Here is a 54502-nt window from a genome sequence, read left to right as displayed (position 1 = left end):
CACAGCGGTAGTGCAGCGGTTTTGTAAACCGAAGGTCGGGGGTTCGATCCCCTCACCCGGCAGTCATTTAGCAGGGGACCGGCTATCCTGACCGGACATTGACCAGACAGAAACTCCAATAGGCTGCCCGAGAAGTCTCAAGTTGGACGGGATCGGCCGCGGGTTGTCGCCGCTAGGGGTGGCTTAATCCGAACCCTTGGTACCCGAATACAGGTAACGTTTAGCAGGAGTGAGGTCGGCAGACTTGTCGGCCTAATGTCCGCTTTGCGCCTGTCGCGGTTATCTGCTGGATGCGCCTGACTTCCTAAAATAGGCGCCCCCCGATCGGCTTGAGCGGATTTCTCAGCGACCTGAACGGCTAATACGAAGTCTGGGTTGTTGGTGGCTTTTGGGGGGTTGAAGCCTTGGCGCTATCGGCAGACCTGCGAGAGCGCGTGCTGGGGACGCATGAGCGGCGCGAGGGTAGCCAGCGTGTCCTGGCCGAGCGGTTCGAGGTAGCGGTCGGCACGGTGAACAACTGGCTGCGGCAGGCGCGGGAGAGCCGCCACGCCCCGCTGCGCCGCCGCGGCGGTCAGCCTCCGCTGGGCGGGGCGGATCTGGGCGTGTTGGCGGCCCTGGTGGCTGAGCGAGCGGATGCAACGCTGGCCGAATACGCGGGCAGGCTGGCCGAGCGGATCGGCTGGTGGTTCAGCACGCCGGTGATCTGCCGGGCGCTGCGGCGTGCCGGCCTGTGACGAAAAAGGAGACCCTGCGCGCGAGCGAGCAGGGTTTGAGGCAATACCTCAATCCCGACATCGTCGTCGCCCGGGACGCCTGGCGCGATGAGGTCATGGGCCAGGTCGATCCCGACCACCTCGTCTTCCTCGACGAAGCGGGCTCGACACCCGCCTGACCCGCAGCCATGCGCGGGCATCGCAGGGCCAGCGTGCGCTAGGTCGTGTTCCAGGCGGGCACTGGCGGCGGCTGACCATCCTCGACGCCATCGCCCGCGACGGCATGGTCGCGGTCATGGCCGTCGCGGCTGACACCAGCACAGACATCTTCTTGGCATTCGTCCAACAGGTGCTGATCCCGGCCCTGCACAGCCGCCCCGAGGCGTTGGTCGCCATGGACGACCTCGCCCCGCATCGGGCCGCGTCGGTCCGGCCCGCACTCCGGCGCGCCGGTCTCGCTCATCGCGACCTGCCGGCCTACTTGCCGGACCTGAACCCGATTGAGCTGGCCTGGTCCAAGCTGAAGGCCAGGTGTAGCGGCTGGGTGAATCCTCCCTGGAAGTGCTGGCTGAAAATCCCCAGTCCAGCGCGACTGCCCGTGCCCGGGGGCGCGCCCCGGGCACACGGGCAGCGCCGGCCATGCCCCAGGATGCCCTCCGGTATCGTGGGAGCAACCGGTGGTCACCCTTGGAAGCTCGTCATGATCCTGGACCTCGCCCGGCAAGGCCTGACCGTCTCGGCCATCGCCCGCCGCACCGGCCGCGACCGCAAGACCATCCGCACCTACATCGCACGCGGCCTGGAGCCACCAGCCTACAAGCCGCGTGAGCCGACCCCGTCGCCGCTCGGCCCGTTCGAGGCCTTCCTCCGCGAGCGCATCGGCCAGTTTCCTGACCTGACCGGCCGGCGACTATGGCGCGAGGTCCGCGACCTCGGCTTTGCCGGCGGCTACTCCACCGTGACCGACTTCCTGCGCACGATCCGGCCGCCGGCCGCTCCCGCCTTCGAGCGGCGCTTCGAGACCCCGCCAGGGCGCCAGGCGCAGGTCGACTTCGCCCACTTCAAAGTCCGCTTCGAGGACGAGCCCGGTGCCGAGCGCATCGTCTGGCTGTTCTCCCTGGTGCTCGGCCACAGCCGCATGATGTGGGCCCGCTTCGTCGCCCAGCAGGACCTCGCCACCGTGCTGCGCTGCCACGTCGCCGTCTTCGAGGCGTTCGGAGGCGTGCCCGAGCAGATCCTTTACGACCGGATGCGCACCGCGGTCCTCGGCGAGGTCGACGCGCGCGGCATCGTCTACAACGACAAGCTCCTCGCCCTGGCAGGCCACTACGGCTACCTGCCCAGGGCCTGCCGCCCCTACCGCGCCAAGACCAAGGGCAAGGTCGAGAGGCCGTTCCGCTATGTCCGCGAGGACTTCTTCCTGGCCAGAGCCTTTCGCAACCTCGGTGATCTGAACGCCCAGTTCACCCAGTGGCTCGACCAGGTCGCCAACCGCCGCCTGCACGGCACCACCGGGCGCGTCGTCATCGAGCACTTCGCCGAGGAGCGGCCTGCCCTCAAGGCGCTGCCGGCCGGGCCGTTCAACGCCGTCCTCCGCCTCGAGCGGCGGATCTCTCACGAGGGCATGGTCTCGGTCGGCGGCAACCTCTACTCCGTCCCAGACGGCACCCGCCGCCGTCCCGTCGAGGTGCAGGTCACCGCTGCCGAGGTCCGGATCCTCGAGGACGGCCGGCTCATCGCCGTCCACCCCGTGCTCGAGGGCCGCGGCCGGCGCCGCATTGCCGAGGGCCATCGCAGCCTGCCGCCACCGCACAACAGCACCACGCCTCGGCATGGAGCCACAGCGCCGCCAGGACCGCCCGCCGGCGTGACACCCAGGTCGCTGGCCATCTACGAGGCCGTCGGCCGCAGGCTCGCCGCCGCGGAGCCAGCGCGATGACCGCCGCGCCGGCCACCCTCGACCGCATCCGCCGCCACCTGGTCGGCCTCCGCATGCCACGCGCCCTCGAAGTGCTGGAGCACCTGCTGCGCCAGCTCGAGCGCGGCGAGATCTCTGCCCTCGAGGCGATCGACAGCCTGCTCGACGAGGAACTCAGCCTGCGCGAGGGCCGCCGGGTCAAGGCCGCCCTCAAGATGGGCCGGCTGCTCACCATCAAGACGCTGGCCGGGTTCGACTTCGCGTTCCAACCCTCGCTCGACCGCAACCGCATCCTCACCCTGGCCGGGCTCGACTTCATCAGCCGCCACGAGGTCGTCCATTTCCTCGGCCAGCCCGGCTGCGGCAAGACCCACCTGGCCATCGCCCTCGCCGTCGAGGCCGTCCAGGCCGGACGCAGCGTCTACTTCACTACCCTCGCCGAGCTCATCGGCCTCGCTCGCCAAGGCCGAGCGTGAGGGTACCCTGCGGGAGCGGATCCGGTTTCTCTGCCGGCCGCAGCTCCTCGTCGTCGACGAGATCGGCTACCTGCCGGGTGGTCGCCGGCGGCGGCAACCTGTTCTTTCAACTGGTGAACGCCCGCTACGAACGCGGCGCCATGATCCTCACCTCCAACCGCGGCTTTGCCGAATGGGGCGAGGTGTTCGGCGACACCGTCGTCGCCACCGCGCTGCTCGACCGGCTCCTCCACCACGCCATCGTCGTCCGCATCGAGGGCGCCAGCTACCGCCTGCGCCGCCACGCCGACCTGCTGCCAGACACCGGCTCAGCCCGGCCCATGGCCTCGGCCGAGCCGGCACCACGGCGGCGCGGCAGGCCACCCAAGCTCCGAACCGGCGACCTCACTGAACCGTCCCGGGTTTGCCGGAGGCCGATGAGCTTGAGTCAGGCCGCCACCGCAATCTCCTGCTGGCGGGCATAGTAACGCGCCTCGGCCTCGGCGGGCGGGATGTTGCCGATCGGCTCGAGGAGACGGCGGTGGTTGAACCAGTCCACCCACTCGAGGGTGGCGTACTCGACGGCCTCCAGGTTGTGCCACGGGCCGCGTCGGCGGATCACCTCGGCCTTGAACAGGCCGATGACGGTCTCGGCGAGCGCGTTGTCGTAGCTGTCGCCGACGCTGCCGACGGAGGGTTCAGATACCGGCCTCGAGCAGGCGCTCGGTGTAGCGGATCGCAACGTATTGGCTGCCCCTGTCGCTGTGATGAATGAGCCCGCCCTTCAGCGGCCGGCGGTCGTGCAGCGCCTGCTCAAGGGCATCGAGGACGAAGTCCGCATGTGCCGTCCTCGACACCCGCCAGCCGACGATGCGGCGGGCGAACACATCGATGACGAAGGCCACATAAACGAAGCCCTGCCAGATCGCCACGTAGGTGAAATCCGACACCCATAGGGCGTTCGGGTGCGGCGCCCGGAACTGGCGGTTCACCTTGTCCGCTGGGCAAGGCGAGGCCTTGTCGGCGATCGTGGTCCTGGTCTCTTTGCCGCGGACAACGCCACAGAGCCCCATCCGCCGCATCAGGCGTTCCACCGTGCAGCGGGCTATCGCGGTGCCATCCCGGCCTAACTGCCGCCAGACCTTGCGGGCGCCGTAGACCCCGAAGTTGGCCGCATGCACCCGCCGGATCTGCGCCATGAGCACCAGGTCCTGCCGAGCTCGAGGCGAGGCCCGCGTCGGATCAGCACGCTGCGCGACATGGGCATGGTAGGTCGACGGAGCGATCCGCAGCATCCTGCAGATCGGCTCGACACCGTAGACCTCGCGGTGATCGTCGATGAAGGTGATCATGGCTTCGACCGGCGGTCGAGCTCCGCCATCGCAAAATACGCCGAAGCCTTGCGTAGGATCTCATTGGCCTGCCGCAGCTTCGCGGACCTCGCGCTCCAGCCCCTTGATGCGCTCTCGCTCCTCCGTCGACGCTCCGGACCTCTGGCCCGCATCGCGCTCGGCCTGCCGCACCCACTTCCGCAGCGCCTCGGCCGTGCAGCCGATCTTGGCCGCGATCGACCCAATCGCGGCCCACTGAGAGGCGTGGTCGCCCCCATGGTCCAGCACCATCCGCACCGCACGCTGCCGGACTTCAGGCGAATAGCGGTTCGACGTCTTCTTGGTCATTGCCCCATCCTCTCAACGATTGAGGCCTCCGGCAAACCCGGGACGGTTCACGTCCACCGTTCCACCGTACAACTAGCGGCCGACATCCGCGCCTTCATCGATGCCCACAATGCCGACCCAAAGCCTTTCCGCTGGACCAAATCCGCCGACGACATACTCGCAGCCGTCCAGCGCTTCTACCTCCGCACACGACAGATCGGCGGAACTACAGAATCAGAACATTGGCACCTTTGCCAAGGACATGAGCATGACCGTAGGGGCGGCGGGGAAGAGGGAAGGCTGCGAACGATCGGCATCGTTCGGCAGACCTCGGCTACAGGTGTGCCAAGTTCAGCGTGCTCCAGGGCAGATGCCACCGCCTCGTCGGTGGGGTCCGACTTCTTCAACGGCAGGGCTCCCCTCGAAGCAACAAACTTGTCCGAAAATTGGTAGAACGTAAAGATTAACTTGGCGGTTTAAGGTCGATCCTTCGCCGCGATGAGCCGCGCGTCGTCATGACCCGGACTTCCAAGCAGCTTCAACAACGCGGGCAGAATCAGAATCACTGCCGCCAGAGCATAAAGCAGACTCAATGTCAGCATCACGCCCATGCTTGCGGTTCCGGGATGCGCAGAGAACGCCAGCGCTCCAGAATGCCGTACCATTGGTCAGCGCACTGTAAAGCACTGCGCGCGTCAGGGCGGAGGGCAACAGCTCCCGCTCCCCGGCTCGCCAAGCCATGACGTAGTAAATCGTCAAACGCCACGCCCTGAGCGAAAAGCAAAGGCAAGGCGATTATATTGGCTAAATTGAGGGCAATCCCAGCCGCCACGCATGTGGCAAGTGTCAGGAGTCCCGCCAGGGCAAGCGGCGCGAGGGCCAGCATCGCCAAGCGCCAGGACCGCAATGCCACCACCAGCAACAGCGCCGTCAGCAGAGAGGCGATGCCCCCGGCCCACAGGAACGCAGTCCCGATGGTATGTGCGCTGGCCTGGACCGAGATCGCGGGACCGGTCGCGGCAGGCGCAACGGCAAGGACGGCCCTGGCGAAGCGAGCCATGCCGTCTGCACCGTCTGAGAGATCGCGTGGTCGCACCTCAACCCTGGCCCGGCCATCCGCTGTCATCCAGTCGCGCCGGAGTGAATCCGGCAGGTCTGCGACAGTTACCGGGCGAGCGTCGAGGGCCAGCCGCAATCCGTCGAGCGTGGTGACCAGACCAGGCACCAACGCCACGCGCAGTCTCTCGCGTGCTGCTGGTGGTCCTTGGGAAAGGCTACGTAGCGCAGCGCCAAGATTCCTGGCTGCTGTCGCCAGGGCGGGTCCTGCCTGCTTGGCGGCGGCAGCCTTGAGGAGCGCGCCAGAGGTCAAGGCGAGCGCGCGGACAATTTCCGCATCATCGGGCGGAGGCACGACGTCCGGCGGCTCGAGGCTTGGCCCTAGCAGTTCGGCCGTGTCGCGGATCAGCGCCAATTTGGCGTCCTGGTCCCGCGGCACGAAATCAGCGAGTGTCCGAGTGCCCGAGACCTCCGGCAGACCATCGATCCGCGCTGCCAGGACCCGCGCGAGGTCGAGGTCCGAGGCGAGGACCTGAATCGTGTTCGGGGTCGTTTCCGGATCCCGCATCAGGTCACGGAAGGTGGATACCGCCTCGGTCGTCGGATCGCGCAGGTTCAGCGGATTGGTGTCGAAGCGCAAGAAGGGCAGGAAGGCCGCGCAGACCAAGGCGAGCAGTCCCGCCGCCACTACGACCCGACGCGCATTGCGCGTCAGGGCACGGTCGAGCGGCGCAAGCGACGCATAGCCTACAGGCTGCTCTTCCTCGCGCGGGCGGGTGAAGGCCAGCCATGCAGGCAGGGTCGTCAGGCTGATGACCACGCCGATCCCCATACCTGCAGAAGCGATGATGCCGAGTTCCGACAGCCCGCGATAATCCGTTGGCAGAAAGGCAAGAAAGCCGCCGCAGAGCGCGAGCGCGGCAAGTCCGATACCTGGCCCCGCCACCGCGGCGGCCGTCACCAGGGCGGAGCGGGAGCGGCTCGCTGCGCAAGCGATGCCGCTGCTCCCGAAGGCAGACCGAGTACTGGATGGCGAAATCCACCGCGAGCCCGATGAACAGCACCGCGAAGGCGATCGAGAGCGGGTTGTAGGCGCCGATGAACGCGCTTCCGAAGGCAGCCGTGATCACTAATCCAAGGACCAAGACGCCCAGCATCGGCAGGATTAGTCGCATCGATCGCAGCCCGAGCCAGAGCAGGCCCGCCACCGACAGCAGGGAGAGGATGTTTTCCGAGATCGCTCCGCCGAAGACGGTCGAGAATTCCTCGTCGCGGATGACGGGACTGCCGGTCCAGGCGCACGCGCACGCCGTATTCCGCCTGAAGGCCGAGTTTCGCCACGGCGTCTCGGATTGTCGTCGAAGCGATGGATGCCGGGGCGAGGCTCGTATAGTCGAGCATCGGCTGCACCAGGACAAAGCGGCGCAGCGCCAGCGGATGCGGCGCCTCCCCGGTAAACAGTCTTGCCCAATCCAGCGGCGCAACGCGCCCGGCAACAGCGGCCTCGGCGGGGTCGCCGATCGCCCCCAGGGCGTTGCCAAGCTGAGCCTCCTGCGTGATCGGCTCTCCGCGGACGATGCCATCGGCCAGCAGCCTCAAGGCCTGGGCGACACCACGCAGGCTGGGATCGGCGGCAAGCGTGCCCAGCATCGGCTGCGCCGCAACGACCTGCTCCGTCGCCTTGCGCACCTGGTCCGTCTCGGGGAAGAGCAGGGCGCTGCGACGGGAGGACCTCCTCCGCATCCGGCCGTGCCACGCCTCTGCACGCCGTGAGAGGTATGTCGGAGCTCCGCCGCGAGGGCTGCCGCCGCACGTTCCGCCGTAGCTGGCGTCACGCCGTCCACAACCACGGCGATCACGTTGTCCCGTTGTGGGAAGGCAGAGTCGATCGCGCGCTCGGCCTGTCGCCATGGCAGGTTCTCGGGGAACATCCGCATCGCATCGGTGTCGAGCTCAAAGCGCGTGGCGAGCACCCAGCACGATGCGAGGCCTATCAAGGTGGAGAGCAGCAGCGTCAGGGCCGGACGCCGCAGGCTGATGGCAGCCATCCTGGCCGCGAGATAGCCGAGCAATCCGGCGCGTGCTTCAGCCTCTGCCCGAGGGTCGACAACGACAAGCTGGGCCAGCGGTCGGCCCCGCATCGGCGCTTTGCCTGTCTGATACGGGCGGCAAGCGGAAGTCGCGGTGCATCGCGGCTCAACCACACCGCCGGGAGGACTGCTGCCACCATCCGAACCCTGGGAAGCCGGCGTTATCCTTGCGGCATCTTACCATCTCGACCCTTTGTCTCCGCAGCGAGACCGAAATGTTGTGGCCGCATCGTCCTTCCGCCAGGGCGAGGCCGCCCAATGCGTAGCGCGCCGGTCGGCGGGAGGCATCCTGCCAAGCCCCGCATGGAGCATCGGCACCCAAACTTGCAGAATTTGGATAGCGGTAGATCCGAAACGGACTGGCCGCGCACGAGGACCTCCCGGTAACCTCATGAGTCAGCGGGCCGTTGCAGCAATACCCGAGGTAGCAGGAGATGATCGATCGGATCGCAAAAGTTGGGTCATCCAGCAATGCTGCCCAGATCGGTGTGACCACTGCAGTACTGGTGGCAGTGCGGAGCCCTTCGCTTGCTCCTGACAGGGTAGCCAGCTTTGGCCGGCTCGCCGATGCGGCGCAGGCATCGTGAACGGAATACTGTCCGCCCTTGGCCAACGCGCGGTGACCCGCTTGAGTCTGCCGGACCGGTTGCTCGAAGCCGAGGCACTGATACGCCGCTGTGGCGGGCCTGCGGCGCTGGAGCCATTCGGGGCGGAGGCACCACTCAAGATCCTGCTGAACGATCTCCGCCGGAGCGCGGATCTCAACCTGATCGGCTGTTTCGGCGCCCGGTACGACATGTTGCGGCTTCTCAGAAACCTCGTCGCCCTGCGGGAGCACGAGGGTGCGGGCGCCCGCGCTGCTCACCGCGTCGGTCGAGGCGCCGGTCTTCGTCACCGGGCTGCCGCGCGGCGGCCACCACCTTCCTGCATAAACTCCTGGCGGCTGACCCCGAGAACCGCTTCCCCTCGGTCTGGGAGACCACCTCCCCGCTGCCCCGCAAGCGCGGCGACACGCCGGCGCGCCGGATCGGCAAGATGGACCGGCAACTGGCCGCCTTTGAGCGCATGGCGCCCGGCTTTCGTGCCGTCCACCCGATCGACGCCGTATCGCCGCAGGAATGCAGCGAGATCACCGCGCATGTCTTCCGCAGTTACCGCTTTGAGACGACGCACCACATCCCGGCCTACCGGACCTGGCTGCGCGCCGCCGACCATGCGCCGGCCTATCGCTTCCACCGCCGCTTCCTGCAGCACCTGCAGCGCATCGATGGCCGGCCGCGGCGCTGGGTGCTGAAATGCCCCGACCATGTCTTCACGCTGGATGCATTGGCGGCGGAGTACCCGGATGCGCGCCTCGTCTTCCTGCACCGCGACCCAGTCGAGGTGCTGGCCTCGGTCGCCGGGCTGACCGCCATCCTGCGCCGCCCCTTCACCGCGAACCTGGACAAGCGGGCGATCGGACGGCAGGTCGCCGGCGACTGGCTGCAGGGCACGCAGGCGATGCTGCGCGCCGACGCCGAGGGGCTCTTTCCCGAGGAGCGTGTCATGCACCTCCGGTTCCGCGACCTGACCGAGGCGCCGGTGGCAACCATCGCCGCGATGTACAAGCGGTTCGGCCTGCCGCTCGCGTCGGAGACGCGACGGCGGCTGGAGCAGCGCGCTGCCAGGCTGCCGCGCGGTGGCTATGGCGGCGTGACGCATGCGCTCGCCGACTACGGCATCGATGCCGATTCCATGCGCCGACGCTTCGCCGCCTATGCCGCCCGCTTCGGCGTCTAGCCCGGTCCCGGCCCGCGTTCTGCGCGAGCGGCTTGCCGGGTTTGCCCCGACGGCGCGGCGCATCGGACCGGTGCTGCTCACCCTCGGCCTGGCCTGCGGCATGGTCGCCGCCTGCTTTTGCTGGCCGACCTCGGCCGGGTGGTACTGCAGGCATTGCCGGCCTTACCTGCGGCCATCCTCGTCCACCTCCTACAGATCGCCGCGGATGCGCAGGGCTGGCGACAGTTTTTCCACGCACCGCGGCCGAGCTCTCGCTCTGATGCTGCGGGCGCGCTGGGTGCGTGAATCTCTAAACGGGTTGCTGCCGCTGGCCGGCATCGGTGGCGGCGTGCTCGCCGGGTTCGACATCGCGCGAAAGACCGGGCGGCCCGCCGCCGGCGTCGCCGCATCCGCCACCCTGGACCTGCTAATCGAGATCTGTATCGCAACTTCCATTCCTGGTGATCGGTTTGATGCTGTTCGCGTGGCTCGCGCCCGGGCTGCTGCCACCGCGCGAGGCGATGCTGTTGCTTTCGCCTTTAGTGCTGGTCCTCTGCTTCGCGCTCGCGCTCCGGGCCGGCATCGGGCGCGCGCCGGCGCTTCGTCTCGCGCACCGCTTCGGTCTTCGAGAAAGGCTGGAGGCCTTGCGCGCGAGATCTAGCGGTGGTGGATGCCGGGACCGGGCCGATGATGCGGGCGGGCGGCTGGCATTTCGGCGCGTGGTGCATCGGCGCGATCGAGGTCTGGGTGATCCTGTGGGTGCTCGGCGTGCCGCTCGGCCTGGCCGCAGCGCTCGCCATCGAGAGCCTGGGCATGGCCGCGCGCAGCCTGGGCTTCGCGCTGCCCGCTGGGCTCGGGGCGCAGGAAGCCGGGCTCGCAGCCGTTGCAGTGGCCCTTGGCGTGCCGTTCGAGGGAGCCGTGGCCATGGCGATGCTGAAGCGGATGCGGGAGGTGACGCTCAATCTGCCCGGAGCTGATCGCATGGCAGTGGCGGGAGCGGCAGCCGGTGCCGCATCCCACCGCTTAGGCCCGCCCCGCATGAAGACGCGCCCCGGTCACGACGACACGGCTCTATCGCCCGGCCTCGCCACGGACGGCATACGGGTCTGTGGCCCACCGCGCCTCGCGCCGCACCTCGCGCGGCTGGAGGCGGAGGCGATCGGCATCCTGCGTGAAGCCGCCGCTGCTTGCCGCCGGCCGGTGCTGCTCTACAGCATCGGCAAGGACCTCCTCCGTGCTGCTGCATCTGGCCCGGAAGGCCTTCTTCCCCGGCCGGCTGCCTTTCCCGCTGCTGCACATCGACACCGGTTGGAAGTTCCGGGAGATGATCGCCTTTCGTGACCGCGTCGTGGCCCAGCTCGGGCTCGACCTCATCGTCCATACGAACGAGGAGGGACGGCGCCGCGGGATCAACCCGATCGACTCCGGTGCGGCGCTGCACACGCAGGTGATGAAGACCGAGGCGCTGCGCCAGGCGCTGGACGCCTACGGCTTCGATGCCGCCATCGGTGGCGCCCGGCGCGACGAGGAGAGGAGCCGCGCCAAGGAGCGGGTCTTCAGCCTGCGCGGACCGGGCCATGCCTGGAACCCGCGGGACCAAAGGCCGGAGCTCTGGGGCCTGTGGAACACGCGTCTCGGGCCGGGCGAGAGCCTGCGCGTCTTCCCGCTCTCCGACTGGACCGAGGCGGATGTCTGGGACTACGTGCTGGCCGAGGGGATCGCGGTGGTGCCGCTCTATCTCGCGCGCCTCCGCCCGGTGGTGCGGCGCGCCGGCGCCTGGATCGTCCGCGACGACGACCGCATGCCGCTGCGACCCGGCGAGCGCCCGGAATCGCGCAGCGTGCGCTTCCGCACCCTCGGCTGCTGGCCGCTGACCGGCGCGATCGAGAGCGAGGCGGCGACGCTGCCCGAGATCGTCGTCGAGATGCGGCGCAGCCTCGCCAGCGAGCGGGCCGAGCGGCTGATCGACGGCGATGGCGAGGCCTCGATGGAGAGCAAGAAGCGCGAGGGTTACTTCTGATGCCCGACGGCACCGCCCTGGCCCCGCGTGGGCTGCTGCGCATCCTGACCTGCGGTTCGGTTGACGACGGCAAGTCGACGCTGATCGGCCGTCTGCTGTTCGAGACCGGCAACGTGCCGGAAGACCAGCTGGACGGGCTGGCGCGCGACAGCCGCCGCTACGGCACCACGGGAGCTGAGCCCGACTACGCCCTGCTCCTGGACGGGCTCATGGCGGAGCGCGAGCAGGGCATCACGATCGACGTCGCCTGGCGCCGCTTCTCGACGCCCCAGCGTGCCTTCGTCGTGGCCGACGCGCCGGGGCACGCGCAGTACACCCGCAACATGGCGACCGGCGCGGCCGCCTGCTCGCTTGCCCTGCTGCTGGTTGACGCGACGCAGGGGCTGCAGGAGCAGACCCGCCGCCACGCGGCGATCTGCGCACTGCTCGGCATCCGCGACGTGGTGCTCGCGGTCAACAAGATGGACCTCGTCGGCTACGACCGCGCCGCCTTCGAGCGGATCGTCGCGGCCTGGGACGAAGCAGCGGCGCCGCTTGGCTTCCGCTCCGTGATGCCAGTGCCGCTCTCGGCGCGCGACGGCGAGAACCTGGTGCGGCCATCCGCCGCTATGCCCTGGCATGCGGGACCATGCCTGCTCGGGCATCTGGAGACGGTCGAGGTGGCGGAGGACCGGGCGGCGCTGCCCTTCCGCTTCCCGGTGCAGTGGGTGAGCCGGCCGAACGCGGCCTTCCGCGGCTTCGCCGGCACCGTCGCCTCCGGCCGCGTCGCGGTGGGCGATCCGGTGGTGGTGGCCGGCTCCGGCCGGGCGGGCCGGGTGGCACGCATCGTCACCATGGACGGCGACCTTCCCGCCGCCCAAGCAGGACAGGCAGTGACGCTGACCTTGGCGGAGCCGCTGGACATTGCCCGCGGCGACCTGCTCGCGCTGTCGTCCGCCCGACCGGCGGTGGCGGACCAGTTCGCTGCCCGGCTGCTCTGGCTGGACGAGGCGGAGTTGCTGCCAGGGCGGCGCTACGCGCTGCGCCACGGCCATCTCTGGACCGAGGCCTCCGTCACCTCCATCCGCCACCGGCTGGACATCGTGACCGGGCAGGAGCGGCCGGCCAGGCAACTTGCACAGAACGAAATCGGGCTGTGCCACCTGCGAACCGCGCAACGCCTGCCGCTCGACCCCTATGCCGAGAACCGGGCGACCGGCACGTTCATCCTCGTGGACCGGTCGAGCCACCGGACCGTGGGGGCCGGCATGCTGGCCCATCCGCTGCGCCGTGCCGCCAACATCCACCAAGAGGATTTCCCGGTGGACAAACGGGCCCGTGCCACGCCTCGCCGGCCAGCAGCCGCGCGTGATCTGGTTCACCGGCCTCTCGGGCGCGGGCAAGTCGACCATCGCCAAGCATGTGGAACAGGCGCTGCACGCCGCCGGCCGGCACACCTATAGCCTGGACGGCGACAATCTCCGGCATGGCCTTTGCAGCGACCTCGGCTTCACGCCCGAGGACCGGGTGGAGAACATCCGCCGTGCCGGCGAGGTGGCAAGGCTGATGGTGGATGCGGGATTGATCGTCCTTTGCGCGTTCATCTCTCCCTTCCGTGCAGAGCGGTGCATGATCCGCGACATGCTCGGTCCCGGCGAGTTCGCCGAGGTCTATGTCGACACGCCGATCGAGGTCTGCATGAAGCGTGATCCGAAGGGGCTTTACGCCAATGCCCAGGCTGGCCTCGTCCCGAACCTCACCGGCCTTGGTAGCCCCTACGAACCCCCGGAAGCGCCCGAGTTGCACCTGTTGACTGCGGAGCGGACGCCCAGTGCGTCAGCCGAGCAGGTGCTCGAGTGGCTGCGGCACCAAGGCGTTCTCGCCTGATACTCCGAATGCCATTCTCGTAGCACGTCGGCGCATCCCAGCGTGACAAGGCGTAGCGGAAGTACCGGCGAGGTCGCTGCGGCCGGAGATCCTGGCGAGTGTGGCTCGAGCCAGCCGGACACGGGGTTCCGCACCCCGGCGGCGTCCTCGCCCAAGCACCGCGGGGCGCTCCCACAGTCGGGGCAGGCCTCGGTGCCGATGGCATGCTCGACCGCCTCGCGCGATAGGTGCTGCAATAGGGCCGCCAGGCAGGCGCCCCGCCAGGCGGCACCTGAGGGCCCTGCCCCGCCCGCCTACCGCCGCCCCTGCCAGGGACTGCAGGAGCTGCCGTGCATCGCGGCCGTCCGGGTCTGCGGCAAGGGCCTGCTGCGCGTAGTCGCGCGCCGTGGCCAGGGCGCCGGCATCACGGGCGAGCAGCGCCAGCATCAGCAGGATTTCCCGGTTGCCCGGATAACGGGCGAGCGCATTCCGCAAGGCCTCGACGGCCTCGCGGGGGCGCCCCATGGAGTTCAGGGCAACGCCGTAGACCAGACTGAAGCGGGGATCGCCGGCATCGAACTGTGCCGCCCGCGCCAGGGCGTCCAGTGCCTCGGCCCCCCGCCGCTGGCGCGCCAAGGACAGCCCGAGCGCATGGTGCAGCGCCGCTGCCCCGGGCGCCGCGACGATGCCCTCGCGCAGCGCCGCCTCAGCCTCGGCTTCGCGTCCGGTGCGTCGCAGCAGGTCCGCGAAGCCGAGGCGCGCCGAGACGAAGGCGGCGTCCAGGTGCAGGGCGGCGCGGTACTCCGCCTCCGCCTCGACGCTCCGGCCGCGCTCCATCAGCAGGTCGCCGAGGCTCGCCAGGGCCTCGGGCCGGTCGGCGTTGTGCCGCGCGGCCGCCATGTATTCCGCCATGGCCCGGTTCCGGGCCGCGCGGGCCTCCGGCGGCAGCGCCGCGTCCGGCACGGGCGCGAGAGCGCGCACCGCTTCCAGCCGCACGGCGCGCACTGGGTCCGCAACCAGCCGGGCCAGGGCGGCGGCACGTTGGGCGGGCGGCACCGTCGCGAAGGCTGCGGCCGTGGCAAAGCGCACCAGCGGGTCCGGGTCGCCCGCCGCCGCCACGAGGGCCTGCGCCATCGCCGGCGCCGGCGGCAGATTGGCCAGCAAGGAGAGTGCGGTGGCGCGGGCGACGGCCGGGGCGTCGCGGTCCTCCGCCAGCGCCAGCAGCCGGCCGGCCCCGCCAGGCGCGCCGGCGCGTCCCGCCGCGATCGCCGTCCCCCAATGCGGCTCCCGCCTTCGCTCCTCGCCATGCCAGTCCGCGATGCGAGCGGCGGCCCAGGCCGCGTCCCGGTCCTTGTGGCAATCGGTGCAGGCGTCCGACGTGCCCTGGAACGTCGAGAGGTCCGGACGCGGCACGCGGAAGGAATGGTCGTGCCTCACGTGCACGCCCATGTAGGTGCGCGATGCCATGTGGCAGGCGGTGCATTGCGCGCCGGCGCTGCCCTCCGCATGGCGGTGATGGGCGGCGACGTCGAAGCGTTCGGAGGCGTGGCACTGCGAGCAGAGCGCGTTGCCGTCGGCACGCAGCCTGGCTGAGTGCGGCTGGTGGCAGTCGGTGCAGGTCACCCCGGCCCGGTGCATCCGGCTCTGCTGGAAGCTGCCCCATTCGAAGACCTCGCCCAGAATGGCGCCGTTTGGCTGGTAGAGGCCGGGATCGAGCAGCTCCGGGGCATGGGCGTCGAGGAAGGGCATGCCTGGCGGCGGGTCGGCGGCAATTTCGCGGCGGCGGGCATGGCAGCCGGCGCAGACCTCGAGCGTCCCGGCCGCGCGTGGCGGCCCGTCCCACCGGGCGATCCCGCGTGACCTATCCATCGCCCAGCGACCGGGTCCGCCATGCGATGCCAGGCGCAGGGCAAGGCCCTTCGTCGCGCTCTCCTCAGGACGGCCCTCGCCCATCGCCCAGGCGGCATGGCGGGAACCGGCACCGTGGCAGGCCTCGCAGGAGACGTTCATCGCCGCAGCCGTGGTGGCATAGGCGTCGGCCTGCGGATCATAGCCCTGGTGCAGCGCGGTGGTGTGGCAGGCTGCGCATTGCATGTTCCAGGTCTGGATGCGGCCGGTCCAGTGCAGCGGGTCGCCGGCCTTGATGTCCTCGTCCGGGTAGAGATGAAACCAGCGCTGGCCGCCCTCCCCGCCGGGCGGGCATCCCAGGCCCAGGGCAGCGGTTGCAGGCGGCCGCCGGGGAGTGGCACCAGGTATTGCTGCAGCGGGGCGACGCCAATCGTATGGGTCACCTCGAATTCAGCAGGCTGCCCGTTCGTGCCCTCGGTCAGGGCCAGGAAGCGGCCGTCACGGCGGAAAAAGCGGCTCTCACGGCCGAAATACGTCATGGTCTCGCCGGCGAAGGGCGCCTGCACGGTGGCGCCGCTGGCCGCCTCCATGGCGCGCTGGTGGTGCGAGCCACGCCAGTCCTGGTACTCGGCCTGATGGCAGCCGGCGCAGGTAAGGGCGCCGACATGGCCCTCGCGTGGCGCCTCCAGCATGGGACGGGGCAGTACCGCTTCGCCTTCCAGGACGGCACCCACCACCAGGCTCCCGCCCGCGAGCAGGACGGCGATTGCCGCCGAGGCGAGGCGCATCATGGCTGGGCGCATGCACCGGCGGCCCTGCCCTGGGGCCGCAACCTTCGGGTCCTTGTTCCGCCACGATCAGCCTGCGCCCGGCATTCCGCCCTGCCGGGCGATTGGAGTGATCCGACGGGTCCCGCTCCTCCCGCCCGACGCACGGCTCAGTTCCGCCGTTGCTGCGGCACGCTGGCGGGTTGGCTCGCCGGGGTGACGCCCGGCGCCGGGCGTTCCGCATCGCGGACCCGGGCCTGGATCTCGTTCAGGAACCGGATCACCGTCTCGGGCGTCGTGTCTGTCTCGCCCATGTCGAAGGTGATGCGGCCGATCCGCCCGGTGAAGTCGAAGGGCAACTGGTAGTCGCTGTCATCCACCGGTGTGCCGGTGTCGAGGCCGACGTCGAAGGTCTCGTCCCATTGATAGGTGAAGGGCACGGTGCGCGGGATCCTCAACCGCGCCACCTCCTGCCCGCCGACCGAGAGCACGCCGGTGCCGCCACGCCCGAAAGGGGCCTGGCCCTGCGCGTCCAGCGCGAAGTCGAAGGTGACGGTGTGGCGGCCGGGCGGCAGCGCATCCTGCCCTTCCCATTTCGGCCGCTCGACGGAGAGCAGGTTCAGGGTGAAGACCGGTCGCCCCTTCTTGAGGTAGAAGCCCCAGCCGCCAAAGCGCCCGCCCTGAGGTCACCAGCATGCCGTTCGCGCCGCCCTGCGGCACCTCGATCTCCGCCGTGATCTTGAAGGACCGGTTCAGTATGTTCGGTGCCGCATTGGCCTGGGTGCAGCAGCTGGCCCCCGTATAGACGAACTGCCGGCGTCCCGCCGCCGGCCCGGGCCGCGGCGCGATCATGGCGGCGATCGAGTTGTTCAGCGGAAAGACCTGGTTGCGCGTCGCCTCGATGGTGAAAAGCTCCCGCAGCATGCGCAGGCGATCCGGCTGGGCCGCAGCGACGTCGCGGACCTGCGTCGGGTCTTCCGCCAGGTTGTACAGTTCCCAGCGGTAGCCATTCATGACGTCGGACGGCAGCGGCGCGGTCACGCCGGCCCAGGGCGGCGCGGCCGGCGTCGTGCTGGCCATCCAGCCGTCGTGGTAGATGGCGCGGTTGCCCAGGATCTCGAAATACTGGGTGCGCCGCGTCGACGGCGCCGCCGCATTCTCCCGCGCGAAGCTGTAGGCCATGCTGGTGCCGGCCATCGGGCGCTGGGCGATGCCGTTCACGATGGTTGGCTGCGATATGCCGGCCACGTCCAGGATGGTCGGCACGATATCGACCACGTGGTGGAACTGGGTGCGGATGCCGCCACGGTCGGCGATGCCGCGTGGCCATGACACCGCCATGCCATTGCGGGTGCCCCCCAGATGGCTCGCCACCTGCTTGGTCCAGCGATAGGGCGTGTCGAAGGCCCAGGTCCAGCCCACTGCCATGTGGTTGTAGGTCCGGTCGGTGCCCCAAGCGTCGTAATAGGGCATCTGCTGCTCGGCGGTCAGCGCCACGCCGTTGAAGTACATCACCTCGTTCGGGGTGCCGTTGACCGAGCCCTCGGCGCTGCTGCCGTTGTCGCCGCTGATGTAGATGATCAGCGTGTTATCGCGTTGGCCGAGGCGCTCGACCTCGGCGACGACGCGGCCGATCTCGTGGTCGGCATAGGCGAGGTAGGCGGCGTAGACATTGGCCTGGCGGATGAACAGGCGCTTCTCGGCTGCCGAGAGGTCGTCCCAGCGCTTCAGCATCTCCGCCGGCCAGGGCGGCAACTGCGCGTTGGCCGGGACGACGCCGAGGCGCTTCTGGTTTTCGAAGATGCGCTCGCGCAGCTTCTCCCAGCCATCGTCGAACAGGTGCATTGCCTCGATCCGCTCCACCCATTCGTGGGTCGGATGATGCGGCGCATGCGTAGCACCCGGCGCGTAGTGGATGAACCAGGGGCGGTTCGGCGCGATCTCGGTGTTCGTGCGGATGTATGCGATGGCGTCGTCCGCCATTGCGGTATTCAGGTTCCAGCCCGGATTGCCCGCGAAGGGGTGGATCGGCGTGGTATTGCGGAATAGGTTGCCCGGCTGCCATTGGCTCGTGTCGCCGCCGACGAAGCCGTAGAAGTAGTCGAAGCCGAGGCCGGTGGGCCAGTTGCTGAAGGGACCGGCGGCACTCGCCTCCCAGGCCGGGGTGTTGTGGTTCTTGCCGAACCAAGCGGTGGCGTAGCCGTTCTGCTGCAGCATCACGCCGATCGTCGCCGTCTCCCGTGGGATGATCGAGTTGTAGCCGGGATAGCCGCTCGCCAGCTCGGAGATGGTGCCGAAACCGACCTGGTGGTGGTTCTGCCCGGTCAGCAGCGCGGCGCGCGTCGGAGAACAGAGCGCCGTGGTGTGGAAGGCGGTGTAGCGCAGGCCGCTCGCCGCCACTTGGTCCAGGGTGGGCGTCGGGATCACGCCGCCGAAAGTGGCGGGCGCGCCGAAGCCGACATCGTCGGTCAGGATCAGCAGCACGTTTGGCGCGCCTTCTGGCGCCGCGAGCTGCGGCGGCCAGGCGGAGGTGCTGTCGATGGCATTCGGCAGGATGCTGCCGGCGAAGGGCGGGGTTGGAGTCGGCAGCACGCGGCTATCGGGGAACTCCACTGCGTTTGGGGCACCAGGCGCGCCGCGGAGCTGCTGCGCCTGCACCACTCCGGTCCCGATAGACCAGGCCAGCGGCAGCACCGTCAGTCGACCGAGCAGTCCCAACCTGTACCGCATGGGCGAGGTTTCCTTCCCCTATCGAGCGAGGCGAATCGCAATGGGTTGCCGCAAGGGGCGCATCTTCAAGGCTAGGCCGAGGAGCGCAGGCCCGTCCTTCGGCAACGTTGTCCAATTTCGGCACTTCGGCGCCACAGCGCCGGGTCCGTGCGATGCCGGCCGGACGTCAGTGCGCTATTCGGTCATCGTGCCAAGCGCCTCCCGCAGCGGCGCCTCGGAAACCCGCATCAAGCCGTCGAAGGGATGGTTCAGCTCCAGGATCAGGTACATCGCTCCGGCGACCGAGAGTGCGCCGATCGACAGCGCGACGATCACCGTGGGGTTGAAGCGTGCGGCCAGGCCGAAGCCGAAGAACAGGACCGCCACCCAGAATATCAGCACGGCCAGGAACGGACCCGGCAGGCTGCCCTCGGCGGCGTTGACGGTCAGCGTCCGCATTCGGGCGAAGTCGGTGACGAGTTCCATGATCCGCCGCTGCGCGAAGCGCTGGGCCTCCTCACGCGGCTCGAGCCGGCCGATGATCGCCATGAACTGCCCGCGCTCCCGGCGGATGTCATCCGGCCTGATGCTGGCGAGCCGCGCCTCGCCATGTGGCCAGATCCGGTCGATCTCGGCCTGCACCGCACGGTGGAATAATCTTCGTGCCGGGGCGGCTTCCGGGCCGTAATAGTCGAGCGTGCGGTCGAGATCGACCAGGTTGGCCGCCATCTGGCCGAGCTGGTTGCCCAGTGACTGGTAGGTGCCTTGGGCGGAGGCGACGAGCAGGCCAAGCACGAGGGCCGTGAGCGTGGCGACCAGGCCCAGCACGTTCCGCACGACCTCCCGCGAGCTGTCATCGAAATGCCGACTGGGCAATCGCAGCGCCACGCCCAACATCGCAGCGGCGATGCTGCCGAGGTAGATCGTGAAAGCGATGGCGATGGGGCTCATCGGCGGCACCTTGCAGCCATGAGGCACGCCTGGCAGCCAACACGCTGCCCGGAGCGCCATGCTCCCGGATCAATGATAGCAGGCGTCGCCGCGGAAGGTCGCCTGCCGGACAATGCCGCCGCGGTCCAGGATGAAAGTCGTCTCGCAGCCGGTCACGCCGAAGCCGCGGCCGCTCTGCACGTTCGACAGGAAGCTTACAACCTGCCCGCCATCCGGCAGCGGGGCCGAACGCACGGGGGCACCCCAAACCGCATAAAGCTGGTTGGCGTTCTGCCCAACGAAGCCGTCGACATACTTCTGGTAATCGGCCTGGGTCGAGCACGCCGCAAGCAGGAGCAGGATCCCGCTGGCCAGGAGCTGCTTCATGGCCACCTCCTCGGTTCATGCCGTTCCAGTTGATCTAGGTCAGGCCGTACTCCGGCGTACGGACATTTCCGCAGTTTCTTCTCCGGCGAGCTGGCCTGTGCGACGGCCGCCAAATAGTATGCGTCTGCGTCCGGTGCGCGCACGCCATGGCGCTATCCGGATTCGGCATTACCGAGTTCCGCCGCGGTGCCTGCCCGGCCTGTCGGTCTGGAAGCCAGCCTTCGCGCAGACGTCGCTCCGGTTAGTCGAATACGCCGGCTCGGCAGGCTCGAACTGCCGTCCAGCGGATAGCCGGCTGTTTGGTCCCGGCATTTGATGATGTCGGTTCGCCGGACGGTGGGCTCTTTCAGCGTCCTGCTCGTCCTTTCGACCTGCCGGCTGCGAGTTGCCATAGTGGGTCGGCCTTCATCTTTTCAGCCTTGTCCTGCACCACCTGCCCGACGAGCAGCGATTCGCTACTGTCCGGGCACCGAGGCTCGCGGCAAAGGCGGGCCAAGTGCAGACAAGCATCGCATCCGACCAGCGTGGGATCGGTGCCCGGCGCTGGAGGGACCGAGCACGCCAGGCTCACGGCGCGGGGACGAGGGCTTTCGCGACCGCATCGCGGTGCTGAGGCGGTAGCAGCTTCATGGCCAGGATGAAGCCCGAGAGCGGAAGGCAGATGCCATTTGTGACGATCAGCGGCCACTGGCCGAGTAGCAGCCCATAGATAAGCCAGAGAAGGATGGCGAGGGTCCGGAGGGTGCACATTCCCGCCGAGACGGCCGCCGTGTCGCGGGTGCGGATGACCTTCCACGCCTGCGGCACGAAGCTGGTGGCTGTAGCGAGGGCTGCGAGTGAGCCGACCAAGGTGGCCGCGTCCAAAGTGGGTCCTCCGCAAGGTGGGACGCGTCAACCTGTCGCGCCATGCCAGCTTCCCCGCTCACCGCCCGAGGTCATGCCCCTGAAGGCTCCCGTCCCGCCCAAGCCGCATTGCGTCGGGGCGGCACCGGTCCGTGCGGCTACTCTCCGAAGGCACGGTGCATTCCGATGTGCTCAAGGCCGTATGTCCGCCGTCGAACCCGGGATGACCCGTCTTAAAGTGCGTGTCTTGAACCCAAGGGTGGTCCACGCGAACTGGGTCATCCTCGGTGCAGAGAGGATGGACCATGATGGAAACTGGCACCGTTTTGGTAGAGATCGACGCGGCCAAGGCCAAGCACGCGGTGGCGGTGGCCGAACCTGGCCGGAGTGGCGAAGTGCGATACATCGGCGAGATCGACGCAACCGTCAATGCCGTGCGCAGGCTACTGACGCGGCTGGCTGCGGAACTTCCGTCGAGCGCTTTGCCGTCGGCCATGCTGACGCCCGCATTAAGATCGGGAAGCGCCGGGACGCATAAGCGGAGATGCGGTACCCAATCCGCGGATTAGAGCCTGATCACCGATATCCAATGGCCACGCCTCCTCCTCTACGCGGCCTCAATGCCGCCGCCCTCGAAGGCGGGCGATGTTGCACGCCGAGATGCCTTGACTGCGGACATCAGAGCGTCGCATGAGCAGCGAGCGGCTCAGCCGCGTCTCGGCCGAGTGCAGCACGTTGCGCGCCACCGGTTGCAGGGATTGGGCCAGCAGCGCGTCGTTCGCAAGCAGAACGTCGCAGTGAGCAGGCTTCAGGTGTCGGCTTCTCGACCCTGCGCTTGCAGCTGGCTGGCAGCGGCATCTGCAAGCTGACCGACCGCGACGCTCGCTGCGGCGACATAAGCGCGCATGTCAGAGCCATCCGGCGGCACGGATGTGGTAAACGCGCGCACCATGGGATCCTGCCGGCCGTTACGGTGGCCTACCGCAATCTGCGCGACCAGGATCACTCCACCTTCCCGGTTCGCATCCAAGCGCTGGATGCTGATCTCGACGGTGGCGTCGGGTGTTACCCGGATCGCGGTATCGGCCCCGATCACACTGCTGCGGGGCAGGCGCTGCGCCAATGCCTGCACCAGGACGCGTGTCAGCATGCCGCCGAGTGGTTCGCCCCACCAGTCATCCTCGGACACTGTCAGGCGGTAATCCTCGGAGGAGCGGACGATCTGCTGCCGGTCGAGATAGCCCGCCAGACTCACCTCGCGCACCGCGACCACCTTCGGGCCGCGCGGCAGGCTGGGTCCCGGCGGCACGACGAGGCTGTACAGGATGGGATTCGCGGACCGGCACCCGGCGAGTGCCAGAAGCAGCGGGAGGAGCGGCGCTGCATCACCCGCACCTGGTTCGCCCCCTGCCGGCCGCGGATCAACGCCTCTGGATGCCGGTTCAGCATTTCGGTCAGCGTGCGCAGCGACCGGGCAGTGTCGTTGAGCTGCAGCATCAGCCGCTCCAAGTCGCGGCTGAACCGCGAACTGTCGCCATAGCCCCGGTCGACCGAAGCGAGCATTCGGTTTGCCTGCACCAGCGTGGCTTGCAGGCTGGTGGTGACGGCCGGCAGTTGCCGCAGGGTGGGCGCCATGCCCTCGTCCAGCCGCTTCACCACCTCCTGCGTGCCGGCCAGCGTCGCCTGCAGCGAGGCGAGCGACTGCCGAAGCTTCTGCCCCGTTGACAATCTGGCTGACGCCCTGAAGGTGGCCTCGAGGCTCTCGCCCATGCGGTCGAGCGGCAGCCTCTCGACCTTCGCCACCAGCTGGCTGACCGCGGCCATGGCGCCGGCGATCTGTCCTGGCACCGTCGGCGCAACCAGGACGTCGCCCTCGACCCGCAACTCGGCCGGCGCTGCATCCGGCATAACCTCCAGCGCCACCAGCATCTGGCCCGTGAGCAGGTTCGCGCTCTGCAACTGCGCCCGCATGCCGCGCGCCACAAGCAGCCGCGCGTTCTCCACCGGTCCGCGCTGCTGGGCAAGCTGCACGCCGCCGATGCGTTCGGGCTCCATCTCGAACCGCACAGGCACGCGGATCATGTCGCTGGCAGGATCGTATACCAACCCGATACCCGTAACGTGGCCGACCTTGAGACCTTGAAAAGTGACCGGCCGCGCCGACGCCTGAGGCCGCTGACCGAGCCCTGGAAATAGGCCAGTACCTCGACCTTGCGACGATAGGCTTGGTCTTTCGCAGTCTGTTCGCTGGGGTAGAGGGTGAATGCCGCAGGGATCGCGGCGCTGGCCGCTGACATGCGCTTCGTTCGGGCTGTCGAAAGCGATGCCGCCAAGCAGCAAGGCCTTCAGCGATTCGAGCTGAAGGTGAACGCCTTCGGCGCCAAGCTGCAGCGACACGCCAGAAGCGTTCCAGAAGCGGGAGCCATCGCGGACATACTGATCGTAGGGCGCCCGGATGAAGGCGTGGATGGTCACGTTCTCCGCCATCTTGCCGACATCCCAGCCCAGCACCATGCCCACGTCGAGGTCGCGGAAGAAGACCGGCGAGCCGGTGCTGATGGAGCCGATCCGCTCAGCCCTGGAGCTGCACTGTCCGGCCGGGGACATGCGCCTCCAGCACCGGCGGATCCTCCAGACCGGTGAAGGCCAGCTGCCGCCGGCCGCCCTCGGCCGATCGCACCACCTCGACATAGGATCCCGACACCAGGGTGCCGAGGCCGGAGAGGCTGCCGGCAAAGTAGCCGTGGCCGCACCACCCAGAACTGGGCATGCTCGGTCAGCAGCGGCTCCGCCTCCCGGGTCGTCCGGATTGCAACGCTCACGCCCGTCATGTCGGGGTTCAAGGCGATCCGTTCGACCAAGCCGATATCCACATCCAGGTGCTTCAGGTGCGACTGCCCCGCCTGTAGCCCTTCTGCAGGACTGAAATGTCACGGTGATCAGCGGGCCGCGCTTCGACATGGCGTCCCAGACCAGCCAACCGGCGATCAGCACCGCAACGAGGGGCGCCAGCCAAATCGGCGACGGAGGCGCGGTCGCGGGTCGACCCTGGCGCGCAGGGTGGCTTCGGGGTGCAAGGCGCTTTTCACGCGGCCGCCTCCTGCTGCGTGCCGGCAGCGTCCCACATCAGCCTCGGATCAAAAGCTTCGGCGGCCAGCATGGTCAAGATTACCACTGCGGCGAAGGCAACCGCGCCGAAGCCTGAGCTGATGTTTACGAGGCCGCCGAAATGCACTAGCGACGACCAGGATCGAGGCCATGAAGACGTCGATCATGGACCACCGCCCGATCGCCGTGACGATGCGGTAGGCTCGGGTGCGCTCCCGCAACCGACGGGCCGAGCCGCGCCAGGTCGCCACCAGCATGGCGCCGAGCGCAAGCAGCTTCAGCACCGGCACGACGACGCTGGCGCAAAACACCAGGGCAGCCAGCGGATACATGCCGCTGGCCAGCAACTCCACGACGCCGCCCATGATGGTGCTTGGCGTGCCGGCGCCGAGCTGGATTACGGTGAGAACGGGGTAGATGTTCGCCGGCCCATAGAAGATGACGGCTGCGATCATCAGCGCCGAGGGCTCGGCCCATGCTGTTGGGCTTGCGCGGGTGCAGGTGAGTCCCGCAGCGGCGGCAACGCGCCGGGTGATCCTGCTCGGGACGGGCCGAGTAGGCCGCAGACTTCACAGGCAGTCGTGCTGAGGGGCGACCGGAGCGACTGCACAAGGCGCAAGGACGGAACCGGGATCCTGGCGGTCCAGTGCCTCCCAGACCGCCTGGCGGTCGAGCGCCGCGTCGGCCGCGATCATGGTCGTCATGAGGGCACCGAGCGCATAGAGCGCCGGCCCGAGCTCGATATGCACCAGATCGACGAGCTTCACATAGGCGACGAAGACGCCGAGCAGATAGACCTCGATCATCGACCAGGGCCGCAGCCATTCGATCCAGGCGAAAACCTTCCGAAGGTGCAGCCAGGGGCGGCGGAGCTGCAGGCCGACCAGGACATAGATCATGGCCAGGACATCCGCGACCGGGGCCGCGACGCTGGTGAAGAGCACCACGACGGATAGCTCCCACAACCCGTCGGAATGCAGGCTTCTTGGCCCGCTGAAGAGGGTTCGCGCTCAAGTCCATGCCGCTGGCGCTTACCGTCATCAATGGCATGAGACAGGCAATCCCGAGGAGAACCATCGCCGTCAGGTTCAGCGCCAGCGAACGCCCCAGCGTATCGTGCCTGGCCCGGCGCAGCAGCCGGTCACAGCGCAGGCAGTGCGCCGCCGTCCCGGATTGGAGTGCCGGGACCATCTGCCGCTGCCCGCAATCGCGTGCACTCGCAGAGGCGACGCGGCGTGAGGCTCGCAGATTGCTGCGCTCCACCGAGATCGATCCCTGCCTCCATCAAGGCCAGCCTCGACCAGCCGTCGCCGCGCCGCGCCGTTCGGCTTGACCAAGCATACATCCTGGCCGCGGATAACGGGGGAGGATCTCGGCTTGGCCATGGTGGAACAGCGTCATGCGTCGTACCGCAGTGCCCGGCGAAGCCCAGGGCGCGACGCCCAGCTTCCGATCAAGGTCGGACCATACGCCGCCGCGGTGGCCGGTCCGATACGGAACCCTGTCCATAATCGGCGAATTCGGCCTGATCAGATCTCACGGGAAGCCACCTGCGCCCCACTGCGCGCGAGACAGATGGCCGGTCCTACCTGCCGAAAACGGACAGGAATTGCGTGTTGCCAGCCGGCGAAGGCGGGTTCATCCTGACACGCATGATCCGCGACGCTCGCAGGGCCATCGCGCATCGGCGGGTAGCATGGCGCCCGCTGCAGGCGCCCATGAAAAGCCGTGACCGGATGCAAGGGTTTGGCGCCCTCATGCCCGGCTGCATGAAGGCACTACCGGTGGCGCCGGGTCGTCTCGCCGAAGATCCAACCGGCCGCACCATCCGATGACGCCGCGGCGTATGGCCGTACCGGGATCTGTCCCCGGCCCTCCAACAGGCAGCGACCGCACCGGTCTGGTAGGCGAGATCCGCTTCCCCTCACCGGTGCGGAGCGAGCCTGCAATACAGGTGCGGCACAAAGCTCCGATAGGGTCGCCAATCCGGCCCATTCGGCTCCTCCGAGGCTGGTGCCTGACGAGGAAGACGGATGGGACGACGGCATGCGGTCATGACGTCCCCGCCTGCGGCCGCGGCGATGGAACGATGAGTGGTTGGCCGGGTTACAGCCCCACGATGCCGCCGTCATGATGAAGGTTCAGTCCCGTAGCGTGACGGATCCAGGCGATATCGCCGTGCAAACACGCGGCGATTCTTGCCGGGCAACACCGCTCCGACCTCATCCCTTCCTGCTGCACACGAGCAACCTCGACCTTTCGGGCCTGACGCTGCAGACGGGCGGCAGCACGCCGCTTGCCGTGCTTGGCGCCGTGCCGCCCGAGACCTCCTGGCTCCTGCTTCCGCTCGACGGACGCGGGACCCTCCTGCTGGGCGGCCGCACCGCCGGAGCCTGCGGGGTGGCGGTCTTCGGTGCCGGCGCGGATTACGAGATGGCAGATCGCAACGACGGCAGCTGGGGCTGGTGGCGGTGCCTGCGGCAGCGATCGGGCCGCTCCTTTCACCGCCGCGCGGGTCGCCGATCCGCCGGCCCGGGGCCTGCCGTCTGGCTGCACGCCGACACCGGCGCCTGGGTCCGTGCCGCCTCGCTCATGCGGGATGCGGCTGCGGTCATGGTCGCGGATCCAGATGTGTTCGAGATCGATGAGGCACGGCGATCGCTCCGCGACGCGTTACTCGATGTCTGTTACGACCTTCTGGCCGGCCCGCATGGGGGAGCGGTACCTCGAGCCTTGGCCGCCGCCTCGTCCTCACTGCGCCGCGTAGTGCGAGCCGCGGACGATTGCCTGTCCGCAGATCCGGCCCGGGCATTCGACACGGCGCAGCTCTCCAAGACCGTCGGCGTATCCGAGACGCAGCTGAGATCGGCGTTCCTGGCCGTCCTAGGCATCAGCGCGGCCCGGTACCTGCTGCTCCGCCGCTTGGTCCTGGCGCGCGCCGGCCTGCATTCGCCCGATTGCCGCTGGGGCGACACGCAGGCGGCAGCTCGGGCATATGGCTTCTGGAATTGCCGCGGATTCGAGCGCGCCTACCGGATCATGTTTGGCGAGGCTCCCTTCGGGCGCTGACCGGCATTCACCCCGGCCATGCTCCCCGGATGCGTATAGCCCCCCTCCGGGAGTCTGGCATTCGGTGATAGGGCGCGGCACCACAATGCTTGCGGCTAACCTGCACGACGACACCAGCAAGCCGGACTTAGTGGCGGCTCAAGCCAGCCCGCGCCTGTAGCATGGTGTCCGATGGCGATTGCCCGAACAACTCCCGATAGTCATGGGCGAAGTTCCCGAGATGCCAGAAGCCGTGTGCAAGGGCGACCGACTTGACCAGTAGGCCTTCTTGCCCAGCAGACTTGAGGGCCCGGTGCACCATCGTCAGTCGGCGGCGCTTGAGGTAGGCGTGCGGGCTCATTCCGCAAGTCGCAACGAAGGCCTGATGGAGCTTGCGCGGAGACACCGCAAGCGCTGCGCAAAGCTCATCTGTGTAGATCGGCCGGTCGATATTCGCGCGCAGGAACTCCTCCGCTCTGTTGAGGATGCGGATCGCGTCCCGCGCCGCGCGACCGCAGACAGGATGCTCCTCCGCCTTGGAGAAGGCTTCTATGCAGAGTTCCAGGACCCCTTCGGGAAGAAAGGCTGCGGACATCGTCGTCGCCCCTTGCTCGAAAAGCCGTTCTGCGAGATCCGTGATCTCCACTGCGGTGTTGCTCAAAAGCGCTGCAACCGCCGGCGGAACGAGCAGAGCGGGCGCTGTGGAGCGGACGCCAAACGGCATCCCGCCGAGATCGAAGAGCCGCTCGGCGACTTCGGCAGGGAAGGAAAAGGAGGCCCACTGGAGTTGCCCCGGACAGAGGCCGTGGAGCTCGCGTCCGGGCGGCAGGGCGAGCATGCGGCCGGCGTTGAGCGCGCAGCCGTTGACGACCGGAGCCGCCAGATGCCGCGTCGAAAACAGGAGCCCCATACGGGCCTCTTCCACAGCGCCGCGCACGATATGGGCCTGATCGACCACCCGCTGAATGCGCAAGGAACCAGCCTGCACAAGGGTGAGGCTGGCGTCATACGGACCGCCACCGAGCGGCACATACTCGATGCCGGCATCGCGCACGGCAAGGGCCACATCCTCGGGATCGGTGAAGCGGCGTGAGAAGATGGGCGCTTGGTCCACCGCCTTCAGCATTGTCATTGCACAACTCCCGTCCTGGATTCGGCGGCAGGCGTCTGCAACGGAGCCCATTACGAGAACGATCCTGCTCCCACGGAACTCTCGGTCGAGGAGCGAGCGTTTCATGTTGAGCGAACACAAAAATACCTCGAATGTGATCTGCCTTGCTACAAACCATTCCGTCTTTATGTGGATGCCTGCAGTGCGGATCGGTGGTTTACTCGGCTGAGTGCAAGCCGGCTGGCCTGCTACGCTCGTGCATCAGGTCGGGCACACTCGACCCATCGCGTTGCCGCCAGGATGTCGTGTGACACTCGCCCGTTGGGCTCATGTCACCAGCGTGGAAATGCCGAGATTCGGACAGCATTGCAGGGTGTGTCCACATGGCCGCTGGGCGAAGGTGTGACGCCGGCTGATCCGGTCGGACATCGCCATAGCTCACCCAACCCGCGCCAGATGCCGCGCCTTCCCCTGCGGGCATTGCGACGCGGTTCGCCAAGACGGAGCCCGAACATGACGAATGCATGGACGCGCCTTGCTCTGGCTGCAGCCCTCGCAACCACTGGAACAGTGGTCCAGGGGGCCTTGTCCACGCCGGCTGCCGCGCAGGCCAATCCGACCCTTGCGAGCATCCCGGAACCAATGGCGGAGTCGATCCACGCCAAAATCACTTCCAATCGACGCAAAGACCCGGAAGATCACGCTGCGGGGCCCGTCAGGGCGCACAGTGACGGTAACCGCAGGGCCGATGGTCCGCCTTGAGGTGCTGCAAGTCGGCGACACGGTGGATGCGCAGTTCTACCGTTCGGTGGCGTTCGAGCTTTCTAGGACGATGAACGTGTCACCCAACGCCGCCTTGGTCGCCGTCGATCAGAATGCGACGGCCCCGGGTGGCTTGGCTGTGGCGCTAATGCGAGATCAGCGCAACCGTCGTCGGAATCCATCCGGCGTCCAACTCCATCGACGTCATCACGCCCGGCGGCGGCGGCGTTTACACCATGCACGTCACCGATCCAGCGCGGGTCGCCATGCTGTCGCAGGTCAGGATTGGCGACACCGTCACGGCTGTCGTCAGCGATGCGGTGGCCGTATCGGTCGAGAAGGCCAAGTCGAGCTGGTTCTGATGCGCTGAACTAGGCGACCAGCGAGCGCCGCATCCCGATCTGCGAGTGGGATGAGTGAACGGCCCGGTGCAGGACTGACGCTCGTCCCCGGCCCTGACAGATGCATGCATGTGATGCGCCTCGACTCGGGCGGTGCAGGCACCGGTCCAGATCCAGGTGGAGACAGGGTCGGGTGGAACGGGCCGCACCGACGGTCCAAGGACGTCGACGTGCCGTGCTGCGAGCACATGAAGGAGCGAAGCATGACGAAAGCACCGACACGGCGCCAAGCGGCAATCACTCTTCTCGCCGCGCCGGCACTGGTCCTTTGCTTGGCGGGAAGCTTCCGCGCAGGGAGCCGTCCCGCAGCCACCCGCCCCGGCGCCGGCGGCTGCTACGAGCCAGATCACCGAAGACCTCGCCCATGCGATCGGGCTGGAGGCATACGCTTACTTCTATCCTCTGATCACCATGGAGCTGACGCGCCGGCAGTCTACCAACTACGCTCGCCCGGGCGAGCATTTCGGCCGCGGGCCGGCGAACAGCTTCCTGCATATCCGGGAATTTCCGCCGGCCGACTTCCGCGACGTCGTGCGGCCTAATTTCGACACGCTCTATTCCGTCGCATGGCTGGACCTAGTGCGGGAGCCAATTGTGCTCTCCGTGCCAGATGTCGGCGCGGGTCAGGGCCGCTACTACCTGATGCCGATGCTCGACATGTGGACGAATGTCTTCGCATCGCCCGGCACGCGCACCACCGGGACCGGCGAAGCGCATTTCGCTATCCTACCGCCGGGCTGGAGCGGCAGCCTGCCCAACGGCATCAGGCCGATCCAGGCGCCGACCTCGCGCGCCTGGATCATCGGGCGGACCCAGACCAACGGCGCGGGCGACTACGCGACGGTGCATCGTCAGCAGGATGGTTATCGCCTCGCGCCGCTGAGCCGGTGGGGCCAGCCGCCTGCCCCGGTGACCGGGACGGTGGACCCCGCCGTGGACATGCGCACGCCGCCGTCGGAGCAGGTGAACCGCATGTCACCGATGGACTACTTCACTCTCGGCGCCAAGCTGCTGAAGGCAAACCCGCCAGGCGCCTATGACCAACCGATTCTGGCGCGCATGGCGCGCATCCGGGCTGCGGCAGGGCGCGGGGTTCGACCCCAACGCGGCCCCGCCTGCCCTGCGCGCGTCGCTGGAACGGGCAGGACGCGAAGGAGTCCGCCACTTGGCGGCGAGCGTGCCCAGTCTCGGCGCCGTCAAGAATGGCTGGCTGTATCTCGGCGAACGGCATGGGCGTCTACGGTACCGACTACCTGCGCCGGGCCGCAGTCGCCATGCTCGGCCTCGGCGCTAACCTGCCCGAGGACGCCATCTATCCAATCACCCAGGTGTCCGGCGACGGGCGGGCACTGACAGGGCAGAGCCGGTACCTCATGCGTTTCCTGCGCGGTCAGGAGCCGCCGGTCGGCGCCTTCTGGTCGCTCACCCTCTATGACGCGCAGGGTTTCCAGGTGGCGAACCCAATCAATCGCTTCGCCATCGGCGACCGCGACCCGCTTGTCCGGGATGCGGATGGGACGATCGAGTTGCTGATCCAGCATGCCGACCCTGGCGGGGAGCGGAAGGCCAATTGGCTGCCGGCGCCCGACGGTCCCTTCAATCTGACGCTTCGGCTATACGCACCGCTCGCGCCGGCACTGGACGGCCGCTGGACGCCACCGCCCGTGCAGCTTGCGGAGGCGCCCCGCGAGGCTCCGGGGGGCGATGCGCATGCCCTAAGGTACGTGGTTGCGCCTGCCGTGCTGCGTGCTCCATGTCCTGTGTGTGCGGCGGGCACGACCTGCGGGATTCCTGGCCTGCCCCATGCACCAGTCTGCCGATTTGGAAGCACAGGCCCAGCATTCCGACATCAGCGGGCGAGACACCTTATCGAGCAGGAATCCACCCGAATAGGCCGGCACGAGCGATAGGCTCCGGGCGGCGGCTCTCCGGCCCATGGCGATGTTCCGCTGGGGCGTCACCTACGACGGCGCCCCGCAGCCGCCCAACGCGCTTCGGCGCCAACCCAGGAGAAGAAAGTATGCCTGATGCACCCTCGCGCCGCCGGATGTTTGCCGGCGTGGTGTCCCTTGCCCTGATGCTGGCGTTCGGAGGGTGCCAAAGCAATGTCCAGGTCGGGCCCCAGACGGTTGCCGGCAAGACCCCGGACGCTATGGTCCGCATGGACGAAGTTCCAGGCAGCCTATATCGGTAGCGGGAGCGAAGGGCGCGGCACGCTGTACTACCGCGGACGCAGCTACCCCTTCAGCATCGCCGGCGCCGGCATCGGCGGGATCGGCGTCTCGACGATTGACGCACATGGCGAGGTCTACAACTTGCGTGACCTCGCGCAATTCCCTGGCGCCTACGGCCAAGCTCGCTACGGCTTCGCCCTTGGCTCGGCGAGCGGCGGCGACCTCTGGCTACAAAACGAGACCGGCGTGATCATGCACCTCAAGGCCCGGCGCCAAGGGCTGATGCTCAGCCTCGGCGGCGACGCCATGGTCATTTCCATGAAGTAGCGCGGGCTGTCGGCGGGGGCGAGGACCGGTGGTGACACGGCGGTCGCCCCGCTGGCTTCCTGCCCAGGATGAAAACTTCCGCGCACGCCCCTAAGGTGCTGGCATGACTTTTGGCGATCAGGGCAGTCCTCGACTGGAAGTGTGAAAGGCCGCTTGCTGCCAAAGCCGTCGTTCGGATTGCCCGCAGTGCGTTCCTTCTCAGCAGCACCATCAACTGACTTCTGTGCGAGCGCAACGAACAGGTGCCGAAATCGGATAGTCTTTCGGCACGGTGCATTCCTTTCCGTCGTGTAGCTTCAGCCTCGCAAAAAGAGGCCGCGCCACGACTGATCGGCCGATGAGGATGTCGCGCCATGCGCTTGCATCGGCTTCTTGTCCTGACGGTTATCCTGGCTACACTCGCAAGTGCTGCCCACGCGCAATCCGGACCGCAGCCGGGCTGGGCATTTTACGTCACGCCCTATGCTTGGCTGCCGTCATTGAGCGGCACGTTGCGCACGCCGCTGCCACGCGTAGGGGATAAGAGCTTCGGCGTCAGCAGCGGCACCGTAGTCAGCGACCTCGACGCCGTCCCCGCCATGATCGCAGGCGAAGCGCGCTACGGGCGGTTCTCGGTCGTCGGCGACTTCTTCTACGCAGCCCTGCAGCAGGACCTCAACACGCATGACGTGCTTTGGCAGGGCGGACATACCCGTGTCACCAGCACGGTCGGAAATCTGCTCGGCCTGTTCAGGATTTTTGAGGAACCGCACCAGAGCATCGATGTGGGGGCCGGTGCCCGGATCTGGAACTTCAACAACAAGGTCTCGCTCAGTCCCGGCCTCGGAGCCAGGGGTGATTCAGGAAGAAGCTCGGTGAGCTGGTCCGATCCGCTGGTGGCGACCCGCTATCATGCGATGCTCTCGCCCCGCTTTGGCGTGACCGCCTATGCCGATATCGGCGGCTTCGATACCGGATCCCGGCTGACCTGGCAGGCAATCGGCTCGCTCGACTACGAGTTGACCGACCAGGCCACCCTGCGCGCCGGTTGGCGATACCTGAGCGTCGACAAAAAGAGCGGCAGCATCAGCCTCGATCTCGGCTTCAACGGCCCGTTCCTGGCCGCGTCCCTTCCGGTTCTGATGCCAATGTCGGGCCCATGTCTCTGCTCCCCAGCTGCCGGCACACCACGAGAGCGGCATGGCGCGGCTGCAGCGCGCCGCTTCTCGGGCAGCATTTCCATCCCTGTCAGCTTACGAAGTCTCGCACTTCAGGACGAAGGAGAACCATCCGCCATGTCCAGCCATTTCTCGCCTTTCGCGGGTCCACAGAGCCGGACGCTACGCCTTTCGCTCCTGCTGGTGACGGCGCTCAGCGGCGGTGTCCTGGCTGCAGCCCCTGCCCAGGCGCAGACCGGATGGAACGCGATGCCGTCACCGGCCTCTACATTGGTGCCGGCGTCGGGGCCAATGGGTGCCGGAGAGCGACCTCAACCAGTCTGGCTCGATCACTGCCGCACTCCGTCAACGCGGCTTCGCGGCTCCCGGCGGCAAGGTGTCCTTCGATACCGGCATCGCCACGTCCGGCAGCCTCGGCTGGGGCTTCCGGCAACGGTCTGCGTGCGGGAAGGCGAGTTCAGCTACCGCTGGGAGATGACATCCAACAAGATCAAAGAGCTTTGGTGCACTCGGCAGCAGTGGCCTTACGAACAATCTGGGGAGAGCAGCAGACCTATGGCTTGATGGTCAACCTGCTCTATGACTTCGAGATTCCGGGTACGCCTTGGGTCGTGCCCTATGTCGGCGCCGGCATCGGAATGGCGTGGACGCAATGGGGCTCCACCAAGAGCCGCTCCATTCCGGCCAACCTCGCCATCGACTCCAACGGAGACACGCAGTTCAACTTTGCCTATCAGGTGATGGTCGGCGCTGCCTTCCCCATCGATTCTGTTCCAGGCCTCGCCGTGACCACGGATTTCCGCTTCTTCGGCACGCCGGTCAGACCAAGTTCACGACGAGCGTCAGCACGATCACGCCGGCCAGGCAGATTGCCTCGGGCGACGTGAAGGCGGACAATCTCAACTACGCCCTGATGGTTGGCCTGCGCTGAATTCCGGTCGGGTACCACCACCGCCGCCCGTCGTCGCAGCGGCGCCGGCACCGGCGCCGGCCTTGGCACGCACTTATCTGGTCTTCTTCGACTGGGACCGCGCCGACCTGACCACCCGCGCGCGAGAAATCGTCAGCGAGGCGGCGCAGAATGCCCGCCGCGTGCAGACCACCCGCATCGAAGTGGCCGGCCATGCCGACCGCTCCGGCACGCCGGCCTACAACCAGCGCCTGTCGCAGCGCCGTGGCGAAGCGGTGGCGGCGAAGCTGGTGCGGCAGGGTATCGCGCGGTCCGAGATCAGTGTCACCGCCTTCGGCGAGAGTCGCCCGCTGGTGCCGACTGCCGACGGCGTGCGCGAGCCGCAGAGATCGCCGCGTCGAGATCGTGCTCCGCTAGAGTCTGTGAGCAGGCTGCCGGGTGCCTGAGGATGCCCGCCCGGCAGTGCGGCCATTATCAGGTCTTCCAGCAAAGGATGCGCCACGAACGCCTCTGGTGCTGCATCGGAGACGCGCAGGAAGGCAACATCGATCTGCCCGCCACGCAGCCGCTCGAAGATTTCCGCCCGGAGGCTATCTTCCATGGTGAGGAACACCATCCGATAGGCTTTGCAGAATGCGCAGATGACCCCCGGCATGAAGGGGTGGAACGGCGCTGTCCGGGGAAACGGTGAGCGGTGCCGTGAAGCAGGGACCGTCCACCGCATCAGCCAGCCATGAGGACGTCAAGCGGTTTAGTGGCCGCGAAGCGGCCCTGCATTTCAGTGTGGTTCGGCTACTTGCCCTTGTGATCGCGCCCGATGGCGGCTCCAGACAGATCAGCTATCGACCCGAGTGGCACCTCTATGCTGCACACCAGACCAGCGGTCTCCCAGGCGAGCGACACCTTGCCGCCAAGCTGCGCCCGCACGGTGCCGTCCAGCACCCGCCCCCCAAATCCGCGCCGGCTTGGTGCACCGGCTATCGGCGGTCCTCCGGCCTCTACCCAGCGCAGCTGCAGCTGCGCCGACCCAGCTCGGCTTCGGCACGATGGTCCAGGACACCGACACGCACCCGTCCGCCACTGACAGAGCACCATACTTCACAGCGTTGGTGGCCAGCTCGTGCACTGCCATTGCCAGGGGTTGTGTCGCCCTCGCTGGCAGCGATACCTCCGGTCCGTCCAGCACCCCGCGTGCTGCGTTGCCGCCAAGAAGGGGCGCGCAGCTCGCCCTTCAGCAATGTTCCGCAGATCTGAGCCCGTCCAGCGGTCCTCGGCCAACAACGTCTGCGCCCGTGCGAGGGCGGCCACCCGGCCTTCGATTGCACGGACATAGCTCGGCAGGTCCGCCGCCCTCGTCAGCCGCAGCGCCGCCTGGACTACTGCCAGCGCATTCTTGGCGCGGTGGTCCACCTCGCGCGACAGCAGCGCCTGCCGCTCCTCTGCTGTCTTCCGCTCGTGTCAATGTCGAGCGAGACCCCGGCCATCGCCCAGAGGGCGTCCCGTCCGCGGCGTGCTCTGGCCGACCGCGAATATGCACCCAGCGCACCGCGCCGTCGGGCCCTATCGCCCGGTACTCGTGATGTCGTAGTCTGAGCCCTCTGCGACAGAGCGCATGAACGGCCACCTGCATCCGCTCTCGGTCGTCCGGATGGACCGCGGCACAAGAGGTCGTCGTAGGTGAAGGGGCGTGTCTGGTGCCCTGCCGAAGTTGGCCAGGCAGGTGGACGAAGCGGCGAGTACGCGGCTGCGGAGGTCGAGTTCCCAAGCGCCGAGCCGCCCAGCCTGCAGCGCCAAGCGCAGCCGGGCTTCAGCTCTCTCGCAGCGCCACGAGCGCCTTGTGTTGTCCGGCCCGAGCGCGCGTCTCGGCCATGGCTCGCCCAACCGCAATCGGCAGACGCGTGAGCCGCTGTTTGACCACATAGTCAGTAGCGCCCCCGCTTCACGGCCTCCACCGCCGCCTCCTCGCCCAGCGTACCGGACACAAAGATGAAGGGCGCCTCAGGCCGCGCGCTCGCGGGCCAGTTCCAGGGCCGTGAGACCGTCGAAGTTCGGAAGCTCACGTAGTCGGCCAGGATCAGGTCGAGCAGCCCTCGTCTAGTGCGGCGACGTAGGTCTCTCGTTCGGCCACGACGCGAATCGTGCACGCGAAGCCTGACCGGGCCAAGTGTGCGGCGACCACGCTCGGCGTCGATTGGGCTGTCCTCGAGGTGCAGGATGTGACAGGCCGCCGGTTCGACGCGTCGCCGAGCCGAGCAAAGCCGTCATGCTTCGCTGCCAGCGTCGGGGACTTCTGGAAGGCCCGGGTGCGGCTCGTTCAGCACCGCCCAAAAGGCGCCGATATCGCGAATGGCCTCGAAGAACTCACGGTGTCCGACGGGCTTGACCACGAAAGCGTTGACGCCGAGCCCGTAGCTCCGCAAGGAGGTCCTGCTCCTCGCGCGAAGAGGTCAGCATCACTACGGGGATGTGCCGCGTCCTCGGCTCCTTCCTTATCTGTTCCAGCACCTCAAGGCCGTCCACCCGAGGTAGCTTGATGTCCAACAGGACCACCGCAGGCAGATACTGCGCGACCTGCCCCGCTGATGCATTGCCGCGGCGAAACAGAATGTCCAACGCTTCGACGCCGTCACGCGCGACCACCACCGGGTTGGCCAGGCGGCTTCCGCTCCAACGCGGCCAGTGTGAAGCTCAACATCATTCGGGCTGTCCTCAACCAGCAGGACGGGCCTCAACTGCGCCATGTCAGAATGCCTCCGGCCCGAGCGCATCATGCCGCGGGAGCGAGAGTGGAAGGCTGCGCCCTCGCCGAGCCTGCCCTCGGCCCAGATCCGACCACCGTGCCGCTCGACAATGCGCTGCACGTTGGCCAGACCGATGCCCACACCCTCGAACTCCTCTGCACGGTGCAGCCGCTGGAACACACCGAAAAGCTTATGGGCGTATGTCATGTCAAAGCCGGCACCGTTGTCCCGCACGCTGAAGACGAACTCGCCGTCAGTAGCCTCGCAGTCGACCTCAATCACGGCCGGGTTCCGGCCGCGCGAGTACTTGATCGCATTCGAGAGCAGGTTCTGGAACACCTGCCGCAGCATTGTTGGATCGGCCGAGACGGTAGGCATCGGCGCGACCCTCCACTCGACGTGCCGCCCGGCCTGCTCCGGCGCCAGCGCCCGGCGCACCTCCAGCACCAGAGCCGTCGGGTCTAACCCGACCGGGACTAGCGCCGTGCGGCCCATCTGCGAGAAGTTCAGCAACGCATCCACGAGGCGTCCAGCAGTCTCCGCTGCCTCGGCGATGGTGCCGACATACCGTCGTCCCCGCTCGCTGAGCCTTTCGCCTTCGCTCTCCCGCAGCAGCTCGGCGAAGCCCACGATGTGGCGGAACGGGGCACGCAGGTCGTGAGAAACCGAATAGGAGAACGCGGCCAGCTCTTTGTTAACCCGCTCAAGTCGGTCGGTGAAGCTCCGCCCGCTCCTCGGCACCGCGCAGCACGACGCCGACGATCGCGGTATGCAGGTCGCGCGCCGCCTCGACCTCGGCGGCGCTCCAGGGTGCCGAACGCAAGCGCACCGTTTCGGCCCAGGCTGCGAAGGAGCGGCGCGGGTGCAATCGGTCGGCAGCGGGCTCAGCCGGCTTGCGTGGGTCGCCGCCCCAGGTCACGGTGCGGACCACCTCCGGGCGGAACCATAACACGAAGCTCGGGTGCAGCGTGGAGACCGGTATCGCCAGCACCCCGCTCGCGGTGTCGGCGATGGCCTCGGCCCCCGGGCCGCAACTCCGAGCAAGCAGTTGGTCTGGAAAATCTCCTCTGTCCGCCGTCCACCAAGCCACTTTGCGATGTGACGCACCTCAGCCTCGGCCGGTGTTGCCCCGGCGAGGGCGCAGCCGCCTTCGGTTGAGTACCGCGGCGCCGGCGGCCCCGTCAGGTGGAGCAGGTCCGCCGGCACCGCGAGGAGACCGTCCTCCAGTCGCCCGGGTGCTGCCGCCATACGCGCGAGCAGGCGTCCCTCCAGGCCCTTTAGACGGGCGCGTGCCTCGACATGGGCCATCTCCTCGCGGGCCGCGACACGGACGGCGAACATCTGCGCCACGAGGTCGCAGGCGTTCCGGGCCGCGAAGGGCACCCGGCGCGGTACTGCGTGGTGACAGGAAACCAGTCCCCATAATTGGCCATCGCCTCGCAGAATGGAGACCGACATCGAGGCCGGCGTACCCATGTTGCGCATGTAGTCGAGGTGCACGGGCGAGACGCTGCGCAGGCCCGCGAAGGTGAGATCGAGAGGAGGCTCGTCGGGACGCGCCGGCAGGATCGGCACCGGCGCGTAGTCCGCGTCGGCGATGAGACGCTGCGGGTTTACCTCGTACAGCCGCCGTGCCTGCACCGGGATGTCAGAGGCTGGAAAGTGCAGGTTGAGGTAGGAGGGCAGCCGCTCGTTGCCGTCCTCGGCGACCACAGTGCCGTCCCAATTCTCCTCAAAACGGTAGACGAGCACCCGGTCGAAGCCGGTGATGCGCCGCACTGCCGCGGCGGCAGTGGAGGCCAGCACCTCGATTGATGTGGCGCGCCCAAGCCGGGCAAAGGCGTCGCGGACGCCGGGGTAGAGCGCTTCGAGTGTGGCCTGCGCCTCCGGCCCATCCTCCTCGGCCTCTGCCTCGAACTCGAGTATGGCGTGGCCGTCGGGCGAGCGATGCCCAATGGCCTGGAACGTCGTGCCGGAGGCTGCACGGAAGCGGCCGAGTTGCATCGGGCCAGTCTCCGGCAGACGGTGCAGACCGTCGCGCATCGCCTCGATCGATGTTCCAGCAAGAACCTGCTCGACCGGCCGTCCAAAGGCTCTGGCAATCTCGGTCGAGAGCGCTATCCGGGCGTTGGCGCTGACGTGGGTAAGAACAAGACGGCTTGTGAGGAATGCGAGCAGGAGACCGTGCGGCTGGATGTTACCGGGGATGTGGATGGGCTCGCGATCGCATCCTGCAATCGGATCGGCAACGGGCGTGGTGTGATTCATGGATGTCACGGCAAAGGGATCGGCGCGGACGGGATCTGAAGATGCGGCGGACATTGTGCGGACACGTGCGCAGCGAAGACGGCAAAGGCCTCGGCTGCGCATGGGGCAAGCGCAGCCGCATCATCCGGTACGAAGCTCCGGATCTTTGAGCAAGTAAGAACACTCAGACCATATGTCTTCACGCTTCGCTTTGTGGCGCGCATGGAGTGACGCACCGTGCTTTGGCGTCAGCCCGAGACGCACCATCTGACACGCGAGCACGGTGCTGCCCAGCGTTACTCCTTCGAGGACATAGGATGACGCGGCGGCATCCACGGAGTACCCGCGGCTGCCGAAGTCAAAAACCATATCTAATCGGATCTTGCCTTTACAATGCGTGGCGAAGCGGTCGCTTCGCCTGCATGCGTGAGGAGGGCAGGAATCTCGCCGCGCATTGTAGAGACCATGGTTGGGCGTCAAGCAGCTACGCTTTCGAGTTTCGACCACCGGGCGGCGAGGCGCCCGGAGCGGTCACTGTCTCAATCATCGCTCCGCCGTGCTCACGCCACATCCGCGCCTTTGCGGTAGCGAGATTGGCGCAGCGATCGCCAAACTCGGTGTCGCCGGATTTTTCCAAGACCTTTGCATCACGTAAGGCGCTCAGCACCAGCGCTCGCAAGGTAACGCCTCGTGCCTTGGTGGCTGCCCGAACCCTGACGCGCGCAGCAGGCGTGACCATCACACATAGCTGGACTTCGGCCGTTGCGTCGGTGTTTCCGGGAGAACTCTCGAAAGAAGGAGATCTGCGCGACGTCAATTGCACTTCCGGAAAATATGCTCTAGAAATTTATGTCATCCTTTTGGATGTGTCCAGTTGTGCGTGATGATCCTCCAACAAAGATCCTCTTGGTGGTTCTCGACGACGTACGCAGTAACGATTCCATCCGGTCGAAGCTTGCCCTAGCCCCTCCCCAGCACAGCCTCGCATGCGACGGACGGGGTCGGTACCGTGCCGTCTACTGCCGCGGGCGAACCGTGCCTCGGCCCGTGCTCATCCGCCCATCAGTAGCGGTGTCTCGATCCGCCGCCCAGCGTGCCCATTGTGAGGAGGCCTAGCGCGTAGCCGACGAACCCGGCGACCAGCAGCGACACCACGGGCTGGTCCTTCACGGCATGCCCGACCCGGGTCGCGGCCTGGTTGGCCGCCTGCTTAATTTCGCCATCAGCGTCTTCGACGCGCCCAGCGATCTGGCGAGCCATACCCTCGGCACGGTGCCCGGCATCGCCGGTGATCTCGCCGGATCTTTCTCGCGCCTCACCCAAGATGCCGCGTGCCCCGCCTTCGAGATTGTCGCCATTCATGTCTTTTCTCCGCTGCGATGTCTGATGTGCTGCTGCGGCGGCGATGCGTCAGCCCGTGACCACGGTACGGGTGCCGCGCCACGCGAAGAGAACCGGATCGGCTGGGAGGCCCGAGCTGGTGGCTGACATGCAACGGAAGATCCTGTTGGTAAGGCCGCCGCGAGGTGCGGGTCACGGGCAGGGCAGCAAGGTGGACGCGGCCTAAGCTGCTTTCCCTTGGAACAGGCCCAGGCAGGCCGCGGCAGGGCGTAGGCCTTGCCGCGCGATCCGCCTTAGCGGCCGGTCGCGTCGCGCACCGCGTCCTTCGCGCCGCCGACACTGTTCTGCACCTTGCCCGCCGCCTTCTCGGCCGCGCCCTCAGCCTGGGTCGCCGTGTCGCCGGTGACCTTCCCAATGGTTTCCTTTACCGCGCCCTTCACCTGCTTGGCAGCGCCAGCAATTCTGATCCTTGTCCATTCTCAATCTCCTCTCGTGTTGCGCCGAAGCCGGCCAGCCGTTGCGCAACGGTACGGCCGGTTCGGAGCCGGTGCAGAACCGTCTCGAATGCGCGTGGTTCCGTCTGACAACGGCAGAAATTGTTCAGAAAGCCTGCTGCTCACAGAGCCGGACGCATCATTTGCGGTGAACCACCTGCATCATTCGGGCCGCTTTCGCCGGGCGACAGGTGGTGACATCCCCGTGAAGCCTCGCTCCCGCGCCCAAACGACGAGGGCCGCGCGGCTGTGCACGTCGGTGTTGGCATAGAGGGTATTCACATGGTTGCGCACGGTGGCGAGCGAGAGGCCGAGGTGCCGGGCGATGTCCTGGTTGTTCAACCCCTCGCAGACCAGCCCAAGCACTTCCCGCCGCCGCCCGGTGATGTCGGCGAGTGCCGCATCGGGCTTGCCGCCGGTGCGCCTGGGGCGGCGCATGCGCGCCAGCGCTTCCAGCACGGTACGGCTGAACCAGGAGGTGTCGCGCATCACCGCCTCCAGCGCGGTGACGATATCGGCCTCGGTCCGGCGCTGCTCGGTGACGTCGCGGAATGGCAAGCCAGCGCATGCGGGCGGTCCTGGATGTCCACGGCCTCGGCCGAGACAAGGCAGTCCAGCACCTCGCCCTCCTTCGGGCAGAGGCGTGCGGCGAAGTTCTGCACGTGGCCGGTCTCGGCCAGCAGCCGCTCGAATTCCCGCCGCGCGCCCTGGTCCTCCCAAAGCCGGTGCTCGGCGGCGGTGCGGCCGAGGATCTCCGCCTCGGCATGGCCAAGCACTTGGCGGAAGGCGTCGTTCGCCAGCACGAAGCGCAGGCCCGCCGCGCCCGTCTCGGCGACCGTCATGGGCACGGGAGAGAGGCGGAAAGCGGTGGCGAAGCGCTCCTCGCTCTGCCGCAGCAGCGTCTCCGCCCGCCGCCGCGGCTCAAGGTCAGCAAAGGTGAACAGCATGCAAGGCGCCTCGCCGACCTCGATCGGCTGGCCCGCGACGATGACCAGCTTGCTGCCGCCATCAGCCAGTCGCAGCGACGCCTCCATCTGCGGGATGGTGCGGCCCTCGCCGAGGCGCTCGACCGCTAAATCGCGCCGCTCCGCCCCCTCCAGCACGTCAAGCTCGTAGAGCGAGCGGCCGACCACGTCCTCCCGGCTCAGCCCGGTGAAGCTCGAGGAAGCCGGCATTGACCTTGACGTAACGCAGGTCGAGCAGCCGCAGGATCGCGGCGGGCGCAGGGTTGGCGTTGAAGGTCCGCTCGAACCGCTCCTCGGCGTCGTAGCGCTCCGTCTCGTCGCTCAGGATCACCGCGAGTGAGTCCGGCCGGCCCTCCGCATCGGTCAGGGCGAGGCTGCGGATGCGGTGAGTCCAGCGCGGCTCCGCCTCCCCGCCGGGGCGACCTGCACCACCACTTCGTCGAAGGCCTCGCCGGCGAGGATGCGCTCCATCGGATAGGTGCCGGCGGGCAGCCGGTGCTGGTTGCGGTAGCGCAACTCGAAGCGCGCCCGGTATTCGGACACCGTCCGCCCGAGCGCCTCGACGCTGTCCACCCCGTGCATCTCCAAGCTGCGTGGATTTGCCCAGGCGATGCTCTCATCCGGGTTCACCAGGATCACGCCTTCGGTCAGGGCGGTCACGAGCTGCTGGAGCTGGCGGTGGTCCGCTTGATGCCGCGCAGGGAAAAGCGCGGCCTCGCCGTCATGCATCCTCAAATGCCTTTTCGTTGCGCGACTCCTCGCAGGACCGGGGCGCCGCCAGTGCTGCCATTTCGAATGCAAAGGTCCGACGGCGGGGCGGGTTGTCCGGTGGGCGCTGTCACGGCTTCGCGCACCAGGGCGCCCCTCTCCGAACATCAGGCTTCATCAATGACGCGGATACGTGCCTCGACACGCCGAACGAAGGTTCCATCCTGGCCCGGTCAGCACGGGCGGCGAGGATTGATGGGACAGGCGGCCGGTTGGTTCATTCCGCGTTCGCTGGCCGGCTGGTTCGCGGCCTGCTGGGGCCTGTTCCTGCTGGCCGCCCTGATAGCCGGCGCGGCGCTGGTCTCGCTCTACCGCGACGGCACCACGGAGCGGCTGCGCCGGGCCGAGGCGGCGCTGGCCCGCGGCTGCGACGCCATCGTTGAGCGCTACCACTTCGCCACCACCGGCGCAGCCCGGATGGACTGGCAGGACCCGGAGACGCTGCACGTCCTAACCGCCGCCACCATGGTTGCGCTGCGCGACCTGCCCGGGGTGGAGGGCGGGCTGTGGCGCTCCGGGACGGGGCCCTTCGCCTATGCCTACCCGACCTACGAAGGTGCCGGCCCCAAGACGGACGTGCCCGCCGCCGAACTCTCCCGCATCGACGAAACAGCCGAGGCTGCCATCCTGCGCGGGCTACCCGTGACTAGGCACTACGACGCGCGGAGCCAGACCCTGCTGCTGCGCGCCTGCCCGCTGCCGGGCCCTTCGCTCAACCTCGCCGCCTGGGTCATGGACCGTGTCATCCTGTTCGGCGGCCCCGCCTATGTGCGGGCCGCCGTGGCGCTCGCCGTGCTGACCGCCGTGCTGCTCGGCTCGGCCACCTGGCTCGGCTGGCTGCTCTGGGGCTGGTCGCGCCGCCTGCGGCGCATCGAGGCGGCACTGGCCGGCTCCGGCGCCGAGACCCTGCCGCGTCTCGCCCCCACCGGCCAGCGCGACCTCGACCGCGTGGTGCAGGCGGTGAACGGCGCCGCGGGGCGGGTGGCCGAGGCGCAGCAAGCCGCCATCGCTTCCGCCGCCCGCGCCGCCGAGGCCGAGCGCCTGGCCGGGCTCGGCCGGGTGGCCGCGGGCGTCGCGCATGAGGTGCGCAACCCCATTGCCGCCATGCGGCTGAAGGCGGAGAACGCCCTGGCAGCGCGCGATCCGGACCGCATGGCGCGGGCGCTCGAGGCGGTGCTCGGCCAGGTCGGCCGGCTCGACACGCTGACCCGCGACCTGCTCGACGCCGCCCGCGGCGGCGCCCCGCTGCAGCGGCAGGCGACCGATCCGGAGAGCCTGGTGCGCGACCGCGTCGCCTTCTACCGCGAACAGGCCGCCACGCTGCGCGTTTCGCTCGCGGCCGGCGGGGATCCGGTCCCTCGCGCCGGGCTCGACCGCGGCCGGCTGGAACGGGCGCTCGACAACCTCATCCTTAATGCCTTGCAGGCGACGCCGCCCGGTGGCCGGGTCGAGGTCGCGGCGCGGCAGGAGGCGGACAGCCTCGTGCTGGCGGTGGCAGATACCGGCCGCGGCGTACCGGATACGCTCCGCCCGCATCTTTTCGAGCCCTTCGCCTCGGGACGGCCGGAGGGTACCGGCCTCGGCCTCGCCCAGGTGCGCGAGGCGGCGGAGGCGCACGGTGGTTGGGTTCGCGCGTTGCACCGCAGCGATGGCACGACCATCGAGATTGTCCTGCCCGGGAGACCTGCCGACCCATGGCCCACATCCTGATCGCCGACGATGACGCCGGCGTCCGCGAGGGCCTAGCCGAGGCCGTGGCCGATCTCGGGCACGCGGCGGTGGCGGTGGCGGATGGCGCGGCGGCGCTGGCCGCAGCGGGGCACGGTATCGACGCCGTGCTGCTCGACCTGCGCATGCCCGGCGCCCTCGACGGCATGGAGGTGCTGCGGCTGCTGCGCGCCCGGCGCGGGGCGCCGCCCGTGGCGATCCTGACCGCCTATGCCTCCGCCGCCAACACCATCGAGGCCATGCGCCTTGGCGCCTTCGACCACCTAACCAAGCCGGTCGGGCGAGCCGACATCGCCGAGCTGCTCGACCGCATGCTGCGCGACCAGCCGGTCGACCCGCCGCCGCAGGACGGCATGGCGGAGCCCGACCCAGAGGCGCTCATCGGTGTCAGCGCGGCCATGCGGGCCGTGCAGAAGACCATCGGCCGGATCGCCGACGGCGAGGCGACGGTGCTGGTCACCGGCGAGACCGGGACGGGCAAGGAGGTGGTGGCCCGCGCGCTGCATCGCTTCGGCCGCCGCGCCGCCGGGCCCTTCGTCGCGCTGAACTGCGCCGCCATTCCCGCCGAATTGCTGGAAGCCGAGCTGTTCGGCCACACCAAAGGCGCCTTCACCGGTGCGCTGGGCGAGCGTCGGGGCGCCTTCCGCGAGGCGCATGGCGGCACGCTCTTCCTCGACGAGGTCGGCGACATGGACCTCGCGATGCAGGCGAAGATCCTGCGCGCGGTGCAGGAGCGGGAGGTGACGCCGCTCGGCGGTCGGCCAGTGCGGGTCAATGTGCGGATCGTCGCGGCGACCCATCGCGACCTCCTCGCCCGGGTGCGGGAGGGCGGCTTCCGCGAGGACCTCTACTACCGGCTGGCCGTGGTGCCGGTGCACCTGCCGCCGCTGCGCGAGCGGCTCGCCGACCTGGTGCCGCTGGCGGAGCATTTCCTGGCCCAGCTGCCCGGCCGGCGGCGGCTCGGCGCCGGCGCGGCCGCACGGCTGCTGGCGCATCCCTGGCCGGGCAATGCGCGCAAGCTCCGCAATGCGATGGAGCGGGCCGCGGCGCTGGGCCAGGGCGAGGTCATCGGCGCGGCCGACCTGGCCTTCCTCGGCGACACCGCCCCACCGGCCGGCGCCGAGGACTGGCTGGCGGGCGACCTGCCGACCGCCATCGCCCGGCTGGAGCGCGCCATGCTGCTCCGCGCCCTGAGCGAGACCGGCGGCAACCGCGCCGAAGCGGCGCGGCGGCTCGGCATCCACCGTCAGCTTCTCTATGCCAAGCTGCGCCAGTTCGGGCTGGAGACGGCGTCCGCCGGGCGGACGGAAGGCGTCCGGCCGAAGGACGCCGAGGCGCCGGACGGACCAGCCTAAAGCTCTGAAATTATTCATCCTCTGCCCTGGCACGTGCCTTGCGCTGCCTGCTGCACGGCCGCCGCGATGCGGTCGTCCACGCAGGAGACACATCATGCCAGGGTCCCGCCCCGCTGCATTGGCCACCGCCCTCCTCCTCGCGCTGGGCGGCGCCGCACTGGTCCGCGCCCAGCCCGCGCCGCCGCCCGCCTTCGGCCCGGCCGGCTTCGACCCGGCGCAGCTGCCGGAGACGCGGGGCGTGGTCGCGCGCTTTACCCTGACCCCGGGCGGCGAGGTGGACGGCTTCCTCCTCCAGGACGGCACGCAGGTGCATGTCCCGCCGCACCTCTCGGCCCAGCTGGTCTTCGCCATGCATCCCGGCGAGGCGGTGACGGTGCGCGGGCTGCGGGCGCTCGGCGTGCCTTTGGTCAGCGCCGTCTCGGTCGCCCGGGATGCCGGCGGGCCGCCGGTGGTGGACATGGGCGGGCCCCGCGGCGCGCTCCGCCCGCTCGACGTCCAGGGCCGGGTGCAGATGCCGCTGCGTGGCCCGCGCGGCGAGGTCAACGGCGCCGTGCTGGAGGACGGTACCCAGCTCCGCCTGCCGCCGCCCGAGGCCGAGCGCTTCGCCGACCTCTTGCGCCCCGGGCAGGCGATCGCCGCCCGTGGCCCGGGCCTCGCCACCCCGCTCGGCACGGTGGTCGAGGTGGATGCGATCGGCCCCGGCCCGGACCGGCTGGCCGAGGTGGGCAGGCCGCCGCTGCCACCGCGGGACGGCCGCAGTCCGCGGCCGCCGCGCGGCTGAGCGCGGCGAGGCCGGCCCCATGCGCACCGCCCGCGCGCTCGACGCGCTGAACTTTTCCTCGCCGATGTCCGCGACGGGCTCGGTCCCTACCTCGCGGTCTACCTGCTCGCGGTGCATCATTGGGACCAGGCGGAGACCGGCCTCGTGCTCGCCATCGCGGGCGCCGCCGGGCTGCTCGCCCAGGTGCCGGCCGGGGCGCTGGTGGACCGGCTGCGCGCCAAGCGAGGCCTGCTCGCCCTGGCCGCCGTCACGGTGACCTCGGTCTGCCTGGCGATCCCGCTCTGGCCGAGCTTCTGGCCGGTCGCCGCGGCGCAGGTCGCCAGCGGCGCCGCTTCGGCGGTCTTCCCGCCCGCCATCGCCGCCATCACGCTCGGCCTGGTCGGCCACGCCGCCTTCACCCGGCGGACCGGCCGCAACGAGGCCTGGAACCACGCCGGCAATGCCTTCGCCGCGCTCGGCGCAGGGGCGCTGTCGCTCTGGTGGGGACCAATCGCGGTCTTTTTCCTGCTCGGCGGCATGGCGCTGGCGAGCCTCGCCGCCGTCCTCGCCATCCCTGGCCAGGCGATCGACCACGACCTGGCGCGCGGACTCGACCGCGCGGCCGAGGGTGGCGGGGCGGAGCAGCCCTCGGCCTGGCGGGCGCTGCTGACCTGCCGGCCGCTGCTGATCTTCGCGGTCAGCATGGCGCTGTTCCATATGGCAAATGCCGCCATGCTGCCACTGGTCGGGCAGAAGCTGGCGCAGCAGGACCTCAACCGCGGCACGGCGCTGCTCTCGGCCTGCATCGTGGGGGCGCAGCTTGTCATGGTGCCGATGGCCTGGCTGGTCGGCGCCCGGGCGGATGCCTGGGGGCGCAAGCCGCTCTTCCTCGCGGGCTTCGCCGTGCTGGCGGCGCGCGGGGCGCTCTACACTTTATCGGACGACTCCTACTGGCTGCTGGCGGTGCAGGCGATGGACGGCGTCGGCGCCGGGCTGTTCGGCGCGCTGCTGCCGATCGTGGTCGCCGACCTGACGCGGGGCACCGGCCATTTCAACGTCAGCCTCGGCGCGGTCGCCACCGTCCAGGGCATCGGCGCCTCGCTGAGCAATGTCGCGGCCGGATGGGTGACCGTCCAGGCCGGGTACGATGTCGCCTTCCTGTCCCTGGCCGGTGTGGCGGTGCTGGGCGGGCTGCTGTTCGGCCTGGCCATGCCGGAGACCCGGCCCACCGCTTCGGGTGGCAGGCAGCCCGCCGGCCTGCCGGTGGAAGGCGCCGCGGCGTGACCGCCGCGCTCGCCATTCCCCCTGGGCGGGCTGGTGCATCGCCGCTGCCGCGACCGCGGGGGTGATCCTGCGCCCCTTCGCCTGGCCGGAATGGGTCTGGGCGGTCACGGGCGCCGCCCTGCTAACGGTGCTCGGCCTGCTCTCCCCGGCGGAGGCACTGGAGGGCATCGGCCGGGGTACGGATGTCTATCTCTTCCTCACCGGCATGATGCTGCTGGCCAAGCTGGCGCGGCTGGAAGGGCTGTTCGACTGGCTTGCGGCGCATGCGGCGCGGCATGCAAGGGGCTCGGCGACGCGGCTCTTCGCGCTGGTCTATGCCGTCGGCACGCTGGTCACGGTGTTCCTGTCGAACGACGCGACGGCGGTGGTCCTGACGCCGGCGGTGGCGGCGGTCGCGCGGGCGGCGCGGGCGCGCGACCCGCTGCCCTACCTGCTGGTCTGCGCCTTCACAGCCAATGCCGCGAGCTTCGTGCTGCCGATTTCAGATCCCGCCAATCTGGTCATCTACGGCCGCGCCATGCCGTCGCTGCTGGAATGGCTGCCGCGCTATGCGCTGCCCTCGGCGCTGGCCATCGGCGCGACCTTCCTGGTGCTGCGCTGGACGCAATGGGCGAAGCTACGGGAGCCTGTCTCCTCCGACATCGCGGTGCCCATGCTTTCTGCGGGCGGGCGCCTGGCCGCGCTGGGCATTGCCGGCGCTGCGGCGGCGCTGCTGGCGGCTTCGGCCTCAGGTGCCCCGCTCGGCCTGCCGACCTTCCTGGCCGGCCTGGCGACGACGGGCCTGGTCCTGCTGCGGTCCCGCTGCGGCCTCCGGGAGGTGGCGGGCGGCGTCTCCTGGGGCGTGCTGCCGCTGGTCGCCGGACTGTTCGTGCTGGTGGAGGCGCTGGAGAAGACCGGGGTCACCCACCTGCTCGCCGGGCTGTTGCAGGAGGCGGTGCGGCACTCGGCCGGCCTTGCCGCCTGGGGCGCGGGCATCCTGCTCGCGCTGGGCTGCAATCTGGCCAACAATCTGCCGGCCGGGCTGGTCGCGGGGCGGGTGGTCAAGCTGGCGCAGGTGCCGGAGACGGTGCGCGCTGCGGTGCTGATCGGCGTCGACCTCGGCCCGAACCTGTCGGTCACTGGCTCGCTGGCAACCATCCTCTGGTTGGTCGCGCTGCGGCGGGAAGGGCTGGCTGTCGGCGCGTGGAGCTTCCTCCGGCTCGGCGCGGCGGTGATGCCGCCCGCCCTGCTGCTCGCCCTCGCGGGCGTGCTGGCCTTCGACTGACGAGAACCCTCGACTTGGTACGGGCGTCGCTCCAGCCAGAGGCGGCCATCTACGCGTGGGAGAGGCGGTCTGGCCGGAGGAAAGGCGTGCGACGAGCACGCTACCCATTGCCTTCCGCCATGATGATCTCCACGGGTATCGGCCTGCTCGGCGCCGTCCTGCACATGCGCGCCAGCCGGGCAACGGTCCTCGTCAGGGTGCCGGACCACCTTCTGCGGCCGGCCATGCAGACCTCTGGCATCCGATCGGGCGAGCAAGCGATGGCCGAGGTATTCAACGTAGTCATTGGCAAGCGGTCCTGAATCGGAACTTTATTGATCCGCCCGGCCTTGAAAAGCCGAGCAGTCTTGGACGCAACGTGGCGAAGATTCGCCCCGACATCGCGTGGGTCCCTTTTCCGAAAGCGCGGCAAGGTAGTGCGCTGCCGCATGGTGATTGGCGTGTCGCTGCCTGCCTGCGGTTCTCGCGCCCGCCGAACCGGCTCCCGTGGCAGGGTGAGCCTCACCGTTGTTCCCCGCCCCGGGAAGGTCTGAACGTCGACCTGGGCACCAACCTGTCGTGCCATCGACCTTACCAGCGCCGCCCCGAGGCCGATTGGATTGCCGGGCCGCTCAGGTGTCATGCCGTGGCCATCGTCTGCTACGCTGACGACGACGAAGCCGTTCTGTTCCTCCAAGGTGACCTCGACGACACCTTGCTTGGCTTCTGCGTAGGCGTGTTTGACGGCGTTCGTCAGCGACTCGTTGACGATCAGGCCGAGCGGGATGCCGCATTCGGCGTCAATAGGCATCTCGCCTTCGCTCGCGCACCGCACCGCGACACACGGCGACAGGGAACCGAGATGATCGGAGAGGTCGGTTAGAACCTGGTACAGGTCGACCGTCCGCAGATCGGGGCTGCGATTGAGCCCCGGCCCGCCTCGGCCACGGCCATCACCCGCGCCGCGGCCTTCCCGAGTACCTCGGCTGCTGGATTCCCTGTCCGCTTTTGCTGGAGGCGCAGCAGGTCGGCGACCACGTGCAGGCTGTTCTTGATCCGGTGGTCGGCCTCGCGGATCAGGTCTTCCCGCGCGGTGACTTTGCCCTGGAGGCGCTCCTCGGTTCCCTTGGCAGCGGTGATGTCGCGCGAGGTCGAGACGACCCGTGCAACGCGCACCGCCGAGGTCCCAGACGGGCACCACCGGGACATCCCACCAGTTCGGCGTCCCCTTCGCGGTGGGGCAGAACGCCTCGAAGCGGTCAGGCTGGCCGGAAAGTGCCTGAGCCAAGGCCTTGCGTATCCGCGCGCGGCTGCCCTCAGGCCAGAACGAGGTCCACTCCCGCCCCCGCAGCGCCCCAAAGTCGTCGGCCTCCATCAGGCACTGCCCATTGACGTTCATGAACGAGAGCGTGCCGTCGGGCTCGGCTACCTTCCTGCAGTCAAGGCTTGCGTCCAGCGCGGAGCCGAAGAATGCGGCATCGTCGGCCTGCACCCGGGTCCGCCCCCGGTCCTCGACCAGCCCGCCGACCATGTGGGTAACATCAAGGTTGATGCCGCGCATGAGCGTCGGCATGCCGTCAGGCACCGCGTCCAGCACCCGGCCCATTGCCGCCAGCCATCGCCCGGCACGGTCATCGGCACGCCGGATGCGGAAAAGGGTGCGGTAGCTGTACCCCGGGCCAGCCTTCCTGGCCGTGTCAAACAGGTGGCCTCGGTCGTCCTCGTGCACGAGGTCGAGCCAACGCTCGAGGATCGATGGTCCTTCGCTAGGGGGCATCCCGTGGATGGCAAGCTGCTCCGGAGACCAGACCTGGCGCCCAGCATCGCCGTCTCATTCCCAGCTGCCAAACCCGGCCGTCCGCAGACGAGCTTCATCCCGCTTGCGTTCCGTCAGAGTCCAGGTCGACGCCGACCATGCGCACCGGGCGGCCCACGGCGTCGCGCTCGACCGTTGCGCGCGACAGCAACCAGCGCTCCCCGCCACCGGCCCGGAGCATGCGGAACTCGATGTCGTAGGCTGCCTCGCCCGCCAGCGCCCGGCGGAGGGCCGCCTCGACCCTGGGCAGGTCCTCCGGGTGGACCAGTTTCCTGAACGTCTCGACCGTGCCGCCGAAGGTACCCGGCGCCATGCCGCAGGCTTCGGCGAGCCCCACCGACCACTCGACGGCGCCGGTCGTGACGTCGGAGGCCCAGAAGTACATGCGCCCACATCGATCGCGAGGCGCATCTGCTCCGCCCGGCGCCGGAGCGCCACAGCGGCCACCTCCGCTTCCTGACGCACCACGACCTCGGTGGTTAACGTCGCGCAGGATGACTATCACCGCGCCGAAGTCGCCGTCGTTGTCCGGCAGGGGATGCTGATCTAGGTCCCACGAAAATGTGGGGTCATGCAGCCGAAGGATAGCGCGGACCCTACCCTGCCCCGGATCTCTGCTTGACCATTGCAGACTGACGGAGAAGCCGCGGGCTCGGCCTCATCAACCATGGCGTGGGTAGGCCTGAAGCAACTGGTTCGTTGGACGGCGCAGCATTTGCGGGAGCGGAGATTGGGTAGGCACGCCGCGCTTCTTTGTCCTCGCCTGCAGCTTAGGTTCCCACCGCCCTGTGCAGGAGCCGATCTGGCGGTTACATCCTGCCTCAGCGGACCGAGATATTCGAAAAAACCGATATATTCGATAGACTGACCGTCAGCATTAGGCTATTTAGTGCCCGGGCAATATGAGCACTGCGTGGCCGACTGGAGGTGCGCGTGCCGCTGACGGCACGCGTGCCGGTTTGGACAAGCTCTGGGAGGATGAGCGTGATCACTTCCGTGAAGCGTTTGCGCCACGTGCGCCTGGCCACGCCCGACCTGGAGCGGCAGGTCGCATACTACCGGGACATCATCGGCCTTGCGGAAGTCGGGCGGGAGGATGGGCGGGCTTTCCTGGCGACAGAGGCCGGCCAGCTCGCTCTGGTCCTCGAGCACGGCGCCGAGCCGCGGCTCGCTGCCCTGGCGCTGGACGTTGCGCCCGACCTCGCCCTTGCGGCGTTGGAGCGGAGCTTGGAGGACGTGGGGCTTCGGGCCGAGCGTGCGAGCGATACCGCCCCCGGCTCCGAGACCGCGATCCGGTTCGAAGACAATGAGGGGCGTGTCGTCGAGCTCCATGTGGGGTGCCATTTCCACGACAACCGATCACCGCTGCCGGGAATCGCACCTTTGAAGGTCGGGCACGTCGCCTTCTACACCCGCGATCCCGTGGCGGCCTCCCGCTTCTACGCCGACCAGCTCGGCTTTCGCGTGTCTGATTGGATCGAGGACCGCTTCGTCTTCTTGCGGTGCAGCCACGAGCACCACACGGTGAACTTCACGCGCGGCTCCGACGCTCGCATGCACCACTTCGCCTTCAAGCTGCGTGACGCCGCGCACATGCATCGGGCTGCCGACGTGCTCGGCGGGCAGAAGGTCCCGATCCTCTGGGGGCCTGTCCGGCACGGCCCTGGCCACAACGTCGCCATGTATCACCGCGATCCCGACGGCAACGCGGTCGAGCTGTTCTACGATCTCGACTGCATGACCGACGAGGCGCTGGGCTTCTGGGACCCGCGCCCCTGGCACCGGGACCGTCCGCAGCGCCCGAAGACCTGGGTGGGCCTGCCACGGGACGTCTGGGGGCTGCCTCCCTCACCGGCCTTCCTCGACATGCACCGCCTGCAGCTGCCGACCGATCTGACCTGAGGGGAAGCCGGCCATGGGCCAATCGAGCGCGGCCACGATCCTCGAACTGGAGGACAGGCGTTTCCGGGCGATGGTCGCGCGCGACGCCGCTGCCCTGGACCGCCTGCTCGTCGATGACCTGCATTTCACCCATTCCAACGGGGCGGTGGAGGACAAGGCAGAGTTCATCCAGAAGCTGACCGCCGGCGAGCGCCAGTACCTGCGCTACGAAGCGGCCCGCTGCGAGGTGCGGCGGGAAGGCGGCTTCAGCTTCGCGTTCGGCAAGGCGGAGGCCGATATCGGCCGGGCGGTCGGGACCATCCGGACGAGAATGGCTTATACGGCCGTGTACCGGGACGCGCCGGAGCCGCGACTGTTCGCCTGGCATTCCGCGAAGTCCTCCCCGGCTTAGGAGAGGAACACCGTGGCATCGCTTCACCCTCGTCGTCTGCCGCCATGCCCGTGAGGGCCCGTCGAGGGGCGGCGAAGCCGCGCCCGAAGCCGTGCTCGTCAGCCAGACCGTCCTGGCCCGGCTGCACGCCGACATCCTGGATGGTCGCTACGCGCCGGGAGCGCGGCTCCGCTTCGCGGAGATGCAGGGCGCCTACGGAGCCGGGGTCGGCACCCTCCGGGAAGCGCTGTCCCACCTCGCCTCGGTGGGCCTGGTGGAACTGGACGCAAACCGCGGCTTTCGCGTCGCGCCGGTATCGGAGGACGACCTCCGCGACGTCTCGACCCTGCTGATCGAGTTCGAGGGACGCGCCATCCTCTCTTCGGTGGAGCATGGGGGCGAGGACTGGGAAGCTGCCGTCGTGGTGGCGTTCCATCGCCTCGCCCGCATCGAGATCCCTGCCGCGCGCGGAGCGCATCGCGCGGTTCAAGGAATGGGCTGCGCTGCATCGCGACTTCCACGCCGCGCTCGTCTCCGCCTGTGAATCCCGCTGGACACTCCACATGCGCGGCCTGCTCTACGACCACATGGAGCGTTACCGGCTCCTCTCCCAGCGGCACCGCCCGCAGGGACCAGGCCGCCTGAGCGAGCACGAGGCCATCAAGGACGCTGCCCTGGCCCGACGTGGGGCGGAGGCGGCCGAGTTGCTGCGGCAGCAGATGCAGTGGACCGTGGACAACGTGCGCCGCTACGCGCCGCAATTCATCGGCGAGGTATCCCCCGGCGCCAGCCCGCGGCCACCGAAGACAAACGCCCCTGCCCCGACAACGGAGTGACACCAGGACATGGATAGCGAGATTTCCTTCCCCTCGGATGGGCTGACGCTGGCTGGTAGCCTCCACCTCCCGGACGCACGGGCACCTGACCAGCGCCTCCCCGCCGTGATCGTCCTGCATGGTTTCATCGGCGCTAAGGACAACTCCTATTCGGAGGTTGTCGCGCGCCTTATGGAGAGCTGGGGATACGCGGTGCTACGCATCGATTTCCGCGGCTGCGGCAAGAGCGAGGGGCGGCGCGGCTATGTGCTGTGCCACGACCAGGTCGCGGACACGCGGAACGCTATGACGTGGCTCGCAGAGCGGCCCGAGGTCGACCCGAAGCGCATCGCGGTCCTCGGCCATTCCTTCGGCGCTGCCATCGCCGCCTACACCGCCGCCACCGACCCACGCTTCGCCGCGGCGATCATCTCCTGCGGTTGGGGCCACGGCGAGCGCAAGTTCCGCGGCCAGCATTCGACGCCGGAAGCCTGGGAGAAGTTCACGGCGATGCTGGAAGAGGGGCGCCGCCACAAGCAGCGCACCGGCGAGACGCTGATGGTGAGCCGCTGGGACGTCGTCCCGATGGCCGAGCACCTGCGGAAGAACCTGTCGCATCTCGCCCAGACCGTCGTTGCGGCCGACACAGCGCAGAGCATGTTCGACTTCAAGGCCGAG

61 protein-coding genes, 1 tRNA gene, 8 pseudogenes and 1 other annotated feature (2 of these 71 cut by a window edge) are annotated in these 54502 nt (G+C 68.6%); of the genes and pseudogenes, 34 read left to right on the top strand and 36 right to left on the bottom strand.

All coding sequences use genetic code 11. From position 1 onward, the window contains the following. The 7 genes and pseudogenes from ACQ86J_RS27785 to ACQ86J_RS27755 all read left to right on the top strand — a co-directional run. Positions 1-62: transfer RNA gene (locus ACQ86J_RS27785), tRNA-Thr, on the top strand; it begins 10 nt to the left of the window's first position. A gap of 342 nt (positions 63-404) precedes the next feature. Then, positions 405-734: a hypothetical protein gene (locus ACQ86J_RS27780; RefSeq protein ID WP_431268086.1), complete on the top strand. Its 330-nt coding sequence runs from the start codon at positions 405-407 to the stop codon at positions 732-734. Next, positions 731-892, top strand: a complete 162-nt coding sequence (locus tag ACQ86J_RS27775) for a hypothetical protein (RefSeq protein ID WP_431268085.1) — start codon at positions 731-733, stop codon at positions 890-892. The genes ACQ86J_RS27780 and ACQ86J_RS27775 overlap by 4 nt, the downstream gene beginning before the upstream one ends. After that, positions 889-1191, top strand: a pseudogene (locus ACQ86J_RS27770) (transposase); the annotation flags it as partial. The gene ACQ86J_RS27775 and the pseudogene ACQ86J_RS27770, both read left to right, overlap by 4 nt. Before the next feature lie 171 nt (positions 1192-1362). Next, on the top strand, positions 1363-2652 hold the full coding sequence (istA, locus tag ACQ86J_RS27765; RefSeq protein ID WP_431268084.1) for an IS21 family transposase: 1290 nt from the start codon (positions 1363-1365) through the stop codon (positions 2650-2652). Next, the gene (locus ACQ86J_RS27760; protein WP_431268083.1) at positions 2649-3107 is read left to right on the top strand and encodes an ATP-binding protein; all 459 of its coding nucleotides are present in this window, start codon (positions 2649-2651) and stop codon (positions 3105-3107) included. The genes istA and ACQ86J_RS27760 overlap by 4 nt, the downstream gene beginning before the upstream one ends. Before the next feature lie 77 nt (positions 3108-3184). Further along, entirely contained in the window at positions 3185-3571 is a 387-nt protein-coding gene (locus ACQ86J_RS27755; protein ID WP_431268082.1) for an ATP-binding protein, read from the top strand. On the opposite strand, the pseudogene ACQ86J_RS27750 reads toward ACQ86J_RS27755, so the two are convergent. Then, positions 3535-4765, bottom strand: a pseudogene (locus ACQ86J_RS27750) (IS3 family transposase). The gene ACQ86J_RS27755 and the pseudogene ACQ86J_RS27750 overlap by 37 nt on opposite strands. After that, positions 4364-4480: a sequence feature (AL1L pseudoknot), on the bottom strand. It overlaps the preceding pseudogene by 117 nt. 51 nt (positions 4766-4816) lie before the next feature. On the opposite strand from ACQ86J_RS27750, the pseudogene ACQ86J_RS27745 reads away from it, so the two are divergent. After that, positions 4817-4960: pseudogene (locus ACQ86J_RS27745) on the top strand (IS630 family transposase); the annotation flags it as partial. A 385-nt stretch (positions 4961-5345) separates the two neighbouring features. Here the strand turns inward: ACQ86J_RS27745 and ACQ86J_RS27740 are convergent. Further along, on the bottom strand, positions 5346-6761 hold the full coding sequence (locus tag ACQ86J_RS27740) for a hypothetical protein (RefSeq protein ID WP_431268081.1): 1416 nt from the start codon (positions 6759-6761) through the stop codon (positions 5346-5348). A 263-nt stretch (positions 6762-7024) separates the two neighbouring features. Between ACQ86J_RS27740 and ACQ86J_RS27735 the strand changes: the two genes are divergently transcribed. The 6 genes from ACQ86J_RS27735 to cysC all read left to right on the top strand — a co-directional run bounded on the left by ACQ86J_RS27735 (position 7025) and on the right by cysC (position 13534). Next, positions 7025-7573: a hypothetical protein gene (locus ACQ86J_RS27735; RefSeq protein ID WP_431268080.1), complete on the top strand. Its 549-nt coding sequence runs from the start codon at positions 7025-7027 to the stop codon at positions 7571-7573. Positions 7574-8814: 1241 nt separating this feature from the next. Then, entirely contained in the window at positions 8815-9669 is an 855-nt protein-coding gene (locus ACQ86J_RS27730; protein ID WP_431272557.1) for a sulfotransferase family protein, read from the top strand. Between the two features lie 642 nt (positions 9670-10311). Then, positions 10312-10989: a hypothetical protein gene (locus tag ACQ86J_RS27725; RefSeq protein ID WP_431268079.1), complete on the top strand. Its 678-nt coding sequence runs from the start codon at positions 10312-10314 to the stop codon at positions 10987-10989. Next, on the top strand, positions 10883-11668 hold the full coding sequence (gene cysD, locus ACQ86J_RS27720; protein WP_431268078.1) for a sulfate adenylyltransferase subunit CysD: 786 nt from the start codon (positions 10883-10885) through the stop codon (positions 11666-11668). Before ACQ86J_RS27725 ends, cysD begins: the two co-directional genes overlap by 107 nt. Continuing rightward, positions 11668-13110 carry a sulfate adenylyltransferase subunit 1 gene (locus ACQ86J_RS27715; protein ID WP_431268077.1) on the top strand — a complete coding sequence of 481 codons (1443 nt, stop codon included), beginning with the start codon at positions 11668-11670 and terminating at the stop codon, positions 13108-13110. Before cysD ends, ACQ86J_RS27715 begins: the two co-directional genes overlap by 1 nt. Next, entirely contained in the window at positions 13016-13534 is a 519-nt protein-coding gene (gene cysC, locus ACQ86J_RS27710) for an adenylyl-sulfate kinase (RefSeq protein WP_431268076.1), read from the top strand. Before ACQ86J_RS27715 ends, cysC begins: the two co-directional genes overlap by 95 nt. On the opposite strand, the gene ACQ86J_RS27705 is transcribed toward cysC, so the two are convergent. The 7 genes from ACQ86J_RS27705 to ACQ86J_RS27675 form a co-directional block, all read right to left on the bottom strand. Then, entirely contained in the window at positions 13484-15607 is a 2124-nt protein-coding gene (locus ACQ86J_RS27705) for a tetratricopeptide repeat protein (protein ID WP_431268075.1), read from the bottom strand. The genes cysC and ACQ86J_RS27705 overlap by 51 nt on opposite strands. Then, positions 15520-16152, bottom strand: coding sequence for a multiheme c-type cytochrome (locus tag ACQ86J_RS27700; protein ID WP_431268074.1), 633 nt, complete (start codon positions 16150-16152; stop codon positions 15520-15522). Before ACQ86J_RS27700 ends, ACQ86J_RS27705 begins: the two co-directional genes overlap by 88 nt. A 146-nt stretch (positions 16153-16298) precedes the next feature. Continuing rightward, positions 16299-16568: a hypothetical protein gene (locus tag ACQ86J_RS27695; RefSeq protein ID WP_431268073.1), complete on the bottom strand. Its 270-nt coding sequence runs from the start codon at positions 16566-16568 to the stop codon at positions 16299-16301. Then, the gene (locus tag ACQ86J_RS27690) at positions 16501-18858 is read right to left on the bottom strand and encodes an arylsulfatase (protein ID WP_431268072.1); all 2358 of its coding nucleotides are present in this window, start codon (positions 18856-18858) and stop codon (positions 16501-16503) included. Before ACQ86J_RS27690 ends, ACQ86J_RS27695 begins: the two co-directional genes overlap by 68 nt. A 174-nt stretch (positions 18859-19032) precedes the next feature. Next, positions 19033-19788 (bottom strand): hypothetical protein, encoded by a 756-nt coding sequence (locus ACQ86J_RS27685; RefSeq protein ID WP_431268071.1) that lies wholly within the window; start codon positions 19786-19788, stop codon positions 19033-19035. Positions 19789-19857: 69 nt separating this feature from the next. Next, positions 19858-20154 (bottom strand): hypothetical protein, encoded by a 297-nt coding sequence (locus ACQ86J_RS27680; RefSeq protein WP_431268070.1) that lies wholly within the window; start codon positions 20152-20154, stop codon positions 19858-19860. A gap of 567 nt (positions 20155-20721) precedes the next feature. Beyond that, positions 20722-21018, bottom strand: a complete 297-nt coding sequence (locus ACQ86J_RS27675; RefSeq protein WP_431268069.1) for a SemiSWEET family sugar transporter — start codon at positions 21016-21018, stop codon at positions 20722-20724. 284 nt (positions 21019-21302) lie between these two features. Between ACQ86J_RS27675 and ACQ86J_RS27670 the strand changes: the two genes are divergently transcribed. Next, entirely contained in the window at positions 21303-21566 is a 264-nt protein-coding gene (locus ACQ86J_RS27670; RefSeq protein WP_431268068.1) for a hypothetical protein, read from the top strand. Between the two features lie 239 nt (positions 21567-21805). Here ACQ86J_RS27670 and ACQ86J_RS27665 read toward each other — a convergent pair whose 3' ends face one another. The 6 genes and pseudogenes from ACQ86J_RS27665 to ACQ86J_RS27640 all read right to left on the bottom strand — a co-directional run bounded on the left by ACQ86J_RS27665 (position 21806) and on the right by ACQ86J_RS27640 (position 25070). Further along, positions 21806-22270 (bottom strand): PqiC family protein, encoded by a 465-nt coding sequence (locus tag ACQ86J_RS27665; protein ID WP_431268067.1) that lies wholly within the window; start codon positions 22268-22270, stop codon positions 21806-21808. Beyond that, entirely contained in the window at positions 22249-23511 is a 1263-nt protein-coding gene (locus ACQ86J_RS27660; RefSeq protein WP_431272556.1) for an MlaD family protein, read from the bottom strand. Before ACQ86J_RS27660 ends, ACQ86J_RS27665 begins: the two co-directional genes overlap by 22 nt. 58 nt (positions 23512-23569) lie before the next feature. Next, complete coding sequence (locus ACQ86J_RS27655; RefSeq protein ID WP_431268066.1) at positions 23570-23767, bottom strand: hypothetical protein; 198 nt, start codon at positions 23765-23767, stop codon at positions 23570-23572. A gap of 315 nt (positions 23768-24082) precedes the next feature. Beyond that, positions 24083-24232 (bottom strand): paraquat-inducible protein A, encoded by a 150-nt coding sequence (locus ACQ86J_RS27650; protein WP_431268065.1) that lies wholly within the window; start codon positions 24230-24232, stop codon positions 24083-24085. Positions 24233-24302: 70 nt separating this feature from the next. After that, positions 24303-24560: pseudogene (locus tag ACQ86J_RS27645) on the bottom strand (paraquat-inducible protein A); the annotation flags it as partial. Between the two features lie 114 nt (positions 24561-24674). Continuing rightward, entirely contained in the window at positions 24675-25070 is a 396-nt protein-coding gene (locus tag ACQ86J_RS27640; protein ID WP_431268064.1) for a paraquat-inducible protein A, read from the bottom strand. A 1165-nt stretch (positions 25071-26235) separates the two neighbouring features. On the opposite strand from ACQ86J_RS27640, the gene ACQ86J_RS27635 reads away from it, so the two are divergent. Further along, positions 26236-27174 (top strand): helix-turn-helix domain-containing protein, encoded by a 939-nt coding sequence (locus ACQ86J_RS27635; protein ID WP_431268063.1) that lies wholly within the window; start codon positions 26236-26238, stop codon positions 27172-27174. Between the two features lie 127 nt (positions 27175-27301). Here ACQ86J_RS27635 and ACQ86J_RS27630 read toward each other — a convergent pair whose 3' ends face one another. Next, positions 27302-28279, bottom strand: coding sequence for a helix-turn-helix domain-containing protein (locus tag ACQ86J_RS27630; RefSeq protein ID WP_431268062.1), 978 nt, complete (start codon positions 28277-28279; stop codon positions 27302-27304). 983 nt (positions 28280-29262) lie between these two features. Between ACQ86J_RS27630 and ACQ86J_RS27625 the strand changes: the two genes are divergently transcribed. From ACQ86J_RS27625 to ACQ86J_RS27595, 7 genes are all read left to right on the top strand, one after another. Further along, a complete protein-coding gene (locus tag ACQ86J_RS27625; RefSeq protein WP_431268061.1) occupies positions 29263-29388 on the top strand; it encodes a hypothetical protein in 126 nt (41 codons plus the stop codon). Between the two features lie 450 nt (positions 29389-29838). Beyond that, a complete protein-coding gene (locus ACQ86J_RS27620; RefSeq protein WP_431268060.1) occupies positions 29839-30780 on the top strand; it encodes a DUF1254 domain-containing protein in 942 nt (313 codons plus the stop codon). Further along, entirely contained in the window at positions 30702-31337 is a 636-nt protein-coding gene (locus tag ACQ86J_RS27615) for a DUF1214 domain-containing protein (protein ID WP_431268059.1), read from the top strand. Before ACQ86J_RS27620 ends, ACQ86J_RS27615 begins: the two co-directional genes overlap by 79 nt. Positions 31338-31556: 219 nt before the next feature. Then, positions 31557-31928, top strand: coding sequence for a hypothetical protein (locus ACQ86J_RS27610; RefSeq protein WP_431268058.1), 372 nt, complete (start codon positions 31557-31559; stop codon positions 31926-31928). Between the two features lie 353 nt (positions 31929-32281). Next, positions 32282-33649, top strand: a complete 1368-nt coding sequence (locus ACQ86J_RS27605; RefSeq protein ID WP_431268057.1) for a hypothetical protein — start codon at positions 32282-32284, stop codon at positions 33647-33649. Beyond that, the gene (locus tag ACQ86J_RS27600; protein WP_431268056.1) at positions 33646-33972 is read left to right on the top strand and encodes an outer membrane protein; all 327 of its coding nucleotides are present in this window, start codon (positions 33646-33648) and stop codon (positions 33970-33972) included. The genes ACQ86J_RS27605 and ACQ86J_RS27600 overlap by 4 nt, the downstream gene beginning before the upstream one ends. Before the next feature lie 106 nt (positions 33973-34078). Then, positions 34079-34441 carry an OmpA family protein gene (locus ACQ86J_RS27595; RefSeq protein WP_431268055.1) on the top strand — a complete coding sequence of 121 codons (363 nt, stop codon included), beginning with the start codon at positions 34079-34081 and terminating at the stop codon, positions 34439-34441. 47 nt (positions 34442-34488) lie between these two features. On the opposite strand, the pseudogene ACQ86J_RS27590 reads toward ACQ86J_RS27595, so the two are convergent. The 10 genes and pseudogenes from ACQ86J_RS27590 to ACQ86J_RS27545 form a co-directional block, all read right to left on the bottom strand. Beyond that, positions 34489-34596 (bottom strand): annotated as a pseudogene (locus tag ACQ86J_RS27590) (hypothetical protein); the annotation flags it as partial. A 191-nt stretch (positions 34597-34787) separates the two neighbouring features. Then, positions 34788-34937, bottom strand: a complete 150-nt coding sequence (locus ACQ86J_RS27585; protein WP_431268054.1) for a hypothetical protein — start codon at positions 34935-34937, stop codon at positions 34788-34790. 156 nt (positions 34938-35093) lie between these two features. Continuing rightward, on the bottom strand, positions 35094-35405 hold the full coding sequence (locus tag ACQ86J_RS27580; protein WP_431268053.1) for an HWE histidine kinase domain-containing protein: 312 nt from the start codon (positions 35403-35405) through the stop codon (positions 35094-35096). 142 nt (positions 35406-35547) lie between these two features. Beyond that, positions 35548-35625: pseudogene (locus ACQ86J_RS27575) on the bottom strand (hypothetical protein); the annotation flags it as partial. 292 nt (positions 35626-35917) lie between these two features. Next, positions 35918-36139: a hypothetical protein gene (locus ACQ86J_RS27570; protein WP_431268052.1), complete on the bottom strand. Its 222-nt coding sequence runs from the start codon at positions 36137-36139 to the stop codon at positions 35918-35920. Between the two features lie 117 nt (positions 36140-36256). Then, entirely contained in the window at positions 36257-36415 is a 159-nt protein-coding gene (locus ACQ86J_RS27565; RefSeq protein ID WP_431272752.1) for a hypothetical protein, read from the bottom strand. Further along, positions 36357-36545, bottom strand: a complete 189-nt coding sequence (locus ACQ86J_RS27560) for a response regulator (RefSeq protein ID WP_431268051.1) — start codon at positions 36543-36545, stop codon at positions 36357-36359. The genes ACQ86J_RS27565 and ACQ86J_RS27560 overlap by 59 nt, the downstream gene beginning before the upstream one ends. After that, complete coding sequence (locus ACQ86J_RS27555) at positions 36485-37366, bottom strand: sensor histidine kinase (RefSeq protein WP_431268050.1); 882 nt, start codon at positions 37364-37366, stop codon at positions 36485-36487. The genes ACQ86J_RS27560 and ACQ86J_RS27555 overlap by 61 nt, the downstream gene beginning before the upstream one ends. A gap of 73 nt (positions 37367-37439) precedes the next feature. Then, entirely contained in the window at positions 37440-37727 is a 288-nt protein-coding gene (locus ACQ86J_RS27550; RefSeq protein ID WP_431268049.1) for a hypothetical protein, read from the bottom strand. Beyond that, positions 37652-39004: a GAF domain-containing protein gene (locus tag ACQ86J_RS27545; RefSeq protein WP_431268048.1), complete on the bottom strand. Its 1353-nt coding sequence runs from the start codon at positions 39002-39004 to the stop codon at positions 37652-37654. Before ACQ86J_RS27545 ends, ACQ86J_RS27550 begins: the two co-directional genes overlap by 76 nt. Positions 39005-39405: 401 nt before the next feature. On the opposite strand from ACQ86J_RS27545, the gene ACQ86J_RS27540 reads away from it, so the two are divergent. Beyond that, a complete protein-coding gene (locus ACQ86J_RS27540) occupies positions 39406-39867 on the top strand; it encodes a hypothetical protein (protein ID WP_431268047.1) in 462 nt (153 codons plus the stop codon). Between the two features lie 178 nt (positions 39868-40045). On the opposite strand, the gene ACQ86J_RS27535 is transcribed toward ACQ86J_RS27540, so the two are convergent. The 6 genes from ACQ86J_RS27535 to ACQ86J_RS27510 form a co-directional block, all read right to left on the bottom strand. After that, on the bottom strand, positions 40046-40345 hold the full coding sequence (locus ACQ86J_RS27535) for a CsbD family protein (protein WP_431268046.1): 300 nt from the start codon (positions 40343-40345) through the stop codon (positions 40046-40048). A gap of 272 nt (positions 40346-40617) precedes the next feature. Further along, positions 40618-40764, bottom strand: a complete 147-nt coding sequence (locus ACQ86J_RS27530; protein ID WP_431268045.1) for a CsbD family protein — start codon at positions 40762-40764, stop codon at positions 40618-40620. 216 nt (positions 40765-40980) lie between these two features. Continuing rightward, entirely contained in the window at positions 40981-41376 is a 396-nt protein-coding gene (locus ACQ86J_RS27525) for a response regulator transcription factor (protein WP_431268044.1), read from the bottom strand. Beyond that, entirely contained in the window at positions 41307-41951 is a 645-nt protein-coding gene (locus ACQ86J_RS27520; RefSeq protein WP_431268043.1) for a PAS domain S-box protein, read from the bottom strand. Before ACQ86J_RS27520 ends, ACQ86J_RS27525 begins: the two co-directional genes overlap by 70 nt. Next, complete coding sequence (locus ACQ86J_RS27515; RefSeq protein ID WP_431268042.1) at positions 41923-42114, bottom strand: hypothetical protein; 192 nt, start codon at positions 42112-42114, stop codon at positions 41923-41925. The genes ACQ86J_RS27520 and ACQ86J_RS27515 overlap by 29 nt, the downstream gene beginning before the upstream one ends. A 32-nt stretch (positions 42115-42146) precedes the next feature. Further along, complete coding sequence (locus ACQ86J_RS27510; protein WP_431268041.1) at positions 42147-42443, bottom strand: hypothetical protein; 297 nt, start codon at positions 42441-42443, stop codon at positions 42147-42149. Between the two features lie 303 nt (positions 42444-42746). Here ACQ86J_RS27510 and ACQ86J_RS27505 point away from each other — a divergent pair, with 303 nt between their 5' ends. The 5 genes from ACQ86J_RS27505 (at position 42747) to ACQ86J_RS27485 (ending at position 48942) form a co-directional block, all read left to right on the top strand. After that, the gene (locus tag ACQ86J_RS27505) at positions 42747-44261 is read left to right on the top strand and encodes a sensor histidine kinase (protein ID WP_431268040.1); all 1515 of its coding nucleotides are present in this window, start codon (positions 42747-42749) and stop codon (positions 44259-44261) included. Next, on the top strand, positions 44246-45634 hold the full coding sequence (locus tag ACQ86J_RS27500) for a sigma-54-dependent transcriptional regulator (RefSeq protein ID WP_431268039.1): 1389 nt from the start codon (positions 44246-44248) through the stop codon (positions 45632-45634). The genes ACQ86J_RS27505 and ACQ86J_RS27500 overlap by 16 nt, the downstream gene beginning before the upstream one ends. A gap of 94 nt (positions 45635-45728) precedes the next feature. Continuing rightward, the gene (locus tag ACQ86J_RS27495; RefSeq protein ID WP_431268038.1) at positions 45729-46415 is read left to right on the top strand and encodes a hypothetical protein; all 687 of its coding nucleotides are present in this window, start codon (positions 45729-45731) and stop codon (positions 46413-46415) included. Positions 46416-46526: 111 nt separating this feature from the next. Then, on the top strand, positions 46527-47678 hold the full coding sequence (locus ACQ86J_RS27490) for an MFS transporter (protein ID WP_431268037.1): 1152 nt from the start codon (positions 46527-46529) through the stop codon (positions 47676-47678). Further along, complete coding sequence (locus ACQ86J_RS27485) at positions 47632-48942, top strand: arsenic transporter (protein ID WP_431268036.1); 1311 nt, start codon at positions 47632-47634, stop codon at positions 48940-48942. Before ACQ86J_RS27490 ends, ACQ86J_RS27485 begins: the two co-directional genes overlap by 47 nt. Before the next feature lie 100 nt (positions 48943-49042). Here ACQ86J_RS27485 and ACQ86J_RS27480 read toward each other — a convergent pair. The 4 genes and pseudogenes from ACQ86J_RS27480 to ACQ86J_RS27465 form a co-directional block, all read right to left on the bottom strand. Next, a pseudogene (locus ACQ86J_RS27480) lies at positions 49043-49645 on the bottom strand (ATP-binding protein); the annotation flags it as partial. A gap of 155 nt (positions 49646-49800) precedes the next feature. After that, entirely contained in the window at positions 49801-50130 is a 330-nt protein-coding gene (locus tag ACQ86J_RS27475) for a histidine kinase dimerization/phosphoacceptor domain -containing protein (RefSeq protein WP_431272555.1), read from the bottom strand. 25 nt (positions 50131-50155) lie between these two features. After that, positions 50156-50698, bottom strand: a pseudogene (locus tag ACQ86J_RS27470) (PAS domain-containing protein); the annotation flags it as partial. Between the two features lie 94 nt (positions 50699-50792). After that, positions 50793-51122, bottom strand: a complete 330-nt coding sequence (locus tag ACQ86J_RS27465; RefSeq protein ID WP_431268035.1) for a PAS domain-containing protein — start codon at positions 51120-51122, stop codon at positions 50793-50795. 599 nt (positions 51123-51721) lie between these two features. On the opposite strand from ACQ86J_RS27465, the gene ACQ86J_RS27460 reads away from it, so the two are divergent. The 5 genes from ACQ86J_RS27460 to ACQ86J_RS27440 form a co-directional block, all read left to right on the top strand. After that, on the top strand, positions 51722-52639 hold the full coding sequence (locus ACQ86J_RS27460; protein ID WP_431268034.1) for a VOC family protein: 918 nt from the start codon (positions 51722-51724) through the stop codon (positions 52637-52639). A 13-nt stretch (positions 52640-52652) separates the two neighbouring features. Next, complete coding sequence (locus ACQ86J_RS27455) at positions 52653-53030, top strand: nuclear transport factor 2 family protein (protein ID WP_431268033.1); 378 nt, start codon at positions 52653-52655, stop codon at positions 53028-53030. A gap of 91 nt (positions 53031-53121) precedes the next feature. Then, positions 53122-53553 carry a GntR family transcriptional regulator gene (locus ACQ86J_RS27450; protein ID WP_431268032.1) on the top strand — a complete coding sequence of 144 codons (432 nt, stop codon included), beginning with the start codon at positions 53122-53124 and terminating at the stop codon, positions 53551-53553. Continuing rightward, positions 53444-53845: an FCD domain-containing protein gene (locus ACQ86J_RS27445; RefSeq protein ID WP_431272554.1), complete on the top strand. Its 402-nt coding sequence runs from the start codon at positions 53444-53446 to the stop codon at positions 53843-53845. The genes ACQ86J_RS27450 and ACQ86J_RS27445 overlap by 110 nt, the downstream gene beginning before the upstream one ends. Positions 53846-53854: 9 nt before the next feature. Further along, positions 53855-54502 carry the 5' portion of an alpha/beta hydrolase gene (locus tag ACQ86J_RS27440; protein ID WP_431268031.1) on the top strand. 228 nt of this gene lie beyond the right edge of the window, so only the first 648 of its 876 coding nucleotides appear in the window; it begins with the start codon at positions 53855-53857; its stop codon lies off the right edge, out of view.

The organism is Dankookia sp. P2, assembly GCF_050632255.1.
In the GTDB taxonomy this organism is placed as follows: domain Bacteria; phylum Pseudomonadota; class Alphaproteobacteria; order Acetobacterales; family Acetobacteraceae; genus Paracraurococcus.
Note: the sequence above shows the minus strand (reverse complement) of the source record. Positions and strands in the feature narration are given on the sequence as shown.

Bases quoted from the DNA above. Each gene is read 5' to 3' on its own strand.
- istA (WP_431268084.1), top strand. From the start codon at position 1,363: ATGCCCTCCGGTATCGTGGGAGCAACCGGTGGTCACCCTTGGAAGCTC.
- ACQ86J_RS27760 (WP_431268083.1), top strand. From the start codon at position 2,649: ATGACCGCCGCGCCGGCCACCCTCGACCGCATCCGCCGCCACCTGGTC.
- ACQ86J_RS27735 (WP_431268080.1), top strand. From the start codon at position 7,025: ATGTTTTCCGAGATCGCTCCGCCGAAGACGGTCGAGAATTCCTCGTCG.
- ACQ86J_RS27715 (WP_431268077.1), top strand. From the start codon at position 11,668: ATGCCCGACGGCACCGCCCTGGCCCCGCGTGGGCTGCTGCGCATCCTG.
- ACQ86J_RS27705 (WP_431268075.1), bottom strand. From the start codon at position 15,607: ATGCAATGCGCAGCCTGCCACACCACCGCGCTGCACCAGGGCTATGAT.
- ACQ86J_RS27700 (WP_431268074.1), bottom strand. From the start codon at position 16,152: ATGATGCGCCTCGCCTCGGCGGCAATCGCCGTCCTGCTCGCGGGCGGG.
- ACQ86J_RS27690 (WP_431268072.1), bottom strand. From the start codon at position 18,858: ATGCGGTACAGGTTGGGACTGCTCGGTCGACTGACGGTGCTGCCGCTG.
- ACQ86J_RS27685 (WP_431268071.1), bottom strand. From the start codon at position 19,788: ATGAGCCCCATCGCCATCGCTTTCACGATCTACCTCGGCAGCATCGCC.
- ACQ86J_RS27680 (WP_431268070.1), bottom strand. From the start codon at position 20,154: ATGAAGCAGCTCCTGGCCAGCGGGATCCTGCTCCTGCTTGCGGCGTGC.
- ACQ86J_RS27670 (WP_431268068.1), top strand. From the start codon at position 21,303: ATGATGGAAACTGGCACCGTTTTGGTAGAGATCGACGCGGCCAAGGCC.
- ACQ86J_RS27660 (WP_431272556.1), bottom strand. From the start codon at position 23,511: ATGGTGCTGGGCTGGGATGTCGGCAAGATGGCGGAGAACGTGACCATC.
- ACQ86J_RS27655 (WP_431268066.1), bottom strand. From the start codon at position 23,767: ATGCCCAGTTCTGGGTGGTGCGGCCACGGCTACTTTGCCGGCAGCCTC.
- ACQ86J_RS27635 (WP_431268063.1), top strand. From the start codon at position 26,236: ATGATGAAGGTTCAGTCCCGTAGCGTGACGGATCCAGGCGATATCGCC.
- ACQ86J_RS27630 (WP_431268062.1), bottom strand. From the start codon at position 28,279: ATGCTGAAGGCGGTGGACCAAGCGCCCATCTTCTCACGCCGCTTCACC.
- ACQ86J_RS27625 (WP_431268061.1), top strand. From the start codon at position 29,263: ATGCACGTCACCGATCCAGCGCGGGTCGCCATGCTGTCGCAGGTCAGG.
- ACQ86J_RS27620 (WP_431268060.1), top strand. From the start codon at position 29,839: ATGGAGCTGACGCGCCGGCAGTCTACCAACTACGCTCGCCCGGGCGAG.
- ACQ86J_RS27615 (WP_431268059.1), top strand. From the start codon at position 30,702: ATGCTCGGCCTCGGCGCTAACCTGCCCGAGGACGCCATCTATCCAATC.
- ACQ86J_RS27605 (WP_431268057.1), top strand. From the start codon at position 32,282: ATGCGCTTGCATCGGCTTCTTGTCCTGACGGTTATCCTGGCTACACTC.
- ACQ86J_RS27545 (WP_431268048.1), bottom strand. From the start codon at position 39,004: ATGAATCACACCACGCCCGTTGCCGATCCGATTGCAGGATGCGATCGC.
- ACQ86J_RS27540 (WP_431268047.1), top strand. From the start codon at position 39,406: ATGCGTGAGGAGGGCAGGAATCTCGCCGCGCATTGTAGAGACCATGGT.
- ACQ86J_RS27535 (WP_431268046.1), bottom strand. From the start codon at position 40,345: ATGAATGGCGACAATCTCGAAGGCGGGGCACGCGGCATCTTGGGTGAG.
- ACQ86J_RS27505 (WP_431268040.1), top strand. From the start codon at position 42,747: ATGGGACAGGCGGCCGGTTGGTTCATTCCGCGTTCGCTGGCCGGCTGG.
- ACQ86J_RS27500 (WP_431268039.1), top strand. From the start codon at position 44,246: ATGGCCCACATCCTGATCGCCGACGATGACGCCGGCGTCCGCGAGGGC.
- ACQ86J_RS27495 (WP_431268038.1), top strand. From the start codon at position 45,729: ATGCCAGGGTCCCGCCCCGCTGCATTGGCCACCGCCCTCCTCCTCGCG.
- ACQ86J_RS27475 (WP_431272555.1), bottom strand. From the start codon at position 50,130: ATGTCCCGGTGGTGCCCGTCTGGGACCTCGGCGGTGCGCGTTGCACGG.
- ACQ86J_RS27465 (WP_431268035.1), bottom strand. From the start codon at position 51,122: ATGTACTTCTGGGCCTCCGACGTCACGACCGGCGCCGTCGAGTGGTCG.
- ACQ86J_RS27455 (WP_431268033.1), top strand. From the start codon at position 52,653: ATGGGCCAATCGAGCGCGGCCACGATCCTCGAACTGGAGGACAGGCGT.